The sequence below is a fragment of the Nostoc sp. DedVER02 genome, assembly GCF_034530675.2.
Taxonomy (GTDB): domain Bacteria; phylum Cyanobacteriota; class Cyanobacteriia; order Cyanobacteriales; family Nostocaceae; genus Nostoc.
The window spans coordinates 692,057-745,473 of record NZ_JAVRCP020000001.1 but is presented as its reverse complement, the minus strand read 5'-3'; the positions used below and the strand labels follow the sequence as shown (position 1 = coordinate 745,473).

The window sequence follows — 53,417 nt, the reverse complement described above, 5'->3', positions numbered from 1 at the left end:
AAATGAGTTGTAAATCAGTGCTAGCGCTCCCGGAGGCATGAGAGACTTATCTGTGGCAATGGAACGTTCTGCTGTCACTGGCACATGAATACTACCAGTCGCTCCTCTACCGTTTGTTTCTTGGAAGAAAATAAATCGTTCCCAGCGCGGTAGATAATTATTCAACTCCTGCGGTTTTGCTCGGAAGTAACTAATCAAACGTGGCATTGTCAATCCATTCAGTGGAAGTTTGCCATCTTTAGCCAGTTCTTTGCCGATGCTAGTCCAGGGATAATCAGTTCCACCTGCATAGCCAATAGATGTTGTCTGACCATTAGTTAACTTAATTTGGGCAGAACCTTGGATATGTACCATGTATGCGTCTAAGCGATCGCGGAACCAAAGCAGTTCTAAACCGCGTAATTTGCTCTTATTCCCTTTTAAACCATCTTTTCCTTCCAAATCAATGCGTTTTGGGTGGGGTTTCGGCCATTGGCTGAAATCAGGTGGTAGCCGATAAAGGGGATACTTATATATTGCAGTCTTGACACGGCTAGCGGTGTAAACAGGTTCGTAGTAAGCAGTGAATTTAACAGTACCCTTGCCATCGTTGCCTACAGACTGGTAAAAGACAAACTCACGGCGGACAGCAGCTTGTAGTTGCGCTGGTGACTTAGAACTGACAACTAATTGGCGGAAACGTAACAAACTGCGGCGGACGCGATCAAGAGTAATTTCCTTGACTGGATAATTTTGATATGCCGCGATCGCCTCTTTCTTTGTTAGGTAAAGCAGACTGTTGTCAATGGAAGCCAACAACGCATTGCGATCGCCTATCTTACCTTTTTGGCCCCAAATTTGATCGTCCCAACCCAAGCAACTCTGCCGGAGGGTGCAATCACTTCCTATAGCGATTGGTTTTAACGGCGGCGCGATCTCAGGAGTGACTGGTATGGGCACAGGTGAGAGATCGGGAGTAGTCGGTATTGGCAACGGCAGTAAGTTAGGAACCTGAGCAACAGCCTGCCAGAAAGGATTTACAAGGGCAACTCCCAGACTCAAGGAAAGGAAAGCAAGGGTTTTTTTCATCATTTAGTTGAATCTTTCAACACTGGAACTAAAAACGGGTTCTACCCGGATTGCCACAACCCGAGAAGGTCTTACTACCATATATTCCCCTTGAATATTTTTGATCGGCACACTAATAAAGTCATTAGAAGCAGATTTTGGCACAAGTTCGCCACTATACCACTTCTGAAACTCTTGAATAGTAGGAAAACGTACTTCTTCCCGGTGGCCGCTTTCCAGTAGGAGGTATACGGCATATTCATTTGGAGTTCTAGCCATAAGATTGAATCACTTGAAAAACATTCAACCTATTGTTAACCACATAACCCCCGAATGAAAAGGGTAAGCATACGGGAGCGAGAACAAGGGGAACAAATAACTCCTAATACCTAAGTCTTCACTTTTCCCTTCTTTACAATTATTGAAGAAGAATTCAGGAGTCAGAATTCAGGAGTCAGAATTCAGGAGTCAGAATGGGCTAAACGCCCCGCTACCGCTAACAGGAGTCAGAATCAAGACGCGACGCTCGTTCCTCTCTACCACTATGCTATCGCGGACTCGCTTTAAGCTTTCGCGTAGCGTCTCGCAGAGAAGCCATGCCGTAGGCTTTACGCTTCGCTATCCACTAGTCGTACAGAATACTCAAGCTGAATTCTGAATTCTGACTCCTGAATTCTGTTCGATAAAAATTCCTCGTTAATTCGCCTCCTTCTTTCCCCAGCATAGGGGAAGCTATTTGTTTTTGAATTTTGGAACACCAGCAGTCTTGTTAAAACAACGTTTCCAAGATTCACGTATCAGAACTACCCAAAAATGAGTAGTGATGGGTAGCAATGGGCACAATACGGTTCGGTTAAAGGGGAAAGGTTTTGAATACATCCTTTACCCTTTACCCCTTACCCTTTCCCCAGCCCACAAGGAAAATGAAAAATGCTTATCCGAACCGTATTGGCAATGAGCAGGAATTAAGTTACAGTTCCTAGCCCCAGAAGCTATAAACTATAATTTATGGCATCTACTATTCAAGCTCTACCAACAGAAGTCGTATATCTTATTACAGCTGGTGAAGTTATCGACTCCTTAGCTTCTGTGGTGCGGGAATTGGTAGAAAATTCCCTAGACGCAGGTGCAACGCGAATTGTGGTTTCTCTATGGCCGCAGCAATGGCGAATTCGTGTTGCAGATAATGGCTATGGAATGAACTTAGATGACTTGCAACAAGCAGCCACAGCCCACAGCACCAGTAAAATTCACTCTAGTGCCGATTTATGGAAAATTAACAGTCTGGGGTTTCGTGGTGAGGCGTTACACAGCTTAACAACTCTGGCAGATTTGGAAATTTTGAGTCGTCCTGTGAATGGAAAATTAGGATGGCGGGTTAGCTATGGCAATGGTGGAGAAGTTGTGCAAGTAGAAGTAACTGCGATCGCACCTGGTACAGTGGTGACAGTTTCCAATCTTTTCGGTAATTGCTCATCTCGTCGTCAGGGATTACCCACAACAGCACAGCAAATGAAAGCTGTGCAAGCCACAATTCACCAAATTGCTCTCTGTCATCCCCACGTTACCTGGCAGATTTGGCAAAATGACCGTCAATGGTTCACCATCTCTCCCGCCGCGACAATTGGGCAATTGCTACCGCAGATTTTACCACAAGTGCGACAAGGTGATTTACAAGAAGTCAAACTCGAAATACCTAACCCCCCCAATTTTTGTACAGACGCGATGAATCGCGTCTCCCCACCCCCTTGTACAGACGCGATTCATCGCGTCTCTCCCCACTCAGCACTAAACTTAGTGGTAGGATTACCCGATCGCACTCATCGTCATCGTCCAGATTGGGTACGTGTAGCTATCAACAGACGCATGATTAAGACACCGGAACTAGAGCAAACAATATTATCAGCATTTCATAGAACATTACCACGCGATCGCTATCCAATTTGTTTCTTACATCTGGCAATTTCTCCCGACCAAATCAACTGGAATCGCAACCCAGCAAAAACAGAAATTTACCTCAACGAAATCATTTATTGGCAAGAGCAAATCACCCAAGCAATTAACCAAGCACTCAGCATCTCTTCTAATAATCTCAAAGAAGCTGTTCACACAACACGAGTTAGTAAATTACTCAAAGCCGCAGAAGCCAAAGGCGGCTACAACTTCAATCCTCAAAATCCCAAAGAAGATCGCAAAAATCCTAATTCCTTAAAAGCTGTCGCTCAAGTTAGCAACACTTATATTGTGGCGGAACATTCAGGTGGTATGTGGTTAGTAGAACAGCACATTGCCCATGAGCGAGTTTTGTATGAGCAATTGTGTGATGATTGGCAACTAGTCCCCGTAGAACCGCCAATCATTCTTTATCAATTGTCCCCAGCGCAAGTATCGCAACTAGAACGCATCGGTTTAGAAATAGAACCCTTTGGCGAGCAACTTTGGGCTGTCCGAAACATACCCGCACCTTTGCAACAGCGAGACGACTGTGCAGAAGCAATTTTAGAGCTTAGTTGGGGAGGCGACTTACAAACTGCTCAAGTAGCTGTCGCCTGTCGTAGTGCCATTCGTAACGGTACACCCATGAACCAAGAAGAAATGCAGACGCTTTTAGATAATTGGCAACGTACTCGCAACCCTCGCACCTGTCCCCACGGACGGCCAATTTATCTATCTTTAGAAGAATCAGCTTTAGCTCGATTTTTCCGGCGTAATTGGGTAATTGGAAAAAGTCATGGAATTTAACCTTTTCAGCGACACATTACAATTGAACTAGGAGAACAAGCACAAAATTGGGGGCTTTCCTGTCAAGAAATTAGTATTTTTTAGTACTGACAAATATATGAATTACCCCGATATCAAAGATGAAATTTTGGGATATCTACGGTATAATTCCGAATTAGATTGGTATGAAAGCCAACTTTTTTTCTACGAAACACAACTTTCGATTAGTCTTTCAATAGACGATAATGATAACGTCGAATCAGCGTTGAACAGAGCTAGTAGTGTTATACCAGAGTTGAAGGATTATGCTAAAAGGGCAAAAGAATATGCTGTTGAACAATTGCTAAATCTTAAGAATGAGACATGGCTTGATGAAGGCGAGGCACTAACATCTGAGAAGTTCAAAAGCCGTATGACCCTCGAAGCACTGGTTTTTTGCCCAGAGGGGAAAGTAGAGTTCTACTATAATGATGGAAACCTATTTTTTGGACATTATATCCTTATTAAAATGGATAAATATAATTACTTTGTCGATGCTAGTATACATGGATGATTGCCCAAAATTTTACTGTACCGAATGGATATTATTATCAGTAAAAAATTTCTTTACATACTTTGAATATGCAGTTTCAAGTATACTACCTGGATATATGTATAGAAAAAGTAAGTTAAGGGATTCAGATTAAATTTTATCGTGGTTTTTCAAGAACAGAGTTAAACGAAAATCTAAGATAAATAGAGGTTTATCAAACTTATATTAAATTAAAATTTTTTTGTGTTGTTTTATATTTTGATTTTTGAGTTTAATTATCTTAACTATTAATAATGTTTTCCACCGCAACAAAAATATTTGGAAATGCTAACGGTTGAATTATCCCCGCAGTCAATGTCAATTTTGTCGCGTACTCTCCATCTAAGATTTCTCGAAACACCACTAAATGAAGCTTTTTGAGATTGACAACCCAATACTCTAAAATACCTGCTTCTGCGTAGATTTTGCTTTTTCTCTCTAAATCTTTTTCTAAACTGGAGTTAGCATACTCAATCAACCAAAAAATATTTTCTGGATAGGGATGATGCTCTCGATACTTGCGTCCTAAACGTTGGACAATAGCAATATCTGGTTCTGGTTCCGAGTCGTTGGGTAAAGTGATAGGCTTGGCTTCACGAATTTTGGCACGTTCAGCCAATAACTTTGCTAGATACTCACCAGCTTCATCACTACAATAAGCATGGGGTTCCCCTTCCGGCGACATTTCGACAATTTCTCCCTTAAGGAGTTCAACTTTGCGATCGCTCAAAATGCCAGCATCAATCATCCGGTGATACTCGTCAATCGTCCATTTAGCAACAATAAAAGTCATGACGATTGATTCCTCCCAATAATTCTTGATATCTTACCATCTTAAACAGACATCAAAAGAAGCCACTAGTGCTTCTGTTACCGTTTAGTTTAAACTTACAATCATTGGGGCTACAAAGGGTATTAATCGTTATTGAAGTTTAATACTTATACCTTCGGGTAGAAGGAAAACACTATTGTAATTTCTAAGCTAGCTATTAAGTTTTTGAGGAATGAAATTATGCTGAACATTATTGCTTGGATAGTTCTAGGTTTAATTGCTGGAGCTATAGCTAAAGCTGTTTATCCTGGTCGTCAAGGTGGGGGAATTGTTTCAACGATGGTTTTAGGAATTATAGGTGCTATCATCGGGGGAATTTTAGTTACTCTTTTAGAGACAGGAAGATTTCAATTAACAGCTGCAACCCTCAGTATACCCGGTGTAATTGTTGCTGTAATTGGTGCAGTAATTGCTATTTTTCTCTGGAATTTATTAGCTAATCGTGCTAGTTCTTAGTTGAATTAAATTGCTAAAAAAATCATGGTTAGAAGCAATTTATTAAGAGTTACCTTTCAAATTTTAAACAAATAAAAAACTCCCTTAACTCAAAGTTAGTGGAGTTTTTAATATTAGACCTTCAGTAAGAAATCATGGCTAAGATTGATATTTATACTGTAAAAATCAAATTATTCTAAAGCTTTTTTCAGTTCGTCTTTAATATTTTCCACGGTGTGACCAACTTGTGCTTCAGCTTGCTTTGCTTGTCCTTCAGCTTTGTCTTGAGGATTGCCAGTGATTTCACCCACAACCTCTTGAATTTTACCTTCAATATTTTTTACAGTGGCTTCTACTCTTTTTTCAGTACTCATAGTTTTTATTTCCAGCTTGTAGTTGATTCAGCTACTACATAAAATAACAGTAGTGTATTCTTTGTGACTTCCATCAACCGATAGAGTAATTTGGAAAATTATGTATCTTAAGATAGATACAAACTGCTATATAAGAATCATATTTTTTTTCTGAAAAATCTAAGTATTTGTAGGGTGTGTTAGGCGTAAGCCGTAACGCACCATTCTTAAGGCTTTGATGCCGTACTCTTTGCGCTCACACCCTACGTATCTTTTCAAAAATCAAATAGTAGTCCTATAGATATCAAAAATAAGCCTACCAAAAGAGGGAAGAATTTTCTAGGAATTTGAGTTTTATAAAGCGATCGCTCAATTGAACCTGCTTCAGAATCTAGCTAATTTGTGACTATAATTTGAGGGAATTTTGTATTTGTAAGCAAAAAGGAAAATTAATATTGACTGGCTATTAAAAACACTGTCTGCAATAACCCGATGACAAAACCCAAAACACCACCTAAAGTTACAATGGCTTGCAATTCATTTTTGACAATTCCTTCAATAGCAGCTTCTAATTCGGCTGGCGAAGTTGATTTTACCCGATCAACTATCACTTGATCTATAGATAAAATCGGAATAACCTGTGCCACAATTACTTCTAAATCTTTTTCCAAATATTTATCTAAAATTAGAGCCAACTCTTGACTCATAACTTCTAAAGAAGTACTGACAACTGGTGAAGTACTAAGACGATTCAGCAGAACTACAGCAATATTTTCCCAATCAACAGAATCAGTTAATCCTTGTAAAAAATCACTGCCACTGTTTTGTAGGTAATGACGAACACTTTCGCGGGTGGTCTTTCGCAATTGACGCACCGTACCCATTGGCAAGTTTTGTAATGATAAATTTTGCAGTAATTTCTTGATGCGATCGCGCATTTGCAAACCTTGAGTCAATTCCTCTAAGCGAGTATTGGCAGCTTCCTTTTCATCCAAGCAGAAAGTCCGTAACCTTGTCAGAGTATTACGTAAGCCAAACAAATTTGCTACTACCCAATAAGTCCCACTGGTTTTTTCGCGGAAGCCTTCGTCAATAATTTGAATGGTGCGATCGGTCAAAAAATCAACTATTGCTTGGCGCAAAAGATCCGGCGGTAAAACTACTTCCAATAACCAATCAACAAGCCTTGTGGCTTGTTCTTCACTAAGTTGAAATTCCAGCAATATCTGGTCAAAAATTTGATTTATCTGCGCTTCCAAAAAGTCTTCACGTCGCGCTAAAACCTTGAGTAATCGTGGTAAAGATTCCCCTAGCAAATCCCGCAAAATTCCGGCTACAATTTTGACACTTTTTTGGTTATTATCTGTTTTGATTTGTTCAATCGCCAGCCGCAACAACCAGAGAATTGCTGATTGCACCCGTTCTGTTTGCAACAACCGCCGTGCGAGATTTTGCAACTCTTGTGGTGTCAATAGTGACCCCATGATTGTCTTAGAAATATTCAGAGCCAGACGTTCCTGGTTGCGGGGAATCAAGCCAGGGGTGAAGGGTACTCTTCGTCCAGCAATATAAATTGCTTGGTAAGGACGGAATAACATTTTGATGGCTATATCATTGGTGAAATAGCCAATAATTCCACCCAGTACCGGGGGAGACATATAAAGCCAAAGATGAGACCAGTCCAAGGGAAGAATTAAAAAAGTTAGGAGTTTAGAGCTTAGAGTTAGAAGTTAGGAGTTAGGAGTTAGGAGTTAGGAATGATAAATTTTAAATGAGAATTTATCACTACTCATAATTCATAACTTTTAGCTAATAACTCCTAATTTACTAAGCACTAGCACTCCCATCATACCGTTCACAATGGGGTAGTGGGTGGCAATAGCAAAACCAACTTGACGCGCTAACTCTACTTGCTCTTCGCCGATGGGGAAGCGGTCTAAGCTGGGACTAATGTAAGCATATTCTTCTTTTAAGCCTAAATAATTGGCAACTGGCACTACAAAACCGTCCAGATACAACTGCTGAAAGGCACGCAACTGCGGATTACTCGGTCGATGAAAGTCTAAGATTGCAGCTTTAGCTCTTGGCTTCAAAACCCGATGTAACTCTTGGAGACTGCGGGAAATATCTTTAACATTTCTTAAACCATAGCCCATTGTTGCGGCATCAAATTGGTTATCCTCAAAGGGTAAATTTAGCACGTCGGCTTCTACCCAGGCGATCGCAGGTTGAGGGTACTGCATTTGGGAGCGTAATGAAGCAGTTTCTAACAGGTTGCAGGAAAAATCCACTCCATACACCTTTCCTGTCGCTCCCACACGCCTTGCCAAACGTAAGGCTAAATCACCACTACCGCAGCATAAATCTAATACAGTATCACCCGATTTAGCTGCACTCCATTTCACTGCCATTTCCTTCCAGATTCGATGCTGTCCCAAACTCAACCAATCGTTTAATTGGTCATAAACTGGGGCAATACGGTTAAAAATGGACTGAATTTCGTTAGTCATTGGGTATGGGGCATGGGGCATGGGGCATTGGGCATTAGTCATTGGTTCTCGACAAAAGACAAATGACTAATGACTAATGACAACTACACAGTTATTTTAGGGGAGTGACTACTAGTAAGAGCGATCGCTACTAGTTCGGCTGATAAATTAATTAGCATTAATTCGTCTTCCCGCAAAGTGCAGGGTTGTTTCCACTGTAGCGACAATACGCCTAAAAGTTTATGACGGTAGCTAATTGGGATAACTAAATGTGCTTGCACACCCGTATTTTTGTAATGAATAGCATCAACTAATTTAGTATCTTTAAGTACATTTAAGGAAACTTGCATTTGCCCAGTGGCGATCGCTTCTGTTGTTAGTGGGTCAAGAGATAACCAGTTTTCTATTGTACCTATATCGCTGTAAGTTCCTTGAGTGGCAACCAGATTATTTCCATCTATAAGCTGGAGGATACAGCCATCTGCCCCAAAAGTCTCACTCACAGCCTTAGCGATCGGATCGAGAGTTTCCTCTAAACTAGAAGCCGCCTGAGTTACCTGTACTAAAACACTCAACAGTGCCATTTGAGCATGAGCGCGGCGTAATTCTTCTGTACGTTGTTTGAGCAAGTCGTAGGTTTCTGCGGCTCTTTGCACCACTGCCTTCAGTTCCCCAGGGTCCCAAGGCTTAGTAATATATTTGTAGACTTGCCCTGCATTAATTGCCTCTACCAAGTCTTCAATATCAGTAAATCCAGTGAGAATTATCCTGACCGTATCGGGAAACTGAGGTACAGTCTTACTCAGAAACTCAGTTCCTTTCATTTCTGGCATCCGTTGATCGGAGATAATTACCGCTACTTCCCCTTCTGCTGCCAAAACTTGGAGGGCATTCACCCCACTATCAGCTTTCAGAACATTAAAGTCGCGTCGAAAGGTGCGATAAAGCAAATCGAGGTTATCTGGCTCATCGTCAACTACCAATATTTTGAGCTTTTTTGGTCGTTCTAAAGTCATTACTTGATATTGGAGTTTATCAATTTCGCCACTGGGCTTATCCATAAGATATTTCCTTTAAATATTCACTATCTTGTTATATTCCATACCAAGCTTAGTTGAGAATAGCGGAAACTTATCAGGGGTTATTACGGACTTAATTTACATGTTGAAAGACGTTATACCTGAGTAATACAGAGGATGTTTGGACAATCAAATATTTAAATTAGAAAAAGTTGCACTGGAAAAACCAATTAAATTAGCCTAATTATGGCGATTGTCATCCAGTAATGGCGGCATATAGGACTCATATTTGATTTCTGAATCACTCGTAGAGGTAAGGGACTGGGAATTGGGGACTGGGGACTGGGAATTGGGGACTGGGAAGAAGGAATAAAGGTGTACTGAGTTTTGTTCAAAAATCAAATATGAGTCCTATAGTTAATAAAACAGTTAATAAAACTAACTTTAATTGGATATAGAACTAGTATTTGATTTTTGAAAAGATACGTAGGGTGTGTTAGCGACAGCGTAACACACCATTCTAAGCTTCTGGTGCGTTACGGAAGCCGTAACACACCCTACTATACTTAGATTTGTTCAAAAATCAAATATTATTCCTATAGTTTGAAAAATAGTACTAAGAATCATGACTAATTAACGGCAAAAGCAAGCGGCTAACTACCCGATTATCTGGTAATTGATAGAAATTTAACTCTCCTCCCAGTTCCAGCATGAGGTTTTGACAGATTAGCAGATGTAAAGCTGGTGGTTGGTCGAGCTTGGAGGGAGCAAGCATATCTTTGGGCGTATTATCATGTAATTCTGTGAGTAACTGTGATTCGATCGCACCATTATATGTAATCGACAGTTCTAAAGATTTATGATGTTCATTTCCTCCACTTGTAGAAGAATACTTTGCCTCAGAGGGTTTTGACGCATCTAAACGGCGACACCAAATATCAATTCTGCCGCCGATTGGAGAACGGTTACAGGCAGTAACCAATAATTCATGGATAACTAATTCAATTTTGACAATATCACCAGCGATCGCCATTGCAGATTGAGGGATCGAACTATGAATACTTTTAGCTAATGCAGAGTTATTGGGCGATTCTGGCTCATCAATTGATTGTCCCAAACCATGCACGCCAATCCACAGCTTTTGTTGTTTAAGTAAATTTTCGATGCGTTCGAGCGATCGCTTCAGTAAACTGGCTATAGGCATAGTTTCCCAACTCAGATGTAGCTGCCAGTTCTCAAGTTTGAGCATTCCACTCATAGAAGTGGCTGTGTGGTCTAATTGCCTTAGCAATAGCTGGTAGCGCATCTGAGTCAGTTCATTGGCAGGAATGCCCAAATCATGTATTTGTTTTAGGGATAGTGCCGTTATTCTTTGGATTTCCTCTAGGCGACGATGTTTGTACCAGTTGAGTTGTCGTAATTCCTCTGTTGTGGATTCTAGAAGGCGGTTAATTTGCTTTTGACGACGCCACCAAGCTAATTGAGTAACCAGAGTTGCGATCGCATTCAGGTTTTGTTGTAACCAGCGACGCTCTTGATAGTCTGCTAACAACACTACTCCTGTGATTTCATAATCAGGATTAGTACGTAATGCCATCACCAAAATTTGACCTTTATCTGGAGTATTTAACCATTTTCGAGTTTCTGGGGGTAAATTATCTACCTTCAAAGTCAGGTAATTTTCCGTAACCAGTGCCCACTGAATTAAGGCTTCAGACTGGATAGAAATAGGTGCATCAGAAAAAATCCCAAATAAACTATTGTCAATCACTCCAGGGATAATTTCTGCGGAATTTTCACCAGGCGACCAGGATAATAGTAAGGCTAGGGGACAACCCAGAATTGATGCTATTTGTTCGAGTGCTGTCTGTTCTAAACGATTTTTTTCAACCTCGTTGCTGTTCTGGGTTTGTGTCAAGATGTTGAGGCATTGCTCAAAAGCCTGGGAAGTTTTTTGCTGCTGGGTAGTACGGTTGTGCAATTGCCACTGACGAACAATCACACCAATTTGTTGACTAACAGCCCAGAGTAACTCTTTTTCTAGAGTTGTCCAAGAACGATGAGTTTCGTGAGTGATCAGCAAAAGTGCTGCTGGGATATGACCGTGGGTGCATTTACAAATAAGTAGCGATCGCACTCCACTTTCTAACAACAAAGGTCGCCAGTTAAAAAAGCGTAAATCTTCATCTAAATTCTCAATTTCTACCGCTTCAGTTGCACGTTGCAAAAGCTGTCCATCTATTTCTTTGAGAATATTCAAGCTAAATGTCAACGGGCGACGATTATGGGGCTGACTTTGGTAAATAAATTGATAATTATTCTGTTCGGGATCGTACTGCAACAGCAAAAAGCGGGTGGCTGCTAGTCGAGTCAAAATTCTTTTAGCACAGCTTTGTAAAGTTTCCTGAAGTTCATGTTCGCTATAGATACCTTGGGCAACTTGACTAGTTAGTTGGGCATCTTCTTGAATCTGTTTAATAGTACTTTCCATAGTTTCGTTAGGTGCAATCAGGGAAATTAAACCAGCCACACCCTGAACAAAATTTCTGTCTGCCTCCGTCCAGATTCGAGGTTCATTGCTTTCCACCGCTAGAAAACCGAGCAAGTTCTTTTGCCAGATAATTGGAGCAGCCAAGAGCGATCGCACCTTCAGCTTTTGCAGTAATTTTGCTGTAAAATGGCTCTTTAAAGAACTGCGTGCATCACCAATTGAGACAATTTGGTTTACTGCCAAAGCATAATAAAAATCGCTTAAGTCCTGTACAGTCATTCCCGCCGCTTGCTGAATGCTGGAATTGCGATCGATTTTGACAAGCTGATTGCTCATCCGACACCAAAAGTAGCGCCCTTCTCGCTCAAACCAGTAAACATTTGTCCGGCTAGGGGAGACAAATTTATGAGTTGCTTGTACCCCTGCTTCTAGTCTTTGATTAAGGTTAGGGAGGGTGCGTAAATTTTCAAGCAATTCTAATAATGGCTCATCGGTTCGCTTGGTTTGCTTTTGCTGCTTATGCATCTCCTGCTGATAAAGCAATGCCCCCAATTCACCTAAAACCATCATCAAACGTGCTTTTGCTTCCCCTGTCAGTAAATAGCCCCAGCGTTCTGAACCCAGTAACAGCAAACCCAAGCAACGATCTTTATAGCGAATCGGTAAAATAATCGTTCCTTGTACCTGCGATTTTTCAGCAATTTTGCGCCATTCGGGAGCGCGGATTTCAGTTTGTAAATCAGCTATGCCCAAGGGATGCTGTTCAATCACCACTTGCTCTAATAAATCCCCAGGACTGAGAACAACCCTTTGGTATAAAAAGCTTGTATCACGTTCCGGTGTAATACCGCCTTTGCCAAATAATATGTGATTTAGGCGATCGTAAAGAGCAATCCAAATCAGTTTGTAGTCAAACTGTTCTTTAAGATAAGAAATAGTAATTTCAATCAGAACGTCAACATCATCTTCTTCTCTAAGGCTCTGGAGGACGCGCCCCAAGGAGAGGATCTGCTGTTCGGCGGCTATAGGTTTTTGCGGCTGCCCCATCTGATTTTTTGGTTAACATAACTTGTAATATATAAGATGCCCAGAAAACCACCCTGAGTAATATTGCGATAAGTGTTTAATGTTGAACCTGAACAGCTTAATAGGCGGTTAAAGGAATTGTCATTCAAATTGCATTTCCGTATCTTTACATCTTTGTCTCTTTCTAGCGATCTGGACTACGCAACTTCAAATAGCTGTCTTTTGAATGTTTAACTCAAATTAAATAACTTTTGCATGAAGTATCTTTTATGCCCAATCGGGTAGTTTTCTTGAAAAGCAAATACAGTGTAGCCTTGAGATTCATAAAATTCCTTAGCTTGAAACTCTAATGTCTCAAGATGAACCCCTACACAGTTTTGCTTTTGACCTTCTTGTTCAGCAGTTTTAAGGATATTGCTGCCAATCCCTTTGCCGCGTAAGTCTTCTTGAACAACTAGGACTCTTATATAAAGCCAATTGCAACCGATTTCACCCAGAACTCCACCAACAATCAAGCCTGATTCATCTCGTGCAAAAACTGCTATTGGTTGCCACTCAGAGGACGTAAAAAAATGTTGATTGAACTGGCGAATCATTTGGATGATAGTCATCCGATCCTCTTTAGTTACTTCCTGTTCTACCTGAACTTTAATCATCCTAATTTTGCTTCTAGGTAAGGTTTTGTCCAATACTTGTTACTCACTTGTACAGAATTACAGAGTGAGTTCTGACTTATGATTTCTGAATTATTCTTTATAAAAACTAATGGATATTTATAAATTTGCAATTAGTCCGCTTTTGTTCAATGTGGTAAAAACAGACCCAGAGTGGTTACACCAGCAGACGATTCGCAGTTTTAATTGGCTATCACAAACGCCTGCTAGTTGGGCAAACCAGCGCTTACAAAAATCTTTATGTTTGTCCGATTCCCGCCTAGAACAAAAATTGTTTGGGCTAAATTTTCCAAATCCGGTAGGATTAGCAGCTGGCTTCGATAAAGATGGAGTCGCGGCTGGTATTTGGTCTAACTTGGGTTTTGGTTTTGCAGAACTAGGAACAGTTACTTTTCACGCACAGCCAGGAAATCCGCGTCCCCGTTTGTTTCGCTTGCCATTAGATAAAGCTGCTCTCAATCGCATGGGCTTTAATAATCTTGGTGCAGCAGCAATGGCAGAACGTTTAAAACAGCAGTCAACCCACTTAATACCTATAGGGATAAATTTGGGTAAATCTAAGGTAACTCCTCTAGAAGAAGCCGCACAAGATTATCTTGATAGTTTTCGCTTACTCAAGGATTTGGGCGACTATTTTGTTGTTAATGTCTCTTCCCCTAATACGCCAGGGTTGCGATCGCTCCAAGATGCTTCTATGCTCAGTACCATCTTGAATTTATTACACCAAGAAAATACTGCACATAAACCTATTTTTGTCAAGATAGCGCCAGATTTAGAATGGGTTGCGATCGCTGAGATTATTTCTTTGGCTAAAACCTACCAATTGGCGGGAATTATCGCCACCAACACCACCATCAGCCGCGAGCGACTGAAAACCCAAGTGATTGACCAAACTGGTAAATTACCCCAAGAAGAAGCTGGCGGAATTAGCGGTGAACCATTGCGCGATCGCTCCACTGAGGTAATTCGTTTTATTTGGCAGCAAACCCAAGGAGAAATCCCAATTATTGGCGTTGGTGGCATTTTTTCCCCAGAGGATGCTTGGGAAAAAATTACTGCTGGTGCTAGCTTGATCCAAGTTTATACAGGCTGGATTTATGAAGGCCCACTGATGGTACGCCAGATTCTAGCAGGATTACTTGCCAAACTAGAACAAAACGGATTAAATTCCATCAACGAAGCTGTGGGCTTAGAAGTAAAAAGTAAAAAGTAAAAAGCAAACCTTGAAAGTTCTTTTTTTTGCCTTCTTATTCTTCCTCTACTGGGAAAAACTCTTTAGTTCTTTCCGAGTATGACCAGGCAATACCATCAGGGTCTTTACTGCGACTCCATTCAGGAAATTCTGGATCGTTTCGTCGTTTATAAACCGTACTGGAATAGACATTGAGCCGTTTGGCAAGTTCAGATTGAATGAGAGAGCCAAAAATTAATTGTTTTTCCAGCGATCGTTTATCTTCTTCATGGGTTAGCTGTGGTTCTGATTCAGTTTCCGGTTCTTCCTCCTGTGGGATTGGTGGTGGTGGTGCTAGGAGCGATCGCGCAGTTTTAGTAACTGGTTGAGATGGAAGTTCTTTGACAGGCTCACTACTATCAAGAATATTGCCGAGAATACTGGCAGTTATAAAGTAATAAGACTGCCCCGCTTCTTCGGAGTTAATTATAGTGGCACCAAATTCTGAGGCTTTACCATCCAAGTAGCGTTTTGCCGTTGTTCCGGGAAAATTGCCCTTGATTGCCAAGTCCATTGGCGTAAGTCTGCCCTGATTTTCTCGAACCAATTGATGAAAAATTGGGTTAACTCGTACAGTCCACTGTTGCCATTGATATTCCTGCCAAAGCTTGAAGCCAATTACCAGAAACATTAGCGCTAGTAAAATTCTCCAGGTAGCAACCAGGAAAATAATTATAAACGAGATGGGCAAAAGTAGAACGAGAAAAGCCTTGCCGTTGTTTTCTATGGATTTTTCACTCATGCCGATTTTTGCCAAGTGAATTTTGGGAAATAGTATTATCTATATTGGCAAAAATTGTGACACTTTTTTGTATCTTTTGGCAAAGTTACGGCAAACTTTTAGGCAAAATCTTTACTGGATAAGTATTGTAAGCCTTCTGAGACTGGAAATTTTGTCCTTTCTCTGCGATGCCTACGGCGGTAAACTACGGGCAAAAGTTTTTACCCACTAAAAAAAGAGGGTTTTTAACTCAGCCAACATTCTCTAAGTATTGTAAAAGCTGTAAGCCTGACTGCTTCGACAGTTTTATCGTTAACAGGTCAGTGCATAGGCAATCGGTATTTACCTCAGTTTTACTCCAAACTATCCAAAATTACCCCAAAAATCTTGAAAGGCTCTGAAAAAAACCTAAAATTTCCATTAAAAAAGAGCTTAAAAGCCCTGTAATGGTTACATTTCTAAAAAGGCGGCACCCGGATTTGAACCGGGGGTGGAGGTTTTGCAGACCAAATTAAACCAAACTAAATTACTTTAAGTGCTTATAAAATAAGAGTTACACAATTTTAGATTTTAATTGTAACTAAAATTGTAACTAAACTTTAGTTAGAACTAACTTTTATGACCGCACTTACAGACGCATTAGAAACTGCGATCGCAGCACGACAAACTTTGATTGATGCCCAAGAAGCTTTTGATGCTGCTACAGTTGCTTTAAACAATGCGAATATTGACTCAGAAAATGCGCGTGCTGCCGCCTTTGTTTTTTTTCCTCCAGAGTTGTTGTCTTACCCATACACGGATTCAAATGGAGTGCAATGGGCGATATCAAAAGATAACAACCCCACAATAACCCTGCGCCCCTTAAATAATGAATTGCCCATACCTGATTAAGCAGTTTTTTCACTGATAGCTGTAATCCTAATATCGGATGCAGCGGCACTCAATTGAGCAGTCCAGGCAGCATTCGCCGCGGACTGTTTTAGCGTGCCGGCGAAACTAAAAGTCAAAGTGGTCAGCGCTGGAATTAAGATAGAAAAGCGAACAGTCCCCCCTGTCGAATCTCTAATATCGACTCTAGTTGCAGTCATTACACCAGTATTACTGATAATTAAATCAGTGATATCGTTTAAAATGCCTGCTCCACCTGCGGCTATTAAAGTTGTTTCCGAGGTGTTTGTAATAATAATGAAATCGTTTTGCTGGAGTTCTCGAATTTGTCCAATTTTTACTATTGTTCGTCCTAATTTATCGCAAATTATCCGAGACACTGTACTGTCGGCAGTTGGCCCTCTTTGTGTAGTTCTTGATTCTGCACCAGCTATTACAGGCAGGCTAGATGTTGTTATTGAATTTCCTTGCGACTGCGAGCCTGCAACTTGTGCAAGCAATGATGTTGCAGATGACTGACTAACTATTGCATTTAGAATTGGATGAGTAATTGGGAATGTTCTAAAAACTGCAACAGCACTGACAGTCCCCGAACCGTAAGCACTAACTCTGGCTCTAAAATATTTACCAGTGCAGGGAAAATTTCTAGTTCCTAATGCATTAGTTGTGGACAACGCATTTGTATTTGCATTAGAAGGATCTATTCCTACAACTGGACTAAAGTTTGTATTGTCGTTAGAAGATTCAAAAGTAATTGTGCAGCCAACACCAGCATTGGTAACTTGAATAGATACAGATTGATAGCCTGTAGCATCTTGCACAAACAAGTTGCCAAGGGTAGCGATTGATCCACTGACAATCAATCCATCTTGCACAACAACAGGCACAGCGGTTTGATTAGATGCGATCGCCACAGAAATTGAATTTGCCATTACTGCCTGCCCTTTGGCAAACAGCGTACCCAGCAATAGCCAAATGGCGCTCAACCAGCCAAATAATCCCACTCCACCAGTCGGCATTATCGCGCCATTAACAGGGGTGTTTCCAATGCGATCGCGGATTTCAGTTTCCCGCTCGATCTGTGTGGTTTGGTTAGTAGCACTTGCATCATCATTGCCACCACCGCCGCCACCACCAATTACAGGAATTCCACCAGAATTTTTTAGGGCATCTGCGATCGCTTCTGCTTGATCGGATTGAGATTGGTTGTAAGTTACTCCTTTGGGCATTATCTTCTCCTCTGTTTATTGGGATTCCAATTATCAAATTCCAACCCACCCTGTTGCCCAATTATCCTTGGTTCATTACTCTGATTTCCTGAGAAGCCTTCGGTTTCAATTGGCATATCAAATGGAATTCTATCCACTTCTTTCCTTAATATTCTTACCGCCCAAATATGTTTACACTGTCTATTTTGTGCCCCAGCATCGCTATCAGTCCAATCGTCTGATAGGTTTTCATTACCGGATGTGTCCTTTGAATTTAGATACTTTTTCTTAGATGAATCAGGACAGTCACATTCGTAGTTATTTGCATTTCCATCATTACCTCCATTCCCACCATCTTCACCATTATCATCACTACCATCACTGCCATCAGGATATTTGCAGGTATCTCCAATTCCTTTCTCAAGGAATACACTAGATTCGATTTGGAAACTTAAAGAAGCGTTTGCCGGATCAACTGCTTCACCATCGTAAGTTGAAAAACTTAATATAATTTCCATTGAGATATTTCTATCTTGTGGATAACTGGGAATTACACTAAGGTTAAAATCAAAATTTCCGTGCGGTAAAGTTTGATTTAAAGTTGCTTGATCTCCATTAGAATTATAAATTCTAATCTGTGCGTTTATACTTCCCTGAGCAGTAGTAAGAGATCCAAATATTCTTACTTTAGCTAAAGTATCTGCAATATACGGACTACCACCAAAACTTAAATATAAGTTACCGCTAAAAATATTGGTATAAGTGTAACTATAACTAGCTAAAGAAGTATTCTCTTGTGTTGCAAGATTGTAACTATCAGCACTTGATAGCGCAGCAGGTAAAGGAAACTGACTATACCAAGGCGTTGTTTCTGGTAAACTATTTATTAAACAACATTCTAATATTTCAAGAGTCGCTACTACTTCGGTATCTTGAGTTGTGCTGCTGTCAGCTTGAACTACAAAGCTAATATTTGTTGGGCCACGAAAAGTTCTATTATCAATTTCATATTCATTACCAGATACAATAGTTCCAGTTACACCACTCAAAGAAGCTACATAACCAACACCTGAATAAGTTATCCTAACTTTTAATCGTGCTTTATTTGCAGCAGTACCTCTAGTATAAATCGTGGCAGTAATTGCAGCCCTGCCCCCAAAACCGTTTTTACTATCTGTTAATAACTCAACACTAGATAATGTTCTAGTTGCGTTTCTACTAACGCTTACAGCTTTTCCATTATCTTCTGAACTATAATATTCGGCTGAAATCAAAGCAGCGCTTTCAAAATCTTTATTGTTAATTTGGGTTTGTGCTGGGTCTTCTGGTGTATTAATAATAGTAGTTTCTTCAGAGTTATTATCATAAGCTCTCCCTGATGCAGAGAGCATTACAAAAACATTTTCAGACAAACAAACACCTTTATCATTGTGTTTTTTTGTTACCTCCCAATACCCTTTTGGCGCTTTAGATGATAAGATTTTGTAGCTACTATCATCGTTGCCTTTGATAACATCACCCGATTCTACTAGATTCATTCCTTTTTCGTATCTTTTCCATTGTGATTTGTAATTATAAATTTGCTCAGGTGTATAAATTTTAGGTAAACCTGCTTTACTGGTTTCAAATGAATCCTTGTACTCATGGCGTGGAGGAATTGCATCATCGGGAATTGAATTACCATCTTTCAATTTTTGACGACGTGAGTTTCTATTGGGAACCTTGAAGGATATACGACTACTTTGTGGCAAACTAAAAAATCGCGGAACATTACCATTTTTGCCCATCAATAATCACCTCCGGTTGCAGTTACAATCACCCCAGCATTAGCAGTTCCTAATGCAGCGTACAAAGCATAACCAGCAGGTAGTCTTAAACCTCTGTTTGGTGTAGCTGGGGTTTGAGACGCTGGGGAGAGAATTCTCGGAAGTTGTACTTCAATGGGATAGCCTGCGATCGCAGTTGTATTATTGCTCCCAGAAACAGATGTGAGCGAAGTTTCACTCCGAAAAATATACTCTGTACTGCCAGGAGGTTTGAGAAAAATTCTCAGTGGGGAAGCGACAATATCACCCAATGGGCAAATCTCGATACATTCAATGAGCGCTCCAGATGCCCCAGATGTACCTAATAGCTTTGGCACAGCAGCACCTGGTGAACGGTTGACAACCTCGTTGGTTAGCGTAACCGTCCACAGGATCGCTGACTTGATAAAATTGGGCTGGGTATTTGCCATTATGCGTAGTTACTGCTAAAAAAAAGTCGGTCGGCAATGCAAGTATCAGCAGGCCCGGGAACGGCTTTAATGTATTCCGCCCCAATTCGAGCAAAGCGATAGCGCAAGTTGTTCTCCTCCCGGCGGTAATTGGGAACCCAGAGAGGATGGGCTGCCAATAAGTCAGTTTCTTTGAGATAGTTCTCCCACCAAGTGCGAGAATCTCTAGCTGATTCCCGCAGGATGGAACGGTTGATATCCCCGGCGTAAAGTTCCTTCGTGTCAAAGCGGCTGCTGTCGCCTAAGATTTCAGTCGCTTCAAAAGCGCGATCGCACCTCTCTAAAATCTCTTGGCAACGCCGCACTTCGTAATCATCTTGAAGGAGATTCATTGCTTCCTCCAATCGAGCGCGATCGCCGGCGGGGACACCAGCACCGAAGCCAAGGTGAAACCGACACCGGGATTTGTCGAGTTCGCTAAGTGCTGGCATTAGAATTCAATGTGGGGTAAAATTGCTTCCCAGTTGACGTTCAAATCAGCGTTGAGAGTTTTGAGTTGCTCAACACCGAGATATCCGCCCTCTGGTTTGCGATCGATAATTTTTTTTGCAGCCAAATGCCCCAAACCGCGCAGCGCTTTGCCCAGAGTAGAGCCAGAAACCTGATTGATATTGATTTTTTCAATCGTGTCTCCCTCTTTCCCGCCGTCGAGAACCTCAAAAGTGCGGGGTTTAATCAAGTCCACTCCGTCTACCTTAGAGGCACTAATGACTGCGCCCCCATCCTTGCATTGGTAATGGGAAGAGAATTCTTGGAAAATATCAACTTCTCTCCCTAGTCCTTTATGAAAAACGCGATCGCCCACCTTGAATGCCATAGTTATTTCCCAATTGTTCTTAGGTCGCTAATTAAAGTGTCCAAATCTTGCTCAACATCGGTAGTGTCGGTTGGCTGCTGGGCTTGTTGCAGTTTTGTCTGTAGATCGGTGACTTGAGTTTTTAAATCAGTCACTTGATTGTTTAAATCAGCAATAGTCGCATCGGATTTGTCAAACCGAGCCTTTACTTCTAGCTTGGTTTGGGCAATAGCATCACTAAGGTCTTGAATTTTGGTAGCTAGCATTTTGATACCCTCTTCTTGTTTTTTCGCTAATTGATCGAAAGCCCGGTTAAATCCGGCTTCAATAAATTCCAGTAGATTCATGGGAGATTTTCCCAACTAGTAAGAGCTTTGATATCCCAAGTTTTCGAGCCTAGATGGTATTCCCGGTACGAGGTAGCACACATCTACTACCACCCGCGAAAGTGTTGGATTCACTCCACTGGCTACAGAAATCCCACTTCCTGCGGCTGTGTTACCAGCATTGGAGCAATAAAGTCGGTATTGGGTACTGCCTCCCAAAGTTCCCAATGGAGCAGCCAAGGTGTCAAAAGGTACAGCAGCAGCTTGGGCGCTGCTGCCACCCGCGATCGCACTACTGGCTACTGCAATATTGGGATTGACATCGGTATGGGCTGTCCCCACTTTGAGGCGATCGCCGGTTGTACCAACCAAAGTAATGGGCTTCGGAACACGCAAGCTGATCCAGTAAACCCGCGCTCCAGCCGGAACAATCAGGGGTAAATCTGAGATGTCTCTGGAATGACTCGGAACAAAGATGTCGATCTGGGTTTGGGGTGCGGTGGTAATCAGGGCATAGCCCATTGCGTGATAAGCCCAAACTTTGGGCATAAATTCCACGCGCTCACCGCGAAACCAGCTGAGGAAATTGGTTTGATTTCCTGGGAAAAGTGGTTGAGTCATTTTAATCTCCGTAAGTCCGCGCCACGGTTACAAAGCGCTCGTTGGTTAAAGCCCAACCGCCGTACATGGCCCAAATAGCAATTAAGAAACGTTGGTAATCGTCTGAGTTGTTGAGCCGAACCGAAACAGGCACTTCTGTAGCGATCGCTTCACCCACAGCCTGCTGCCCCAAGAAAATGCCCAAGTACCCGGTGCGGTTAGCAGCCCCAGTAGGGTGTAACGTGGCATTAGTAGATGCGGTGTAATTCAGATTCACCGTCGCCGTGGGCATATTGTTGGATTCAAAGAATCGCACACCCTCAAATACAAACCCTGTAGGCATTGCATCCCCAAGGAATGTTGCTTGTCCATACTGCGAACCACCAAAAATCAACTGATTGGGGCCAGAAACATAACCCTGATTTGGCGGTGGCATCTGGGGAGCCGAGAACGGCGTAATCCCTGGTTGCAAATAATTGACGGGTGTGAAGCTGGGATACTGTGCTACTGCGCGGAAGTCGGCATCTTGCCGCAAGTGCTTGATGAATCTGGGTGACGCGAGACAGTAATAGTAACCATCTGAAAACGTGGGGACATTGCGCGATCGCAATCCCTCAACGATGCCCAGTACATCATTCTTGACATCAATCTTGGGTGGGCCTGAAGCATACGTTCCACCATCGGCTACACCTTGCGGATTGTAGGTGTAGGGAGATTGCAGCAAGGTATTGATGTAAACCCTGTCCAACCATTTCCGGTAATCACGGAACAGAGTCAGTGAACCGATACTCTGGTGAAAAGCTTGAATTTGCTGTGGGTTGTATTGCCACAGTGCCCGTTGAGCCAAAAGTATCGACTCCATTGGAATTTTGAAATTCCCTGGAGCATTGGGATTGCTGGTATCACCGCCACTGGGCCCAGTGTATTCATCAACTGTGATGATGATTTTGTTTTTGAGAATATCGCGGGAGTTTGCTGTCCCGATTGTCTGAGTTGGAGCGCGGCGGCGTGATTCTAAAGTGAAGCTGTCATCTTCCCAATATTCATAGCGGTCTAGCTGAACACTCTTACCGCGAGTAGCACTAGCATCCCAAACAACTTGGGGTTGACAAACAAACTTAGCTATGAATTGGGCATCTGGTCTTAAAAGTTCTGCCCCTAAAATGCGGGGAAAATCATCATCTATCCACACAGGTTCTGACCGTTATGAAGTGGGCAACTTAGGTCAGAACTGAAATGAAATGCACTGCGCCCTGGACTTAAACCCTCCAGGGTTTTTTCATTTCCTCCAAAATCTAGAAGCGCAAGGTATTCGCCATCAAATTGGCGTTTGTTTGCCGTGCGTTGTTGTAAGCATCCACTAGTCCTTGAGCCGCATTAAAGCGATTTTGCTGCTCATTTTGGGCCATGTTGTTGTAAGTCTGCTGGCGCATCTGGTCGGCGTTCAATCCACGGCTGAATGCCAGATTTTCCATACCGACACCCTGCTGAAATTTCGTATCATTTTGGGCACGTTGGGCTGCGGCATTTGCTAGCTCGTTCAAGTCGTATCCAAGACTTTGAGCATGATTAAGAACGTCATCGTAGTTACGACCTGCGGTAGCGGCACGGCTTGCAGCATTTCCTATACCAGCACCAACAATATTGGTGGCAGCACTACCAGCGGCTCTCAATAAAGTGGGTGCTACGGCTCCAATAACAGCTTGCATACTTATCTCCTAAGACTAATTACTATTAACCAAACAAAGCAGAAAGATCCTGACTTGCAAGTTGATCGACAACCTGCCAAGCCATACTAGGATTCTGTTCCCAAGCACTTCTTAGCTTGTCGCGGTTCCCCATCACACCACCACCAGGGGGAGGAGCAGCCGGGAACGAGGGGCGACTAAAAGCAGCAGGCACGGGATTGCTGGGAGCTACCAATTGCCTTTGCTGTTGCTGTGGTGGATCTAATTGCAAGTACCACTCGGCGCACTGGGCGGGGTCTGAGAGAATTTCCCAGAGCTTTTGAATCATCAAATCCTGAATGCCACTGAATTCCCCCAGGACTACTGCATTAGTTGCCAAGGGGCCCAAAGCATCCAATGCTTGGTCTGCGATCGCAAGTGTTTGATCTTGTTGCTGAATTAATTGGGAAAATTGCCCAATAACCTGTTGAGCAACCGCAATCTGTTGTTGCTGCTGTTGGAATGCTGAAACTATTTGATCGGCTATCAACAGAGTTTGTTGTTGCGATCGCACAATATTTTCCAGCCACCCCACATACTCAGCAGCTTGGTTAGCGCTTACCCCTAGAGCGTTTGCCGTCGCCTGTCTGTTGCTGTTGGGCGAAGATGCTCCAAAGCTCTGGGGAGACTGCGATATCTGCTGGAAGCCCTGGGGGATAGGGATTCCCACTTGACTGAATTGGTTGTCCGAGATGTGCGCTGGAATTGGTGACTGTGCCACCTGGGGCGGGGACTGGGTTATTCCAGTCCGCCCTTGAAGCATATCCAACAGGCGGTTGGTAACTTGTCCCCATTCCTGGGAACTGGCTTGGGATACCTGCTGCGGCGGCTGATGAGCGGGAATCCCTTGGGGCATAAATGCCGGGGTTGGGGCTGGCTGTGGGGCTGCTACCATTTACTGTTGTTACATCGTTGTATGAGTTAGAGCCATTGCCATTTGTTTTGGTTGGGCTATTGAGTTGGTCTGCTTCGTCGTAGGTCGCACCATAGGAAAATTCCTGGGAAACCAACGACAAAGCCTGTTCTATTAGGGGAGTGATGTCAAGCCGCACTCCCAACGGCATCGTCGGATCAAGGGGGTCAGGTAATCCCAAAAAGGATTGGTATAAACCAATAAGTTGGTTAATCGCCTGAACCTTGTTTTGAGTGGTTCTATAACTAAAATTCCCACTCTGCATTGATGCGATTTCTTTGTCGGTTTTATCGGGGAATAAAAACCTCAAAACGTGTTCGGTATTGATTCCCGCCTCAGCCAGATTTCGCCCGACGATGGACTTATCTAAAATCTCCCGTGAGGTGTCTGGGAAAATTTCCGAGGTGAAACGCCATTCCATAGTGCGATCGCCCATCGGTGGCATCCCAATCACCCCACGAGGAATGGCTTTGGCATCTACAAGTAATTGGCAAATGTCATCTGTAATATCTTCGGGCGATTCTAGTTGGATGTCCTTGGGCTTAATGCTAATTTTCTGTTGTTTGTAGAGGTCGGTTAAAAGCCCAATGAATTGTTTTTTCTGGTCGGATGCGATCGCAAACAGAGATTGCCTAAATAGGTTTTCTTCTGCCAACAAAATCATCTCGAAAACTTTACATAGTCCGTAGTCATAAAGCGCAAGACATTTCTTCCTGGCGGTGGCAGCAGTTTGACCACTTCTCACTTTCACTTCATACGCCGTAGCGCCGCTATGAATTCCTAATGGGTCAGTCCCCCCCAAGGCATTGTGCAACTGCTCACGATATTCTCGCTGGTAAAGATTTTGGTCGCCACTTACAGGGTCAACTTGAATGTACCCCGCCCGTTCATCCGGGCCGACACCGCCCAAAATACTTACTACCTTTTCCCCGCCGTCAAACTGCGATCGCTCTTTCGGGTCAGATTTAGCCGTACTGGGGTAGTATCCACTTGCGCTTGCAACTGTGGGAACAAAGCCACTCATCGAAGATGCTTCTAGTACCTCAGTCCGCGATCGAGTCGTAACAAAGGTTGGATTAGCAAAAAGCGCTAAGTTCCGATTGATCGTCACCAACATCTTATCGTGGCGTTCAATTGGCTTTCTCAACCAGTGAAACTCGCTCGTCCCCGGTTGTCCTGGTCGAGTCGGGTGATTTGGAATAACCGCACAAGGTATAAATCCAAGGGTATTCTCTACAGTTTGGAGATTGGGATCTTGCAAGTCAATGTCTGAGGTGATGCCATTGAGATTGGGCTTTGTGCCTAAGTCATGTTGGCGAATTCTGTCCTTGGTGATTTCCAGCTTTACCCAGCGCTCCTCTTCCGTCCCTGTGGTGGCGCGGCGTTTGTAGGGGTAAGCAATTACCACGCTTTCTAATTCCCGTCCCCCTGGCTTGTAATAGGCTTTGTATTCTGGGTTGGGGTCGGTTGTCCCACCGTGAAACCAGCTAACTTCATAAGATTCACCAGTGGGACGGAGATAGAAGAGAATCTCACCGCAACTCAGGTACAAATCCCAGATGTAATCAAGGTACAAGTCCATCCGGTTGTATTTCCAGATGGAAGAGATGAATTTTTTGCGCTCTCCGGTTGGATCTTGCACCGGGTACACTTCGATTCCCCGCGCCCCAAATAATTTTAATTGAGCAAGATGATTGGCGACGATCAGCGATTCGCCGCCGCCATTGCCATCACGCTTTACAACTGCTTCAATAATTGTTTCTAGGGTCATGCCCTAAGTTGCCCTTTTAGCACAAGCAAGAGTCAGAATATGTGCGAAATTATTGAATGTGCTACTCCTGTTCAGATTGTTGAATGTCCTACTCCTACTCGAACTCGGATCAGGAGAATCTACCTGATCTGGGAACCGAAAACTGGAAATTTTCCCACAGACCGCTTTTTCACCTCAAGAGAAGAGGCAGAAATAACTAAAGATAATTTATTACGCAGTCAAGCAGACTCATTTCAAGCAAAAAGATGAAAATAAAAATTAAGATCCAAAAAGTTGAAATTGAAGGAAACTGCTTTAAGTGCGGTAAGTATTCAGCCCTCAAAATGTTGGATCTAATTTGGGTGTGTGATAAATGTTGTGACCATGTGCGATAGTTTCTATATTACGAAGATGAAATTTGTATTTCATTACTCTTCACCATCCCAAACAAAAACCCCATCCATCCAAGGAGTTACAATAATGCGTATTCCTCTAAACCAATGACTAGGATTAACACCTGGCTTGTTGCTACGTAAGGCGGCTTCGTGGTCGTAAGGCATTGTAAAACAAATTTCTTGGGGGCTGGATCTAAGATTTCTAAAATGGGAATACCCCATAAAAATATATTTTGGAAGCCTGTTCTTGAAAACGTAGTAACTTTCAACATATCGCCAAGTGGCTTCGACGATATCTTTATCTAAATCAATGGAAACTCTTTCTATCTCTCCAGTAACCCTACGATACGTAATATCAACAAGATTCCTTCTTCTTAAAAAAATCCAACAAAGTAATGCTATTTGTTTTGTAAAATCAAATAACAAAAAATCCCAAAAGCTTGTGTTTTCTAATAACCAACGCTTAGGTACAACTTCTTGTAGCAATGATGGAACTTGGGTTAAAGCTATAGACTGGACAATACAAATCTTGTTTGGCATAGTAGCGTGATCTAAGGGCTTCCAATCTACACAACCATAGAGAATAGATCAATTTCTGGCAAACACACGAAAATGTTCTAGTAAGCTTTACTAGAATACTTTCATTCTTCGTCCAAACTCGACAGAAGTATTTCAATTTGCCTTTGCAACGCTTCAATGCGTTTGCGGGTCTGAAGTCCTTGAACAGCTAGGTTGTAGGTGGTGCTACAGCCTATCCCAAGGTGCATGGTTTTGACCTTTCTATCTTTGTGATAATCTTTACCCTGACTTTGCCAAAAGGCTTTTTGCCCCTCACTCATTCGCATCGGGAATACTGGGTGGTGACTCCACAACTTCCAGTATTCATAAGTGCCATAGGGTCTTTTGACTTTATAGGTGCTGAGGTGACACCCCGCTGGGGGTACAAACCCCTGGTTTTCTAGTTCTTGTATTTCAGTTCGCAGTTGCTCAATGCGTTGGCGGCGCTCTTGGGCTTCAACTTTTTTGAACTCCCTCGCCTTATCCCTCATCACTTTGCGATAAGCATCGGCAATTTCCTTGGGTGCAGGAGTTGGCATCACAGCATCCCGGTATATTGCCCAAATTCCCTGTACCTTCTGAAAATCGTGCCAGCCGTCAATGGTCAAATCCTCAATCAGGCGCAGCTTATACCGCCAGTTGTTAAACTGCGGCTCCCAATGATCGATCATTGCCTGTTTGATGTTCTGCAATTCTTCTGGTTCATCCACCAACAACCACGCGATCCGAACGTTGGGTATCGCTGCAAGATGAGTGTGCTGCTGGTTAGCAATCCATTTTTGGTTCAGGTTAACCGTGCAGTCTATGTACAGAATTTGGTCATCCGCTCCCAGACAAAAGTAGATTGCTGGCACTCTTGGGAGAGTGGCTCGATTGTCTAGCGAGCAAGATGGTAGCTCGCGCGGGTCAATTCCCCCTGGTGGTGATGGTTGTGCTGTTTCGTCAATGCTGTCCATAGGGTTTACTAGTCGCAGTATTCTAGTAAAGTTTACTAGAACAGTTGCGGAATTTGACCAGCGACTTCCAGTAATCCAGCTACAGCCTATGCTTTGTGGGTGCGATGCCTACGCACCCATAGAGAAATTTTCCCAAAAACTAGAGTTACTGTTGCCAGTATTCAGGGTGCGGAATATCAATATGCTTACTTGCGTCAATAAACCATCTTCTATCAATATATTTAGGTTCATGCCACTCAAGAAAAAGGTTTACTGGCAAATTGAACAATTGATTTCTTACTGCAATACCAATTTCCTCTTGAATTGGCAAGGGTATAGGCTTATTCCATTCCATAAATTTAAGTTTTAACCAACTTCCAGTTTACGCCGTCCCATCAACCCGACAAGGCAGTAAACCAAAGCATCCACACAATCATCCTTGTCCATCGCCCCAAAATTAATCAGTTCGTCAACCAATCGCCCCATCATCCGGTACTGGTTGAACGTGACTAACCCATTTTGGAACAAACCCGACACCCCGCGCAGCCGTTGTAATTTATCCCCTTTGGTGGTGGGCTGCTGATATTGAATATTGAAAATCTGCTTTTCATTCACCAGGTAGTGAGTGAAATCGCCCTTGAGAGAACTTTGATAAGCCACAGCTTCGGCACACAGCATCGTCGAAAGTTCTCCCCAGTCTTGCCACAGTTCAATAATTTGGTCGAGTTTTTCAATATTGCCGCTCCATCGACCCCGCCGGATGTCGAGAATATAGAATTGGTTGCCAACTCGTCCACCCAAAACAAATACTGTGTAGTCGGCTCGTTCTCTGAGTGAGGCTGATAAGTCACCTCCAATGCACAGCGAATCGAATTTTTCAGGAAACTCACCATACTTAATCCAAAGTGGATCGATGGAGGTTTCGCTAGACCGCATTACCCGATTTTGGTATTGGAATGAGAAGATTATCGGCTTGCGTTCTCTTCGGTCTTGTAAGCTTTCTAAGGTAAAACGTTCGGGCCAGTAGCTTGCCTCTTCTCCGTTTTCGTCATCAATAATTGCCTGCTGTTCGATCAATTTCCATCCCTTGGCTGGAGTGAAATCCGTGCAATGAATATCATCGGCACGAAAGCGAGTACCGATATTCACAAACCGTCCCCCAGGCTTCAATGTCGGGTCGATAACCTCCGAGTAATTGGTAGTAATTTTTTCTCTAACATCCGGGTTCTCAATGCTTTCGGATGACTTGATGATGTCATCAAATACCACCAAGTCACTGCGGCGACTGGTGATTGAACCGGTGATACCTGTGGCGTAAAAGGTGTAATCGCTGTCAAGGCTATCTACACCTGCAAAGTCTTTCCTAATCTCCCAGTCGGTATCACTCCATCTTTGTCCCGGCAGGACGTGGGGAAAAACTTCTCGGTACTTGGCGCTTTTGATAATCCGCTTGATAATCCGCGATCGCGACAGCGCTACCGACTCAGAGTAGCTGACGTAAATAATTTGAATGCCGGGATTGTGACCAATCACCCACGCCACCCAAATTGCGATCCAGGTACTCTTGGCACTTCCCCTTGGTGCAAGAATGCTGAGGTTATCGCCAGCGATTAATCCTAGTGCTTGTGAATTTTTCCCAGTGACTAACTCTTCTAGCCAATTACGGTGATGCTTCGCCGCCTTTTTGCCCGCTACATATTCACCGAAGCAAGCAACATCATTCCAAGCCTGTAAAGCCTCCGGCGATCGCGCGGCAATAGTGGCTACCCTGGCAGCATTACGCGCTTTGTCTCTATACTGCTTATAGACTCGTGTAGCCATACTTACTTATGAATAAAGCAGAGTTAATCCAAGCCACAGCAACCAAAGCTGGAATCAGCCAAAAGCAAGCTGAAACCGTATTGAATGCCACCCTCGAAACCATTGTTGAGACAGTCTCCACCGGAGGGAAAGTTGTCCTTGTGGGGTTTGGCTCATTTGAAGCTAGAGCTAGAAAGGAACGTGAAGGGCGCAACCCCAAGACAAACGAAAAAATGGTTATTGCAGCTACCATCGTCCCTGCCTTTAGTCCTGGCAAACAGTTTAGGGAATCCACGGCGGCTACTCTTCCTCAAGCCGCGTGAGTACCCCGGTAGCGGCTTCTGCTAGTGCTGTTTCAAAGGGCGTGTCGGTAAAGATTAGTCTCAACTCTTGAATTGCCCGATACGCCCCCGCCGTCTCCAAAGCTTTGCGATCGCGCACATACTTAAAGCTATTTACCGCCTCCGCACAAGCCCGAACCTCCCGTGACAATTGTGGGACTGCCACCAGCAATTGCTCTAACCTCATCTCCCCCATCCCACCACGTTCATCCAAAGCCTTCATCAAATCGTCAATGAGATTGGCATTGATGATCAGCAGTTTTTGTAAAGCATCCTCAACCTCCACACCAGAGAATGCGATCGCAAGGGCATTGAACTTTCTCGCCTCATCTCCCACTGGGAAAAATGCCCGATACCAATTTTGTACAGCTGACTGAGAAACCTTGTACCCCCACTCCTCCAGCAGTTGCCGAATGGCAGTAGTGTTGCGGTTGTGCTTGCAAAATTCATCAAATTCCCGCAGCCGTTCGGCACTCATACTTGAGCGCACTTGATCCACCTTGTGTTGTGGGGTGTTCCTAGTCACAGATACCTAGAGTTGGTGAGAGTTAACGTCTGTTGCGGAAAGCTGCGATCGCAGCCGTGCGATCCTCAGACTTTTCACGTTGTTTTATTTGGCTACGAAGCCCAGCCATATCACGATCCTGCCCAAAGCCCGCCTGCTGCATTCGCTCACGGGCGGCAATTTGGGCTGTATCTCGCCGTTCCTGTGAACTCAAGGAATCCCCCTGCAAAGTGCGATTTTGATTGAATTCCTGACCACTAAGAGCTTGGCGTTGGCTTGCAGACTCGCTTTGCATGGTGCGATTTTGATCGAAATCCTGCCGACTAAGGCTTGTACGTTGAGCAAAGTCGCGCTCCGATTCTTGTTGGCGATACCCAAAGGCTCTAGAGGCATTGGTCTGGGCTTCTTGCTGCCGCTGATCAAACCCGACTTTCCAGATATCTTGCAATTGCTTGAGGCGGTCAGCCGCTTGTTGTTGAGCATTGGCTCTAGGGTCTTTCACCAAGCTAGTAGCAGAAAAGCTGAAGGTGGCCATTAAAACCACCTCCAAGTCGATTGGCCAGAATTCCCTGACAGTGTAGCTAGCCTCTCTTGGGCTGCTGATTGTGCCTCTTGCATTTGCAGTTGGCGATTGAAGTTGTTTGTCGCTGAGTTATCAACTTTGTATGTGCTGGTGATAGTTTTGCCTGCTTGCTTTGCATCCCAGTCCTTTTCCTGCATCCGGCGATTAAAATCATTCTGCTTGTCTCGTTCGGCTAAATTGGCAGCATCAATATTCGCATTGCGCGATCGAGTATAGGCAGCATCTTGGTTTTGATTTCCCAGGTAAGACTGTGATAAGGCATCTTGATTCGCCGCTTGCTGAGAAATCCTCAGTAAGGTGGATGGATCGTTTCTTTGCTGCAAAAACCGACTTGGTGCTTCACTGCTTCTAGAGCCGGTTGATGTGTTTATTCCTGGCATATTGGTGGGAACTTAACTCTGTCCTAAGTTGCCCCCAGAGCAGGTATCGCCGATTACAATTGAGAACTACGGTTCTCAAAAGTAATTTATGAATGAAGAATTAGCGAAAAAAGCATATATTGCCTACGGTCGAACAACAGACTTCAGAAACTATCAAGGCTTACCCATGCCTGAATGGGAAAATCTCCCACAAAGTATCCAGGAAGCTTGGGTAAATGCTGCTAGTGCGATCTCAGATCAAGCCCATTTGAACCTGCACAAATTAGCCGTTGCTCGTTGCTGCTGGGAAGTAGTGGCAGGTGCAATTCCGGCTTTACCACAGAGAGAACTGACAAGACGATTTATATTGACACAATCGGAATGGGAATCCGAAGAATCCCCCAAAATCTTTGCTAGCCGCATGACTGAGGCTTATGATTATGCGCGATCGCTCAATAGTCCACAGCATTTGAATTGGGTCAATGTTTCATGGATTTGGTATTAATATGAAATATTTTTTGGACACCGAATTCATTGAAGACGGCAAGACAATTGACCTAATTAGTATTGGTATTATTTGTGAAGATGGGCGTGAATTTTACGGTATCAACTGGAATTGCAATTTTGAACTAGCTAATAATTGGGTCAAGAAAAATGTTTTAGCTCAACTACCATTTCGTCCTTGCGATCTGCCCAGCCTAACCCACGGCGAACCTATAAATAATTGGTATAACCGCACCGATTTGGCTAAAGAAGTTGCGATCTTTTTAGGGTGTGATTACTTGGGGCTTGGAAAAAAGCCAGCGTTTGCACTTCGCAATGATGCACCCAAGCCTGAGTTCTGGGGTTACTACGCTGACTACGACTGGGTTGTGTTCTGTCAGATGTTTGGAACCATGATGGAGTTACCAAAAGGGTTCCCAATGTATTGTAGGGACATCAAGCAGTGGTGTGACCAACTAGACAATCCCAAGCTGCCAGAACAGAAGAAAGGTGAACATAACGCGATCGCAGATGCAAGGTGGAACAAGGCAACGTGGGAATATTTACGAAAACTGGAAGAAGATATGGCTTTTGCAAGACAACCAATATCATTCAAGCCAGGAAAAATTGTCCCTGTTTTAGACGATGTGGCAGTACAAGAGAGAGATGACGATGACGAGTAAATGCCAGTACGTCCAATACTTATGAGCCTAAATCTTGATGAACTAAAAAAGCTTGTTGATGATTTTAAACAGCAGCCTGAACCGATACCCTGCGGCGTGGTTTTTCGCCTAGCACTGAAAGAGGCAATAATGAACCACTTCCCAAAAGCAGATGATCGGGGTTGCCTACCGATTATTGGATTGCCTATATATTTTGATGCCCAACAGCAGGAAGACTGTTTGGTGTTTGAAGATAGGGAGCTATTGATTGCCTATTTAAACCGAGATAAAGACCCGCAGGCATGGGCGATGCAGTTAGTAAAACATCTGCCTAACCAATTATCTTTTGATGAGCCATTGCCACCTAGAATCCCAGAGATGCCACCAATTGATATTGGATAGATGTTCTCACTTCGCTTTTATCAGGGGTAACTAAGACATGAGCAAACAAATTCAATGTCCTCAGTGTGGGAAAATTTCGCACAACCAAAACGATATCACTCACAAATACTGTGGTTGCTGTCATCAATTCCACAGCGATATGAAAACCCCAAGTTTTCAGCCCCAAAAACAAGTTCAAAATTTTTCTGGCACTTAGAGTTGAAACTCGATCGCAATTCCCGCAGCTAAAAATAAAGTCTGTCGATGCCCTATAGCCTAGTCTCCGTGGGAATCATAGGGTTATAGGATTGGGGGAGACTATTGATGTTTGAACTATTTAAAGAGTATCGGAAAAATCCAACGCGGCGGCTCCGCGATCACATCTTCAACCACCACTACAAGCTAGCTTGTGAGATTGCCCATCAATTTAAAAACTGCTGCCAAGAACCGTTTGAAGATTTACTGCAACTGTCCTCAATAGGATTGGTGACAGCGATCGAACGCTTTGACCCAGACCGAGGCAATGCGTTCAGTTCATTTGCTTGTCCGTATATCAAGGGTGAGATTTGTCATTACCTCAGAGACAAGTCAAGTACAATTCGGATTCCGCGATCACTCCAAGCTCTATACCAACGGGGGCGTAAGTTGCATCTGAGCGATCAACAAACGGCTCACGCACTCGGATGCAGCGAATGGCAATGGAGAGAAGCTAAGGCTGCTTGTGCTAACCGTCTGCCTTTAGACCTTGATGATTTGCTCAGGGCTACAGCGCGGGAACCATCTGAGTTCTACATTGATGACCAGATTGCAAAAAGGATTTTATCACTGCAAGTTCATTTATCAACTAATGATAAGCAGACTGAAAATACTTCTGCCATAGAACCGTTACCACTAGCCAATCTTGACGATGTAACCCGCGAGCTATTGGAGATGCTGTTTTTTGAAAGACAGCCACTTAAAGAAGTGCGGCGGGCTGCGATCGCATCTGGTATCAAAGCCAAAGATGTCAAACCTTTACTACTCAGTGCTGTGTTAAGTGTCGGGTAGGACAACGCAAGCCTTGAGGTTGTGGTTTGGATTTTGTAATTCTTGGGAAATCCTCTCTTTGAGCAAGCCCAACCAATCCAACCGCTCAAGCTGACTATCCCAGCTTAATGATGGGAACTTCTTGTGGTGTGGAATTCTGAGGGCATGGAGGGCAACACCAAGAACGGCTCGAAAAGGCGCAGCTTCTCTAAGTGTGCTGCTTCCAATTCCAAATCCTTGCAAGTCAACATCCCAAATACCAATGGGATGAATGTTGCCATTGCGTTGGATGCGAAATACTGCAAACCGATGCGTAAGCGGAGAGTTGATCTGATAACCCACAGGTGGGATGCGGATGGGGAAGCCATCGAATTCCCCAACCAAGTCCCAAAGCAACTCTCGCAAACGATCAAGGGTGATGAGGTAATCAAATTGCCCGTAGGCGGAAATAATTCTATAGGTGGCGACTTCTCCTGAAGTTTCGCGTTTGATTCGCAAAACGGCGCAGTTTTTCCCATCCCATCGCTTAAGGATTTTTGAGTAAGCACGGCGTTTTTTGCGCGGACGGAGGAGTTGTTTGACCCACCGATGTATTTGTTCGAGCCATTTTGTGACCACATCTTATTTCTTCCCAACATAGAAATTGGACAAGAAATAGCTGACTCGCTCGGTGGGGGAAAATCTAATCACTCCTCCCAGCCCAGATATCATGGCAATCCGTTCTATGGATTCACGGAAAGCCAAGTTACCCGCCCAGGCATCCTTCATGGTGATTCCTACTGGGAGAGCAAGGAGGAGCCACAGCAGTATCTCAAATGGATCTAGATAAATTTTCCGGTCTTTTTGAAAAACCAGGGTAATACCATCATCCCGTCTGCGGTTGGGACAAGTTAGTGGGCATTGTTCGTCGGGCTGCTTGAAGGACTCCACTGCTGTAAGTGATGAACTATACCCTAAGTTGCCCTAGCTTGCTGCTTGCAGAGCTAATTCATTGAGTGTGGTTTCTAGCCAGCAAATATCTTCTATGGTTAGCAATAGCTTCGCTCGTCGCCATATCTCGGAGATTTCTTTTTGCTCGTAGCAGGTGGTCAAGGCTTCACTCAACTTTGATAGTCGCTCAGGGTTTTTATTGCAGATAGCAGAAATTAGTCTAATAGTCGCCCAGCCCTTACTGTCGTTGATTTCCATAATCAGTTTATATATTGATATTCAATTGTCTGAATAAAGGTTACAAAAATAACTCAGTGTAGGTACTGGAGTTAGGGCAGCTTAGAACATGGAAGAAGCTGCTTTGATTGAAAGCAATACCTCGGCACTGACCAATAACCCGGCTGCTGTTTATCTTGCGTCGTTGGGCACGGGCAGCCGCCGCACTATGAGACAGGCGTTGGATGCGATCGCAACTCTCGCCACTAATGACACCTGCGACGCGATGACCTGCCCGTGGGGGCTGCTGCGGTATCAGCACACAATGGCGATTCGCAGCACGTTGATGGAAAAGCACGCCCCTGCAACTGCAAACAAGATGCTGGCAGCGCTGCGGCGGGTATTGAAGGAAGCGCAGCGCTTGGGGCAAATGTCGGCTGAGGATTACGCCAAGGCTAGCGATATCAAGCGGGTAAAGGCATCTGGTTTGCTCAAGGGGCGATCGCTCTCTGCTGATGAACTGGGAAAATTACTCAATGTCTGCGTTGAGGATAAATCAATATTTGGTGTTAGGGATGCCGCAATGTTGATGGTGTTGCGAATTGGGCTGCGACGGTCTGAGGTGGTCAAGCTGGATTTGTCGGATTTTGACCCAACTGAAGGCAGCGTGAAGGTGAGAGGCGCGAAGGGTCGCAAGGACAGAATTGTATTTTTCCCAGATGCCGCGATCGCACTTGTGGAAAATTGGGTAAAAATTAGGGGTGATGACCCTGGCCCGTTGCTACTCCCCATTAGTAAATCTAGTAACCCGGTGTGGCGACGGCTTTCCGATCAAGCTGTGATGTTTATCATGCTGACGCGGAGTGTAACCGCAGGTGTTAGCAATTTCACACCCCATGATTTTAGAAGAACTTTTGCTGGTGACTTATTAGATACAGGTGTTGTAGATATTGTCACCGTGCAAAATCTACTTGGGCACAGCGACCCAGCGACCACTGCCAAGTATGATAGGCGGGGTGATGCCGCGAAGAAACGGGCGGTTAATCTGTTGAGTTTGTAAGCGCCCTTCAATATTTAATACCAACATTAGAGTGAAACTCCTTAAGCTCCTGCTCAAGACCCCCAAATACCTCAAATGCCTCATCCTCGCTGATATCATCAGATCCAAGTCCTCTTGTAAGTGAAAACATTATGAGCGCTCCAGCATAGAAGGCTCGTCTCATTTCTTGCTTTTGAAGAGCAGAGGCGTTTTTAGGTACGACTGCTTTCTCAAAATCTTGCCATTCCTCTTGAAGTCGTTGCTTTTTAGTCATAGATTTCACAAAATTACCTATGTAATATCTTTATAAACTCTGCATTATTACATAGGTAGTTTGGGTGTTGGGCATTGGGTATTGAACATTGGCAGAATCTTCACAGTTTCAAGGTGCTTTTTCTGAGGGCAACATCAAGCGCAGGCATTGACACTGGAGGAAGCCATTAGCATCTCCTCTTCCATGAAAAAGCTTTCTGTATTTTGCATTGCACTCGCCGCTACCCTCACACCTGCTGTTGCAAATGCTCAGATGGTAATTATGGGTGGTGATGGATCTTATCTGGGACTAGTAAGTGATGATCGCTATGCACAGGAATCTATCTGCAATCGATATGGTAGCTATGGTAGCCCCTATGAAGAAGGTAGTATTTTCAACAAGAACGGAACTTACGGGGGTAGGTACTCTGAATTGGGAGCATACAATACACGAGCAGGTAGACCCCCAGCATTAGTAGAGAATGGGCAGGTGGTATTGATTATCTCAAAGGACACAAGTTTAAATCCCAACTTAAGGATTGACCCTGATATGTTACGGGTTCAAACTTGTGGAGAACCTCTGTAGTCATTGGGTATGGGGCATTGGGCATGGGGGGCGATCGCAATCAATTCGTAATTCGTAATTCGTAGCTGAAGAAGTGCGATCGCAGACCTGAGTAATGAGTTAGGAGTAATGAGTCAGGAGTAATGAGTTAGCAGTGCGATCACACTCCTCAAATCAAAAGCGTAAAGTTTGACTCATCAACCATGCGCTCGTTGCTCTGTCTTGGTTGTGAGCATCCAAGACGATTTCAGCCATTGACTTAGACGAACACCGCGCACCTAATAGCGTTCGAGGTTTTACCATTGGGGTTTTACTGGGTAGGTGTGAAATTTTCCCAAGGATTACGATCGCATCAATCGCATTCTCTAATTACCTATGTAATGAATTTGGGAGTTGATAGTATTTCATAGGTAATTAGAGAATGGGCATTGGGCATGGGGCATTGGGAATGCGATCGCATTTATAGGGAGGGGGCAGGGGGGCAGGGAGCAGGGAGAGAGGTGTGATCGCAAAGGGTTACTTGCCCGTTAGTTGTTTTTCTGATTCTGTCAAATCTCCATCCGGTAAATCAGGCTCGTACTCTAGTAATTCTCCAGGCTGGCAATTTAAAAATCGGCAAATACTATTCAATCGCTCAGGTGTAAGTCGAGGCATTTCGTCTGTTTTTCGCAGTCGATAGAGCGAAACTTCTGTAATCCCTACAAGTTCAGCCAAGTCTTTACTTTTGATCCTCTTCCTAGCCATAACCTCATTAAGTTTCCACCTGATCACTGCATTACCCATAAAGCCTACACCTCAATAATAGTAATGGTATTGATAAACCTATTAGTATACTACTTGCTCATATTTTTAGGTCAAACATATATAAATATGGTTTTGAATAATATTAGTTATCTTTGGTCTACTATAAATAGTAGTGAGAAGTCTTGACGTTAGATATTAGTCTGGCGTATATTTATATTCATAAGGGCAGTGAGAATTTTTCCCACTCCCCACTCACTACCCCCTCCCCGACCTACCATGTCCACCATCTACACCAAAGCCGCCGCTCTCCGTTTACTCCCTTTCGCAATCAAGATTGAAGCAATCCGCGAATTTCGTAATTGTATCCAGGTGACTTACACGGTTAAAGGCGGTCGTAGATGTTCCACCTTCCTGAGCAAAAAAGCGTTTCTGGTTGACCACAAGGCAATCCGCGCCCAAGGTTCAACCCAGGTGGAAGTAACGGAGGTACACGGTGGGGCGTATGTGGTGAAGTCGAAGGCTAACCACTACACAGTGCGACCAGGGCAAATTGACCCGCGCGATCGCTGTGAATGTGGAGACTGCCACTGGAGGGGGGCGAAATGTAAACACCAAATCGCGGTAGAGCAGTTCCAGTTCCGCGTTGAGCGCCAAGTCAGGGCGGCTTAAGGGGCGGGGGCTAAGTCCCCCCCACTGCCAATTCAAAAACATAGGAACCAGTAACAAGAACCCGCCAGGTAGTTTGCCACAGCAAGCATTACGTCGATGCCGCCCTGGAAGGGAGATACAAGGTTTTAGTGAATATTGTCCAATAATGAATTCGGCAGTCACCGCCTGCCGAATTTAACCATTCCATCCAAAGATGCTGCGATCGCAACTCCCTGGATGCCGCCCTGGGTGGGAAACGTCGTTTCAATCCCTGACAGGGATTTTAAGGGCAGCCGCTAACTCTCAATCCCGCCCAAAGAGGCGGGTTTTTTAATGTTGAAAGTTGAGTAAATTCCAGTGAATTCGTGAATGAGAACTCAAGAATTAACCACGACTTCCTTAGATGATCGTGCCCCTGGAATAGTGTTTTTCCCCAAAGCGCAGATGTGCAGCGTGCTAGAAATTTCACCCAGCACACTAGACCGTTATCGCAATGACTTGATTGAAGAAGGCGTGCCCAGATTTGAGTGGTACTTCTACTCAATCGGCTACGAGAGAGATTCGGCAGAGTGCTTATACCAATACGCTCAACTGATTAGGGAACGACGCAAAGGCAGGGCAAAGGCGGAAATTGTAAACCACATGAAAAAATTTTGGGAGAAATATGACTCAAACCAATCGTAGAACAGGTAGAGCCGGCGACAAAATTGGCGACCAACCAACAGACCAGCAGCAGCCACAAACGGGTGGCAGTGAGATGAACGACACGATCATGTCGCTGTCGGTGGACATGAAGCAGAGCATGAAAAAAGTTGTCGCTTCCACGTCTGTGATGCTACTCATGCAAGACTATGCTGCTGGTGACTATGGAATTACGCCAGAAGTCCTTGCTCACTTCTCTGGAGGAATGCTATCCCCTTTGGAGGCACAACACCAGGCGCTACTGGAGGGGCGAACGCTAGAAATCAAAGCGCTGCCCTCCTCTGGCGAATCAACTGGTACATCTTCCTCTACCTGCTAGGAACCCAAGGTATGCAGCAGCCACATCCACACCCAGAAGTTGACAGCACCAACATGATTGGCTGGCAGCCCGTGTTTGCTACCAATCGCCCCGCCACTTCCTCAAGCAATCAAAGTATCATCCCCATGCTAGGACTTGGACTCGTGGCTTTAGTCCTGGCTGCGGGTGGTGGGGTTCTATTCAAAGTACATCAATCTATGGATAGTCAAAAAGCAGTATGGCAACAAGAAGCGATCGCACACGAACGAAGCAGAATCATGGAGTGCATAACACCAAAATAAGAGGAGTTATCGCCGACATTTTCCGCGCTGGTGCAATAACGTCTCTTTGGGGTGCAAGTTTCTTGGGGTCAGCGGCGATTGGATTTTATGGGATTGAAATTATCGCTGCCAACGTAAATTTAAACGTGACTAGGGCTTATAACTGGCAGGGTTTAAAAAACGGTTGTGTAGGAGGCTCACTGGTGGCAATATCCAGTTTCTTGGGTAACGCGGTCATAGGAACAGCGATTCACGAAGATGAGGAGGAGGATGAATAATACAACCACAGGAGGCAATTTCACAGGAGAGAACCCGGATAATCCAGTGCGACGCAGTAAGGGAAAAATTAGAAACCCTATGCTCTATCCAATTCGCACTGGGCGAGAGAAATCAAGCGATGCAGCCTTATTCTTGGGAGGGATTTAAGCGGGAGAACCGAGAGACGTTTGACAAAGCAGCACAACTCTACAGGGAAATCATTGAATTATGCAAGACGCAACCAACACCACCGTAATAGGATTACACCTGACCACAGGAGACAACTACACCAACCCCGCCAGACCACAAAATCGCTCGTTGACAGTCTCGCCTGGGGGAGTAACTAGTCAAGAGAAAGACCTGCAAATTGCCAGATACAAAAACATCGGCAACGCTTGGGATACTCTAGCCGCCGAACAAGAAACGCTGAAGAAAAAGCACGTCGCTCATCAGAAACTATTTGAAGCGGGACAGGCACAGGTAGCAGCTGGTACAGCACTCACCAAAGCTTCGACATCGTGGAATAAGTTTCAGTCCGCCGTTGCGGAGAACCGCATTTCTCGGAATGAAGCGAGGACTGCGATCGCAGCTATCCCAATCGAAATCGAGCGCCAGAATGTCGAACTGGAAAAGAAACGAGAGAACTTGATTAAGTCCAGGATGGAACTTGAGGAGCTAATCACAGCCAACAAGGTCAAACGGGTAGACCTAACCCACCAAACAGTCCTACGTCAACTCGACGGCATTGAGGTGCAAGTTAGACTTCCAGACCTGATGCAGAATATCTCAGGGCTAATCCCGCCGGCTGAAATCACCATGATTGTGTAGCAAATTCAAATGTATTGGCTGACCCTTTACACAGTAGTTTTCAGTGGTGCGGTGATATTGGGAAGATTGATTCTCATTATCAAACCGCACCTTTTTCTTTTGCTCACAGCCTTCTCTCTCGCCTTATATGGCTGGTGGCACTGGCAAAAGCACTACGGAGAAATCAATCCAAGCGATCGAGAAATATGGCTTAAGTCATGCGTAATTTTGGTAGCAGTCCTGGGTTACGGACTGGGATATTTGTGGAAGCGATGAGCATTGCATCCCTAACGGTGGGGATGTGGGAGCCTGCGGTTTTGTTGCCGACTGCGATCGCAAGCTTTTGCGGTTCAGTTTGGGTGCTGAGAAAACTTCCCGGACTGCCAAGACGTAACGATTTAATAGCATCCGCCCACCGAGCAAAGTGGCGCGAGACTGCCTTGGGTGAGGTGGAAAAGACAGCTATTGAAAGACTGGCAGAGATTGAGGAAAAAGCCAGCACCCTTGTCTCCCTCCGTGAAGGACTGCAAGCCAAAAGCATTCAGTTGCAAGAGTGGGAACAGGGACTACTAGCAGCTGAAGGGAAACTGCGAGAACTGCTGACAGAAACTGAGGAGCATTATAAACAGCTTCTCAAGCAGCAGGCAGAGCAGTACATGGCGGAAATTCGCCTCCGTGAAGGGACTATCGCTGGTTTGCAGCAGAAAGTCATGCGGATGGCGAACAGGCCAGATCCTAAACAAGGGTTCGCGGCGTGGGTTGCCCAAATGCTACTGGATGCTCTGGAGCAAAACCAAGTCTATTGCCGACTGGTGGCGTTTCAAAAAATCCCCGGTGTGCGTGAGGTTAGCATCTGGGTAGAATTAGAGCCGATTGCAGTTGAACCTGGGTATGCCAGGAAGCTGGAGGGGTTGTCTAAGGAGGTTGCCTCACTGGTAAAGTTGGGTGAGCCGGCTATCCAGTGGGACGAGGACGAGTGTATTTGGGAATTTCGATTTTGTCCGAAATACGAAACCGAAGAATCCCTGTTGGCTAATGTCATCGATGACCCGAAAGAATTACCCGCCGTCATCGAACCGGACGACCCCGATTGGTTCCGCCGTGCCATTCGCGTTTCCTTCAGCTGCCTAATTCATGGGGCTATGGGTAGCGGGAAATCAGTATTGGTATCCAACTTGATTTGCTGTGCCCAGCAAGAGTTAGAGGTAGTCTACGGCATACCGCCCGAACTGGTAATTATTGATCCGAAGTTCCCCGACTCAGAATGGATTATTGGCGGAAAGCGAATCAAACCAAACTATCGCGGCTGGGAAAGTGCGATCGCGGGTGTAACTGACATGGGCGAAGAAGTGAACCGCCGCTTACAGGAAGCCAAAGCAGCAGCTGAAGAAATCGACGATGAATTATTTTCAGACCCCAACTATCAGCTACCTTTACCAGAGCGAATTCCCACTATTTGGGCTATCGATGAAGCATCAGGGCTTCACGAGAGATACGCCAAAGAATTCTCAGAGCCTCTGAAGGACACCTTTTGGACAGGGAGAAGTACCAAAAATCTTGCGATCGCAATCGGGCCTAACTGCAACATTTCTAATTACGGTTTGCAGCGCCCTGATGCAGATAACGCCACCCGGTTCTTCCTGGGGGCTGCAATGTCCCTCAAAGGGCTGGACGAATTAAGGTTGACAAGGGAACTGAAAACCAAACTCAGACAACAGATTTACGCTCGGCTGGCATTGGTGCGGCAACGGAAATTGCAAGGCATCGACAAGCCGGAGGAACAATACTTTGGCTTGGTGGCAATTCAAAACGAGATGCCATTCATTGCTCAGATGCCACCGCCCAATGCTTTTGCCTTTGGTCAGGAGATGGAACTCAGGGAGACTGAGGTTGAAACCATTGAAGATTTAGTAGAGCAAGCTGACTGGGAAGAGAGCATACGCTCGCTCCCTGAAGAACTGCGGATCGTAGCTGAGTACGCCAAACGCAAGAAGGGGGATTGGGTGGCGGCGCGGGATATCAAGCGTGATCGCAACCGTGGGAAAATTGCTCAGTCAACGCCAGAAGAGGTTAGGCAGTGGTTTGCTCGGCTGGCTGCAATGGGAATTGGGGAGGTGATGGGAAGTGGCACAGCCCTCAAATTCAGAGTGGAATGATCGGTACGATTTGCGATCACAGGAATTGCACCAGAAAAACTGGAGTGAGATTTCTTGGGAAGTGCGGCGGACTACTGGTGGTAAATGTGTGCTGTGCGATCGCGCCGCCACTTGCACCCATCACACTTGTTATTTTGGGCCCTATAAGGCTGGGGTGGATTTATTTGGATTGTGCGATCGCTGTCATACCCAGGCACACCAGTCTAGAAATTGGCGGCGGTACTCAAATCATGGGGTGTGGCGTAATAAGAATACCCCCAGTTTTTATAAGAGACTAAGACTTGGATGGTTGTCAAAAATATGAGCAGAAAGATTGAATTTTCAATGGACGATAGACAGTCCAAATTTGTATCAAAAATTTTGATGGTATCAGGACTTGCAATACTATTAGGAACCCTAATAATTCATAAAATAGATGAATACCAAAAACTTTGTCAAAGCCAGACTAAAGGGCAAAATTATCGAAGTGCAAATCACCGCTTCATCAGAAGAGATGGCAGATAAATTCTTTGATATGCTTGAATCTTTGGTTGCCAAAGGTTTCCAGGTTGACTTAGAGCAAGCTTGGAAAAAAGACTCTGATGATGAATCGTAATGCAAGCGCCACATACCCTTGAAGAAGCCCAAGCATTTTGCTGCCACCAGCTTTACGCTGACTACCACATTTGCATTTACGCTGGTGGGGGCAGCGCGAGAGAGCATGATATGTATTGGGCATTTGTCATCTGCATTTCAATCCCTAATAGGGATTCGCCGACATACCCATCCAAATAAGCCCTCTTAGTTTCAATCCCTGATAGGGATTCAGCCCCCTGCTCATTCTATCAGGGGGAGTGCGATCGCACTCACTGGGAAATTTTCTAAGTTTTCAATCCCTAATAGGGTTCAGTGCTAGCTCTCTACTGATTTTACAGCAGAGAGCGAGGGATTGCGATCGCACTCAGGCAACTTCTATTTCTTCTGCCTGTGTTTGTTTTTTGGATCGTCTTTGTGGGATATCTTCTATTTTTCTGATTTCAAGCAAATCGCCTACGTCCTTGCCAAAATAGCTACACAAAGTCTCAATCGTGCCTGTATCAATACGATTGAATTGATTGGTAAACAGCCGATTGACTGTCGTTACATCTAAACCAGTCTCCCTGGCTAGTTGTCGTTGAGACAACTGGGGATTTTTTTCGGCCATGAGAATGGCGAGGCGACAATACACTTTTTTCATGCCTCCATTTTACTAATCCCTTGAATATAGTACAATCTAGGGTTTAGTACAAACAATGTATGTTTTAGCGCAAACAATATTTGCTGTAGCCCTTGACAACTGTAGGCATTAGCGCATACATTAGATGTATAAAGAGCAATGAGAAAAATTCCCAGAGTTCTTTAAATTAAATGTCTCATAGCATCCGGGTGGTGCTTCCACATCACCCTTCCCTAAAAAAATACCGCCGTTGACGCGGCGGTGCAAGTTAAATAAAAAGTTGACCAAATTATGGCACAAGTTGAAACAAAACCTCAAGTCAAAAAACGCTACACACTAGGCGAAGTTCAAAGACTGGCATTCTCAACCTACAATCTTCTAGTCCAACCCCTCAACACTCGCACCTACGGTATCTTCTTTGAAGGTCAACTGATAGCCCAAGCGAAAAGATTGGTTGATGTAGTTGCAGCGATGCCTGACCTCTACCGCGCTATCCAAGAGCAGTTGGCAGAACAAGCAAAAGCGATCGCTCCTGTGATGGGAGAAGCGATCGCGCTAGCGGCAGAAAACGTGATTTCAGAGGAGCTACAACCACAGGCTTACACTACTTTCTCACATCATGCTTATGATGATGCGACGAGTTGGGAAATGCGAGAACAACTGAATAGGCAGGGATATGAAGATGCGATCGCACACCGTCTTCCAGTCCACAACAAAGCCAGCACCTACATGGCAGGGTACAACCGAGGAGCAAGGGATAGGACACCCCTCACCAAGTCCTAAAAAAATGCCGACTCTACCAAAGTCGGCATTATCCAGTGCATTCGATGTGTTGTGAGCAAAAAATATGAATTCATTATGTCGCTTAATACTGCTGCTGTCTTTAGTGGTGGCTGTCTCTATGCCACCATCCGACAAACCACACAGAGGTTCTGGCAGAAGAGAAGTATCAATTTCGTCCCTGATAGGTATTACATGACAACAGAACAAGCACTTGAGCAAATCGAGATTGCCTACGCAGCCCTTACAGAACTAAACAAAGCTGATTGGTTGCATCAGGTACATCATAATGTCCCCGTGGACTTAGCCGATGCCATTCATCATACCAATGAAATCTGGGCACGATTAGAATCATTCAGCCAAGAGACAAGCAGCCATGCAACTACACGATTATCCCGGCGCGATCGCCCAACTTCAATATCAATTACTCAACCTCAATCAACAGATTGAGAAAATTTCCCAAAGTATTAACCGTATCTGCAATCAGTTTGAAGCGCAGGTCGCTTTCGATCCAGAATTGAAAAACGACCAGCAGCGCAAAGCTAAAAAGACTGAACTCATCAGGCAAAGTGGCGATTATGAATCATTGAGTAGTGCCATTGCCAAAGAGACATTCAAGCGTTCTCAAGTTGAAATTCAGTTAGAGCAACTTAAAAGTGAATTTTCAGTATTGCGATTACTCAAGCGAGAAGCGATCGCCCGGATGGAAGCCCAGACCGAAATAGGAGTGTGACACCGTGACCGAAGAATTTAAACTATACCTTCTAAACCAGCGAGCAGCCCTAGAATCCGTGTCTCATTTCGACAATTTATCAGACGAAGAGCTAGAACAATTCCTCTTGGAGATGCTGGAAAAAATGGGCAGTCCGGGATTTCCACCAGGGATGGACACATCCAGGGAAGGGCTGCTAGATTTCATCGCCGGGATTTCTGCGATCGCAAACGCTACCCCAGCAGATGAACCATGAAACTTTTATTTGTTGACTGTGACGGGGCAATTCGGGAACCGGCTAGTGGAGAGCAATTCATCCAGCACCCCAAAGACCAGCGAATAATTGTTGGTGCAGACAAAGCAGTTGTTCACTATCGTCGTCAAGGATGGACGATTATTGGTGTTACCAATCAAGGTGGCGTGGCTGCTGGGTTCAAAAGTATTGAGGATGCGATCGCAGAGCAGCGATACACCTTAGAAATTTTCCCAGACATCTTTTGGATCTGCTTTTGCCCCGATTTTGAGGGGAAAACAGCCTACATCGTCACCAGAAAAAAGGTACAGCAATTTACCAGAGGACTCACCAGAGAGCTATTCGCCAGCTTCAGGAAACCCGGACACGGCATGATTGAACTGGTAACTTCCGAATTCCTCAAAGGTGGTATGAGTGTAGATTCTAGCTACCTGATGGTGGGAGATAGACCAGAAGATGAGCAGTGCGCTGCCGCAGCAGGAATCGATTTTCTATGGGCACATATATGGCGGCAATATGGATAATGACCAATTTACCCTTGTGATGACCGTGCTACTCCGCATTGCCGATGCCCTAGAGCGGATAGCACCACTAACACCCAAAGGGCCCGACTACCAGTACCCGATTGAAGCTTTCCCCAACTTTGACTGGGAATCAATTGGGGCAGTGGTAGTGCAACAAGATCAATATGGGGCTGGTGTGGTCAGTTGGGGCGCTAAAGATTGGGTGCGGCGTTCCCCCGCCAACAAATACGGTGCAGCCATCTGGTTCAGTCGGGCCACAGGACAAGATGATAAAGGGGAAACAACCTACGAGCGCCTGATCACCTTCAAACCGCGCAACACCAGTGTAGAGCCAATTCCCCCAAAAGTTGCTAACCTAATCAATTTCCAGAAACCTGCATGAACTACACGGAACTTAGAAGATTTGGAGATTGATCGCACCATCAAGCAGTAACACAGGTTTACTTTTCTATCTGACTCAGGATTTGCTCATAATGTGCAAGCCTTTCCTCCAGTAAACTGTTCGCTTGCTGCAAAGAAACGATAATTTGGTTGTTGCCAGCTATTTGATCTTTGCAATCCTTTATTAGCTGGCTAAAGGTTCCCCCAATAATTTCGCCTCCTCTGGGGAAATCGTTCCCCTGGCAAGCATCTCCACTAGTTCTGAGCGGCTGACCCCAAGGATACTGGACTGCCGATCCAAAGATTCGACTGCCTCCGTCGTGATGTAAAACATCACATCCTTCTTGTCCGAGCCGTATTTGTGATGCGTCGTCTTCACTCCCCTGCGGGGTTTCTTCTCCGTCATTTTTTTGATGATTCACCGGACTACCCCATTTTACCTATGTAATATTCCCGTCACCGTAAACTTTTTGTGAATCTACCTAATTTTACATAGGGAATGCTAACATTTCAACTAGCAATTACATAGTTAATAAGGCAATGCTACGTACCTGATTCTCCCAGGTGCTACCACGAGGTATCAAAATCTACAAAAAAACTGCCCTATAGCGGGGGCAGTAATCCTTAATCAGGTTGTGATTATGTTTCAAAAAACTTCTGAGCAAAACCTGTCTGGCATGGGAAGGAGGGGCTTGTGACAACCTTCGTCAAGACAGACTTGAATTTATTTGGATTGATACCCCCCGATAATATCACAACGCACCTAAGACGGTGTGCTGCTGACCTTTTAGGGCTATTCAAGGGATGGTCATCAAAGGAAAAGCCAGGGTATTGGTTCAAAGCCCGGATTAAAGATTTGCAAGATTATCTTGGGGGACTCTATGGCAAATCATCCGTTTCAAAAGCCGTCAAGTTGTTAGATGAACTTGAAATAGTCAGACAGCATGTTAACAGCAAGGATGGGCAAATTCACACCTATTACTACGAGTTTGTCCCCCAGGCGCTAGAAAAGCTTTTGCAAAATCAACCTTCCCAAGCCGAAGCTGAAACTCCCCAGTTTCAAGTTGAAGCTTCCGGTGTTCAGCTTGAGGCTTCCACCTTATATACAGATCCACAAGACTTTGATCTTTCATCTTCTGATCCACCACTTAACGAGTGTGTGGGTGAAGAAGAAATGAGTGAAGAGGAAATTCAAGCTGCGATCGCGCAATCCCTTGGTGTGAACTTTGAAACCGCAGTGGAACAACCGCCAGAACCTCCAACAGAGGCAGAACCCGTTTTACTTGAAAAACCTCGAAAGCAAAAACACGACCTCACGCCATTTTTTAATCGCCTTAGAACTATTGACGTTCCTTTAACAGGGCAAATCCGCGAGATCCTCACCAAACACCCAGAGGAGCGACTGCATAAGAACATCACAGCGCTAGAAGAAGAAGCCGCCAAGAATGGGCTAAAAAACCCTATAGCTTCTTGCATTGCAGCCATCACTCGCAACTGGATACCAAAGCTCGATCCTCAGACCTGGTGGGATGCAGCTGCAAAAAATTTGGGGCGAGAACACCGGGATGCTCTCATCCAAAACGTGACTAAAGTTACTACACCAGATGCACAACAAGAAGTTTTTGTTATCTACAAAACAGGGAGATATCTGAAATTGTCTGACGCTTATGGCATGAATTGGGACGAAATTGCAAGTCACGGGAGTGCAACGACATGAGTAAACTAGTTGCTGGTACTCCTGTCCGAATTACCAAGGGCAACCACCAAGGCAAAAAAGGAACCGTTGGCACTAACCGCGCAACCAATGGCCTCCAGAAGGGTAAGGTTCCCGTGCTAGTAGGAAATAGGAATGAGGTGATTTGGACTCGTCCTGAGTGGGTGAGTACCTTGGAAACTACTCCCCATTCCCCAATCCCCAGTCCCCAATCCCCAGTCCCCAATCTCCAATCCCCAGTCCCCAATCCCCAATCTCCAATCCCCACAGACACTGAAAAAATAATTCTGGGTTTTTTGATGACCCGTAAAGCACCTATTTTGGATGGGGAGATTGCGATCGCACTTGAGTTGCCCATGTATCAAACCAGTATGGCTCTCAAGCGGCTAGAGCAAGATGGACTTGTTAGTAAAAACGACGATGACGGCTACCAACTACCAAGCTTTGAAGTTGGCTGTTACGTCGGCGATGGCTTACGTACCGGGTTGATTACTTCCGAAGACAAAGGAATTTTCACCGTTACCTTTGGCTCGGGCGGCGAATTTGAATGCACGATTGAAGACTTACGGGAAAATTTCACAGTATGCGGCAAGCAATTAAAACTATTGGACTCTTCGAGGGAATTGGCGGATTCTGCCGAGCAGCCGAACTCGTTGGAGGATTTGAATGGATCGAATCAGTTGACAACAACCCAGACGCTTGCAACGTCCTCCGCGACAACTTCAGCCACCGAGTCATCGAGCGAGACATCCGCAACTACCACCCCGCCCCAGGAGCAGCCGATCTCTACACCATCGGATTCCCCTGTGACAATACAAGTTCTGCCGGCGATCGCACCGGAATCCTTGGAAGTGAATCAGGACTCTGGCTTGAAGCACTCCGTTGCATTGTTGAGGGACTACCTCAATTCGTTCTTATTGAGCAGCCAGAAGGAATCCTTTATCGCGGCTTGCGAGCAGTCCTTGGCGGACTCCGAATGGCTGGATACGCTTGGGAAGATCCGCTCCTCCTACAAGCAGAGGAAATTGGAGCTTGCCAGCACCGCACACGGCTTTTTGTCGTTGCCTACCTTAACAGCCTCCAGTGGGAAAACTTCCCGTCCGGCTGGATCGACCAAGTGCGATCGCACTGCCAGGAAGCTAGGGCTAATATTCAATTCCCAGTCATTGAGCATCGAGATGATGGCTGCAATCTCAGGATTCCCCCTGAACTGGACAGCGTGCCTATCGGAGTCGAAGAACGCGAACAACGGGGAAGACTACATTGCAGGTTCCTCTACGGAAGAACCGTCATCCCCCAACAAGCCGCCATTGCTCTTTCCAGGGTTAAGTATCTCCATTCCCTCGCTGCAACCGGAAAAGCAATGGCTGAAACCTGAATGGGTTACTCTCAAAAGTGGCACGCAATCCCGCGATGTGAACGAATTGTACGAAGCGAACCCCGCCACGGTGCAGCAATATGCAGAGCTAATGCAAGAGGATTTGTGGGATTGGATGCGCCACCCACTACCCGTTGCTTTCCTATCTTCGGATGGGAAAATTTATGCGGGTGATTGTCATCATCGGGTGTCCGCGGCGCACGCAGCCAAGAAGGAAATTTACGTTGATCTGCGAGAAGGTGAATTAATTGATGCTGTTCTCTACAGCTGTCGGGCCAACACTGACCACGGCTTACCCCTGCGGGCCAAAGATCAGCGCAAGCGAATTGAGTTGTTTCTGGATACTTTGGAAAACTTGGATGAAGCGCGATCGCAATCTCTACTGCAATCAATTCCCAATTTGAGCGAAATTGAGCGCCGAAATAGCAAGTGGTCAACCAGAGTAATCGCCAAATATTTGAAGCTGACCGAAAGTAGCTACCGGACTGTTATCAATATCATCCAAGAGCGAGAAATGGCTGAGAAAATTACTCAGTTTGCTGTTGATGATTGGGTTTGTGTCAAATCGGCTTATGCAAACCTTGTTGGTGTGCCGGAGGGGACGATAGGAAAGATTTGCTCTTTTGACAAGCGCAAAGGGATTTTTGTTATCCCCGGTGCTGGAAGTCTGGGGGCGGATGGGCGAATATTGCCAAGCCTCTACATTCACCCCGACTACCTGGAAAAAACTGATCCGCCTTCCTTGGTAGAGAAAATTTCCCAGACCATAGCGCCAACATCTGTGCAAGAAGAACTGAAGCAAAAAGCAAAAGAATTGGCGATACCCGTTGATGGACTGCCAGAAATGGAACGCAATGAAGGGTTGCCAGATACCCTCGTAGATGATCGCCTCTTTGCTAGTCCTGGGCTAACTGATGATGTCGTGAATTTTGTTGGCAAATTGGGAGATAAGGAAATTGGCAAGGTGTGGAATGCGATCGCACCCCGTATTCCCCCCATAGATTTGTTAACCCAAATTGATTTGCAGAAACTAACGAATGACGGCTTGAAGGACTTAATTTGTGTAGCACAGCAGGAGTTGAATTCTCGTGAACAAGCGGCTGAATAGTCCGAGTATTGATCCATCACAGCTAGTCACCATAGAGGAGGCGCATCAACAGCTTGGCAAAGGCTACAGCCGCAGTAGCATTTTGCGCCGAATTGAATCCGGTGAGTGGAAGGAAGGCATTCACTGGATCGACGATCGCCGCGTAGGTACGCTAAAGCGGGTGATCAAGGTCAACCTAGCAACCGTGAATCAACACAGAGCAGTGCCGGCGGGAAAACGTTGATGGCAAAAGTTTATAAGCTCTACGAAATAAACGAAGAACACGAGATAGGCTTGTTTTTTCGACAATTTGAATGCCCCGATTGTGGAGGTATGGGCAGTGTTGAGCATGACCTCACTGACATAACTGGTGAATGCTATTGAGACGAGTGCGACGACTGCGGAGGATATGGGATTCTTTTTTTGCGTGACTGTCGTCCCTGCAAAGAATGCGGTGTGACTATTTATTTTGAAAAAAGCAACCAGGATAGATGGCTGCCTCATAATGCCATCACCGATCAGCTTCACAAATGCCAATTCAATGCAACACCCACGGAGAGAAGATGACTGATTGGCACGGAACTTATCAAATCAACCCCAACAATGCAGGGGATTTGATGTATGACGATTGGCATGAGGGATTTAGCGATTGCCATGACAAAAAATTCCCCCAGCACATAGAAAATAAAGCTTACATGATTGGATGGCTTCAGGGACTGGGAATGGAAGCAGGATATGCAAATATTCCCGCGACAGTTGATGCTGAGGGACTTAGTAGCTTTGTAGATGGCTACCAACAAGCTCAACATGAGCGTCACTGTCACTGTCAGGAAACCTTGCTGGAGTTTAAAGATGACTAGCAAGCTCATCATTGATTACGAAGTAGCGATCGCCTTTGATGGTCTGTGGGGCGGGAAAGCCAGAATCTACGAATTCCCTGTGAGAATCGTGACATTCAACCGACTGTGGAGCGATCGCGCTCAAGTTGCCGCATTAAGACTTGGATACTCTCCGGCGATTGATTTACCACATCGCAGACAAAACGAAGATGAAATTTATATCAATGAGTGGGTATTAACTGGAGAGACGATTTTTCCAATTACCGTAATCTTTAATTGCTGCGCGTATGGCGCTGATTTTTTTGATCCATGCCCTACGGCGGCAGAGGTTGAAGAAAATTTGACACTACTTGAATTAGATAATTAATATGCGACTTGCATCTAGTATTCGTTATGGTGGTCAACTGATCGAGTCAGTTGATGTTGATTATGATGATTACAAACGCCTCGGATTGATTTGTCCTGAGTGCAAGTCTCCCGTATTCTTGAGGCAGAAATCAGAAAGAGCATCAGCCCATTTTGCTCATTTCAAGGCTTCCGATCCGGCCCTTGTTAAACAGTGTGAATGGAGGGTATCTAACTACACTAAAGAAGAACTAGAACATAGAGCAAAACAGGCAAAAAATCAGAGATTAAAGTTGTTGCAAAGATGGTTTTGGGATATCTATTTTAAACACGCTTTTCGTGAAGGGCGGACAAAACAAGCCATTATTGAAAATAAACTAATAGAACAAACTGCATCACATTATCCGGTAGACGATTCTTGTAAATGGTTTCGCAAACTCATCAATTCGGATGACGTTCAAAAAGCAATAGATGGTGCTATTTTGGCGGTTATGCCTGAAGATTTGGGATCTGAAAGAGTGCGATCGCTCCGTGAAAAACTTGTCAATAGTGAAATTGAATTGCACAAGTTAATCTGTGCAGAAATAATTGAATTTTTGAAAGTACGGCGAAATTTACCACTCCTTGAAAAAATGATCTCAGCTAGTTTTATCATGATTCAATTTAGTCCCTCTGCTCAACAGTTGATTGCCGCAGGCGGATGGCAAGTACCTTTATCAAATGCGGTGTTGGTGCTGTGTATGATTCCGTGGGGTGAGGAATTTCAGGAGTTGGATAAAAGAGCCAATGATTGACGAATTAGTGATACTTAATCTGACGATGTTAAATTTTATTGTTGCGGCAATTTTATTGTTGGTGGTAAAGGTCTATCTTGACGATTAATCACCATCTCATAAGCCCGTCGGTAAGTCGCCTCATCAATCCAAGCCCGGTAAGTCTGGGTATGAACTGCCAAAGAATGCCCCATTAATCCAGCCGCCCAATCAGGTGCTAACCTAAACTCAAAGCACCTTCGGGCGTAGCAGTGGCGCAAGTCGTAAGCCCGAAAGGGAGCTTTGCAGTCATAAAACCAGCCTGAAACTTTATTTCCCAGCTTGGCATTGCCGTACTCCAGATCAAGGTTGGGCAATTTCATCTCTTGCAGATTCCATTGTTCTGCCCACTCTGGGTACAAGGGGTAAACAAAACGTTC

Annotated in this window: 74 protein-coding genes (2 of these 74 running past the window's edge); 37 read left to right on the top strand and 37 right to left on the bottom strand. The window is 44.6% G+C overall.

From position 1 onward, the window contains the following. A protein-coding gene (locus tag RMZ41_RS03310; protein ID WP_322644387.1) for a murein transglycosylase A crosses the window boundary here: on the bottom strand, positions 1-1,068 show its 5' portion. The gene continues 192 nt to the left of window position 1, outside the view; 1,068 of the gene's 1,260 nt are visible here — the first part of the coding sequence; it begins with the start codon at positions 1,066-1,068; its stop codon lies off the left edge, out of view. Positions 1,069-1,071: 3 nt separating this feature from the next. Continuing rightward, the gene (locus RMZ41_RS03305; RefSeq protein WP_109010830.1) at positions 1,072-1,326 is read right to left on the bottom strand and encodes a hypothetical protein; all 255 of its coding nucleotides are present in this window, start codon (positions 1,324-1,326) and stop codon (positions 1,072-1,074) included. Positions 1,327-2,055: 729 nt separating this feature from the next. Here RMZ41_RS03305 and mutL point away from each other — a divergent pair. Next, complete coding sequence (mutL, locus tag RMZ41_RS03300) at positions 2,056-3,789, top strand: DNA mismatch repair endonuclease MutL (protein ID WP_322644268.1); 1,734 nt, start codon at positions 2,056-2,058, stop codon at positions 3,787-3,789. 97 nt (positions 3,790-3,886) lie between these two features. Beyond that, on the top strand, positions 3,887-4,321 hold the full coding sequence (locus tag RMZ41_RS03295) for a DUF2262 domain-containing protein (protein ID WP_322644269.1): 435 nt from the start codon (positions 3,887-3,889) through the stop codon (positions 4,319-4,321). Positions 4,322-4,580: 259 nt separating this feature from the next. Here the strand turns inward: RMZ41_RS03295 and RMZ41_RS03290 are convergent, their stop codons facing one another. Further along, complete coding sequence (locus RMZ41_RS03290) at positions 4,581-5,132, bottom strand: Uma2 family endonuclease (RefSeq protein ID WP_322644270.1); 552 nt, start codon at positions 5,130-5,132, stop codon at positions 4,581-4,583. 222 nt (positions 5,133-5,354) lie between these two features. Here RMZ41_RS03290 and RMZ41_RS03285 point away from each other — a divergent pair, with 222 nt between their 5' ends. Then, the gene (locus tag RMZ41_RS03285) at positions 5,355-5,627 is read left to right on the top strand and encodes a GlsB/YeaQ/YmgE family stress response membrane protein (protein WP_322644388.1); all 273 of its coding nucleotides are present in this window, start codon (positions 5,355-5,357) and stop codon (positions 5,625-5,627) included. 170 nt (positions 5,628-5,797) lie between these two features. Here the strand turns inward: RMZ41_RS03285 and RMZ41_RS03280 are convergent, their stop codons facing one another. The 6 genes from RMZ41_RS03280 to RMZ41_RS03255 all read right to left on the bottom strand — a co-directional run bounded on the left by RMZ41_RS03280 (position 5,798) and on the right by RMZ41_RS03255 (position 13,640). Then, positions 5,798-5,980, bottom strand: a complete 183-nt coding sequence (locus RMZ41_RS03280) for a CsbD family protein (protein ID WP_012409675.1) — start codon at positions 5,978-5,980, stop codon at positions 5,798-5,800. A gap of 428 nt (positions 5,981-6,408) precedes the next feature. Continuing rightward, a complete protein-coding gene (locus tag RMZ41_RS03275) occupies positions 6,409-7,644 on the bottom strand; it encodes a DUF445 domain-containing protein (protein WP_322644271.1) in 1,236 nt (411 codons plus the stop codon). Positions 7,645-7,764: 120 nt separating this feature from the next. Continuing rightward, complete coding sequence (gene ubiE / locus RMZ41_RS03270; protein WP_322644389.1) at positions 7,765-8,469, bottom strand: bifunctional demethylmenaquinone methyltransferase/2-methoxy-6-polyprenyl-1,4-benzoquinol methylase UbiE; 705 nt, start codon at positions 8,467-8,469, stop codon at positions 7,765-7,767. A gap of 83 nt (positions 8,470-8,552) precedes the next feature. Further along, positions 8,553-9,509 (bottom strand): response regulator, encoded by a 957-nt coding sequence (locus RMZ41_RS03265; protein ID WP_322644272.1) that lies wholly within the window; start codon positions 9,507-9,509, stop codon positions 8,553-8,555. Between the two features lie 574 nt (positions 9,510-10,083). After that, on the bottom strand, positions 10,084-13,005 hold the full coding sequence (locus tag RMZ41_RS03260) for a GAF domain-containing protein (protein WP_322644273.1): 2,922 nt from the start codon (positions 13,003-13,005) through the stop codon (positions 10,084-10,086). 209 nt (positions 13,006-13,214) lie between these two features. Beyond that, positions 13,215-13,640 (bottom strand): GNAT family N-acetyltransferase, encoded by a 426-nt coding sequence (locus tag RMZ41_RS03255; RefSeq protein WP_322644274.1) that lies wholly within the window; start codon positions 13,638-13,640, stop codon positions 13,215-13,217. Positions 13,641-13,749: 109 nt separating this feature from the next. Between RMZ41_RS03255 and RMZ41_RS03250 the strand changes: the two genes are divergently transcribed. Further along, a complete protein-coding gene (locus RMZ41_RS03250) occupies positions 13,750-14,871 on the top strand; it encodes a quinone-dependent dihydroorotate dehydrogenase (RefSeq protein ID WP_322644275.1) in 1,122 nt (373 codons plus the stop codon). 34 nt (positions 14,872-14,905) lie between these two features. Here RMZ41_RS03250 and RMZ41_RS03245 read toward each other — a convergent pair whose 3' ends face one another. Continuing rightward, complete coding sequence (locus RMZ41_RS03245; protein WP_322644276.1) at positions 14,906-15,631, bottom strand: hypothetical protein; 726 nt, start codon at positions 15,629-15,631, stop codon at positions 14,906-14,908. A 597-nt stretch (positions 15,632-16,228) separates the two neighbouring features. On the opposite strand from RMZ41_RS03245, the gene RMZ41_RS03240 reads away from it, so the two are divergent. Beyond that, positions 16,229-16,501, top strand: coding sequence for a hypothetical protein (locus RMZ41_RS03240; protein WP_322644277.1), 273 nt, complete (start codon positions 16,229-16,231; stop codon positions 16,499-16,501). Here RMZ41_RS03240 and RMZ41_RS03235 read toward each other — a convergent pair. The 11 genes from RMZ41_RS03235 to RMZ41_RS03185 all read right to left on the bottom strand — a co-directional run bounded on the left by RMZ41_RS03235 (position 16,498) and on the right by RMZ41_RS03185 (position 26,114). Next, the gene (locus tag RMZ41_RS03235; protein WP_322644278.1) at positions 16,498-17,727 is read right to left on the bottom strand and encodes a hypothetical protein; all 1,230 of its coding nucleotides are present in this window, start codon (positions 17,725-17,727) and stop codon (positions 16,498-16,500) included. The two genes, RMZ41_RS03240 and RMZ41_RS03235, sit on opposite strands and share 4 nt — an antisense overlap. Further along, positions 17,727-19,493, bottom strand: a complete 1,767-nt coding sequence (locus tag RMZ41_RS03230) for a hypothetical protein (protein WP_322644279.1) — start codon at positions 19,491-19,493, stop codon at positions 17,727-17,729. The genes RMZ41_RS03235 and RMZ41_RS03230 overlap by 1 nt, the downstream gene beginning before the upstream one ends. After that, positions 19,493-19,942, bottom strand: coding sequence for a hypothetical protein (locus RMZ41_RS03225; protein WP_322644280.1), 450 nt, complete (start codon positions 19,940-19,942; stop codon positions 19,493-19,495). The genes RMZ41_RS03230 and RMZ41_RS03225 overlap by 1 nt, the downstream gene beginning before the upstream one ends. Next, positions 19,942-20,412: a hypothetical protein gene (locus RMZ41_RS03220; protein ID WP_322644281.1), complete on the bottom strand. Its 471-nt coding sequence runs from the start codon at positions 20,410-20,412 to the stop codon at positions 19,942-19,944. The genes RMZ41_RS03225 and RMZ41_RS03220 overlap by 1 nt, the downstream gene beginning before the upstream one ends. After that, positions 20,412-20,798 (bottom strand): hypothetical protein, encoded by a 387-nt coding sequence (locus RMZ41_RS03215; RefSeq protein WP_322644282.1) that lies wholly within the window; start codon positions 20,796-20,798, stop codon positions 20,412-20,414. The genes RMZ41_RS03220 and RMZ41_RS03215 overlap by 1 nt, the downstream gene beginning before the upstream one ends. Before the next feature lie 2 nt (positions 20,799-20,800). After that, complete coding sequence (locus tag RMZ41_RS03210) at positions 20,801-21,124, bottom strand: hypothetical protein (RefSeq protein WP_322644283.1); 324 nt, start codon at positions 21,122-21,124, stop codon at positions 20,801-20,803. A 15-nt stretch (positions 21,125-21,139) separates the two neighbouring features. Further along, positions 21,140-21,724, bottom strand: a complete 585-nt coding sequence (locus tag RMZ41_RS03205; protein ID WP_322644284.1) for a hypothetical protein — start codon at positions 21,722-21,724, stop codon at positions 21,140-21,142. A 1-nt stretch (position 21,725) separates the two neighbouring features. Continuing rightward, positions 21,726-22,895 carry a hypothetical protein gene (locus RMZ41_RS03200; RefSeq protein ID WP_322644285.1) on the bottom strand — a complete coding sequence of 390 codons (1,170 nt, stop codon included), beginning with the start codon at positions 22,893-22,895 and terminating at the stop codon, positions 21,726-21,728. Positions 22,896-22,998: 103 nt separating this feature from the next. Further along, positions 22,999-23,412, bottom strand: coding sequence for a hypothetical protein (locus tag RMZ41_RS03195; RefSeq protein WP_322644286.1), 414 nt, complete (start codon positions 23,410-23,412; stop codon positions 22,999-23,001). Between the two features lie 25 nt (positions 23,413-23,437). Beyond that, the gene (locus RMZ41_RS03190) at positions 23,438-23,965 is read right to left on the bottom strand and encodes a hypothetical protein (protein WP_409874703.1); all 528 of its coding nucleotides are present in this window, start codon (positions 23,963-23,965) and stop codon (positions 23,438-23,440) included. 16 nt (positions 23,966-23,981) lie between these two features. Further along, positions 23,982-26,114, bottom strand: coding sequence for a hypothetical protein (locus RMZ41_RS03185; RefSeq protein ID WP_322644288.1), 2,133 nt, complete (start codon positions 26,112-26,114; stop codon positions 23,982-23,984). Between the two features lie 39 nt (positions 26,115-26,153). On the opposite strand from RMZ41_RS03185, the gene RMZ41_RS03180 reads away from it, so the two are divergent. Further along, positions 26,154-26,363 (top strand): hypothetical protein, encoded by a 210-nt coding sequence (locus RMZ41_RS03180; protein ID WP_322644289.1) that lies wholly within the window; start codon positions 26,154-26,156, stop codon positions 26,361-26,363. A 158-nt stretch (positions 26,364-26,521) separates the two neighbouring features. On the opposite strand, the gene RMZ41_RS03175 is transcribed toward RMZ41_RS03180, so the two are convergent. From RMZ41_RS03175 to RMZ41_RS03160, 4 genes are all read right to left on the bottom strand, one after another. Beyond that, a complete protein-coding gene (locus RMZ41_RS03175; protein WP_322644290.1) occupies positions 26,522-27,028 on the bottom strand; it encodes a hypothetical protein in 507 nt (168 codons plus the stop codon). Positions 27,029-27,129: 101 nt separating this feature from the next. Next, complete coding sequence (locus RMZ41_RS03170; RefSeq protein ID WP_322644291.1) at positions 27,130-28,002, bottom strand: hypothetical protein; 873 nt, start codon at positions 28,000-28,002, stop codon at positions 27,130-27,132. A 145-nt stretch (positions 28,003-28,147) separates the two neighbouring features. Then, positions 28,148-28,336: a hypothetical protein gene (locus tag RMZ41_RS03165; protein ID WP_322644292.1), complete on the bottom strand. Its 189-nt coding sequence runs from the start codon at positions 28,334-28,336 to the stop codon at positions 28,148-28,150. Positions 28,337-28,347: 11 nt separating this feature from the next. Next, positions 28,348-29,802, bottom strand: coding sequence for a hypothetical protein (locus tag RMZ41_RS03160; RefSeq protein WP_322644293.1), 1,455 nt, complete (start codon positions 29,800-29,802; stop codon positions 28,348-28,350). A gap of 8 nt (positions 29,803-29,810) precedes the next feature. On the opposite strand from RMZ41_RS03160, the gene RMZ41_RS03155 reads away from it, so the two are divergent. Then, positions 29,811-30,104, top strand: coding sequence for an HU family DNA-binding protein (locus tag RMZ41_RS03155; RefSeq protein WP_322644294.1), 294 nt, complete (start codon positions 29,811-29,813; stop codon positions 30,102-30,104). Here the strand turns inward: RMZ41_RS03155 and RMZ41_RS03150 are convergent. From RMZ41_RS03150 to RMZ41_RS03140, 3 genes are read right to left on the bottom strand one after another with little or no spacing between them, the layout of a single operon-like run. Continuing rightward, on the bottom strand, positions 30,082-30,648 hold the full coding sequence (locus RMZ41_RS03150; protein ID WP_322644295.1) for a hypothetical protein: 567 nt from the start codon (positions 30,646-30,648) through the stop codon (positions 30,082-30,084). The genes RMZ41_RS03155 and RMZ41_RS03150 overlap by 23 nt on opposite strands. A gap of 22 nt (positions 30,649-30,670) precedes the next feature. Continuing rightward, positions 30,671-31,162: a hypothetical protein gene (locus tag RMZ41_RS03145; protein WP_322644296.1), complete on the bottom strand. Its 492-nt coding sequence runs from the start codon at positions 31,160-31,162 to the stop codon at positions 30,671-30,673. Further along, a complete protein-coding gene (locus tag RMZ41_RS03140; RefSeq protein ID WP_322644297.1) occupies positions 31,162-31,590 on the bottom strand; it encodes a hypothetical protein in 429 nt (142 codons plus the stop codon). Before RMZ41_RS03140 ends, RMZ41_RS03145 begins: the two co-directional genes overlap by 1 nt. An 88-nt stretch (positions 31,591-31,678) precedes the next feature. On the opposite strand from RMZ41_RS03140, the gene RMZ41_RS03135 reads away from it, so the two are divergent. The 4 genes from RMZ41_RS03135 to RMZ41_RS03120 all read left to right on the top strand — a co-directional run bounded on the left by RMZ41_RS03135 (position 31,679) and on the right by RMZ41_RS03120 (position 34,142). Further along, on the top strand, positions 31,679-32,074 hold the full coding sequence (locus RMZ41_RS03135; protein WP_322644298.1) for a hypothetical protein: 396 nt from the start codon (positions 31,679-31,681) through the stop codon (positions 32,072-32,074). Positions 32,075-32,087: 13 nt separating this feature from the next. After that, positions 32,088-32,735 (top strand): 3'-5' exoribonuclease domain-containing protein, encoded by a 648-nt coding sequence (locus tag RMZ41_RS03130; protein WP_409874702.1) that lies wholly within the window; start codon positions 32,088-32,090, stop codon positions 32,733-32,735. A gap of 21 nt (positions 32,736-32,756) precedes the next feature. Further along, positions 32,757-33,116: a hypothetical protein gene (locus RMZ41_RS03125; protein WP_322734404.1), complete on the top strand. Its 360-nt coding sequence runs from the start codon at positions 32,757-32,759 to the stop codon at positions 33,114-33,116. A 303-nt stretch (positions 33,117-33,419) separates the two neighbouring features. Next, positions 33,420-34,142, top strand: a complete 723-nt coding sequence (locus tag RMZ41_RS03120; protein WP_322644301.1) for a sigma-70 family RNA polymerase sigma factor — start codon at positions 33,420-33,422, stop codon at positions 34,140-34,142. Here RMZ41_RS03120 and RMZ41_RS03115 read toward each other — a convergent pair. The 3 genes from RMZ41_RS03115 to RMZ41_RS03105 are packed head-to-tail and all read right to left on the bottom strand — an operon-like array spanning position 34,128 to position 35,309. Next, entirely contained in the window at positions 34,128-34,739 is a 612-nt protein-coding gene (locus RMZ41_RS03115; RefSeq protein ID WP_322644302.1) for a hypothetical protein, read from the bottom strand. The genes RMZ41_RS03120 and RMZ41_RS03115 overlap by 15 nt on opposite strands. A 3-nt stretch (positions 34,740-34,742) precedes the next feature. Continuing rightward, positions 34,743-35,051: a hypothetical protein gene (locus RMZ41_RS03110; RefSeq protein WP_322644303.1), complete on the bottom strand. Its 309-nt coding sequence runs from the start codon at positions 35,049-35,051 to the stop codon at positions 34,743-34,745. A 33-nt stretch (positions 35,052-35,084) separates the two neighbouring features. Next, positions 35,085-35,309 (bottom strand): hypothetical protein, encoded by a 225-nt coding sequence (locus RMZ41_RS03105; protein ID WP_322644304.1) that lies wholly within the window; start codon positions 35,307-35,309, stop codon positions 35,085-35,087. Between the two features lie 88 nt (positions 35,310-35,397). On the opposite strand from RMZ41_RS03105, the gene RMZ41_RS03100 reads away from it, so the two are divergent. Then, the gene (locus RMZ41_RS03100; protein ID WP_322644305.1) at positions 35,398-36,327 is read left to right on the top strand and encodes a tyrosine-type recombinase/integrase; all 930 of its coding nucleotides are present in this window, start codon (positions 35,398-35,400) and stop codon (positions 36,325-36,327) included. Positions 36,328-36,334: 7 nt separating this feature from the next. Here RMZ41_RS03100 and RMZ41_RS03095 read toward each other — a convergent pair whose 3' ends face one another. Continuing rightward, entirely contained in the window at positions 36,335-36,580 is a 246-nt protein-coding gene (locus RMZ41_RS03095) for a hypothetical protein (protein WP_322644306.1), read from the bottom strand. 183 nt (positions 36,581-36,763) lie between these two features. Between RMZ41_RS03095 and RMZ41_RS03090 the strand changes: the two genes are divergently transcribed. Beyond that, positions 36,764-37,144, top strand: coding sequence for a hypothetical protein (locus tag RMZ41_RS03090; protein WP_322644307.1), 381 nt, complete (start codon positions 36,764-36,766; stop codon positions 37,142-37,144). Positions 37,145-37,297: 153 nt separating this feature from the next. Here the strand turns inward: RMZ41_RS03090 and RMZ41_RS03085 are convergent, their stop codons facing one another. Both RMZ41_RS03085 and RMZ41_RS03080 read right to left on the bottom strand, forming a co-directional pair. Further along, entirely contained in the window at positions 37,298-37,426 is a 129-nt protein-coding gene (locus tag RMZ41_RS03085) for a hypothetical protein (RefSeq protein WP_322644308.1), read from the bottom strand. A gap of 213 nt (positions 37,427-37,639) precedes the next feature. Beyond that, entirely contained in the window at positions 37,640-37,906 is a 267-nt protein-coding gene (locus RMZ41_RS03080; RefSeq protein WP_322644309.1) for a helix-turn-helix transcriptional regulator, read from the bottom strand. 189 nt (positions 37,907-38,095) lie between these two features. Here RMZ41_RS03080 and RMZ41_RS03075 point away from each other — a divergent pair, with 189 nt between their 5' ends. The 11 genes from RMZ41_RS03075 to RMZ41_RS03025 all read left to right on the top strand — a co-directional run bounded on the left by RMZ41_RS03075 (position 38,096) and on the right by RMZ41_RS03025 (position 43,612). Next, a complete protein-coding gene (locus tag RMZ41_RS03075) occupies positions 38,096-38,536 on the top strand; it encodes a hypothetical protein (RefSeq protein WP_322644310.1) in 441 nt (146 codons plus the stop codon). Between the two features lie 348 nt (positions 38,537-38,884). Continuing rightward, positions 38,885-39,199, top strand: coding sequence for a hypothetical protein (locus tag RMZ41_RS03070; RefSeq protein WP_322644311.1), 315 nt, complete (start codon positions 38,885-38,887; stop codon positions 39,197-39,199). Between the two features lie 118 nt (positions 39,200-39,317). After that, positions 39,318-39,536 carry a hypothetical protein gene (locus tag RMZ41_RS03065; protein WP_322644312.1) on the top strand — a complete coding sequence of 73 codons (219 nt, stop codon included), beginning with the start codon at positions 39,318-39,320 and terminating at the stop codon, positions 39,534-39,536. 11 nt (positions 39,537-39,547) lie between these two features. Continuing rightward, the gene (locus RMZ41_RS03060) at positions 39,548-39,817 is read left to right on the top strand and encodes a hypothetical protein (protein ID WP_322644313.1); all 270 of its coding nucleotides are present in this window, start codon (positions 39,548-39,550) and stop codon (positions 39,815-39,817) included. Beyond that, positions 39,799-40,074, top strand: coding sequence for a hypothetical protein (locus RMZ41_RS03055; protein WP_322644314.1), 276 nt, complete (start codon positions 39,799-39,801; stop codon positions 40,072-40,074). Before RMZ41_RS03060 ends, RMZ41_RS03055 begins: the two co-directional genes overlap by 19 nt. Further along, positions 40,067-40,222: a hypothetical protein gene (locus RMZ41_RS03050; protein WP_322644315.1), complete on the top strand. Its 156-nt coding sequence runs from the start codon at positions 40,067-40,069 to the stop codon at positions 40,220-40,222. The genes RMZ41_RS03055 and RMZ41_RS03050 overlap by 8 nt, the downstream gene beginning before the upstream one ends. Positions 40,223-40,282: 60 nt before the next feature. Further along, on the top strand, positions 40,283-40,882 hold the full coding sequence (locus tag RMZ41_RS03045; RefSeq protein ID WP_322644316.1) for a hypothetical protein: 600 nt from the start codon (positions 40,283-40,285) through the stop codon (positions 40,880-40,882). 9 nt (positions 40,883-40,891) lie between these two features. Beyond that, positions 40,892-41,137, top strand: a complete 246-nt coding sequence (locus RMZ41_RS03040) for a hypothetical protein (protein WP_322644317.1) — start codon at positions 40,892-40,894, stop codon at positions 41,135-41,137. After that, positions 41,080-43,017 (top strand): hypothetical protein, encoded by a 1,938-nt coding sequence (locus tag RMZ41_RS03035; protein WP_322644318.1) that lies wholly within the window; start codon positions 41,080-41,082, stop codon positions 43,015-43,017. Before RMZ41_RS03040 ends, RMZ41_RS03035 begins: the two co-directional genes overlap by 58 nt. Further along, a complete protein-coding gene (locus tag RMZ41_RS03030; protein ID WP_322644319.1) occupies positions 42,986-43,321 on the top strand; it encodes a hypothetical protein in 336 nt (111 codons plus the stop codon). The genes RMZ41_RS03035 and RMZ41_RS03030 overlap by 32 nt, the downstream gene beginning before the upstream one ends. A 111-nt stretch (positions 43,322-43,432) precedes the next feature. Beyond that, positions 43,433-43,612 carry a hypothetical protein gene (locus RMZ41_RS03025; RefSeq protein ID WP_322644320.1) on the top strand — a complete coding sequence of 60 codons (180 nt, stop codon included), beginning with the start codon at positions 43,433-43,435 and terminating at the stop codon, positions 43,610-43,612. A gap of 345 nt (positions 43,613-43,957) precedes the next feature. Here the strand turns inward: RMZ41_RS03025 and RMZ41_RS03020 are convergent, their stop codons facing one another. Further along, positions 43,958-44,233: a helix-turn-helix transcriptional regulator gene (locus RMZ41_RS03020; protein ID WP_322644321.1), complete on the bottom strand. Its 276-nt coding sequence runs from the start codon at positions 44,231-44,233 to the stop codon at positions 43,958-43,960. A 270-nt stretch (positions 44,234-44,503) separates the two neighbouring features. Here RMZ41_RS03020 and RMZ41_RS03015 point away from each other — a divergent pair, with 270 nt between their 5' ends. The 6 genes from RMZ41_RS03015 (at position 44,504) to RMZ41_RS02990 (ending at position 46,863) form a co-directional block, all read left to right on the top strand. Beyond that, positions 44,504-44,995, top strand: coding sequence for a hypothetical protein (locus RMZ41_RS03015; protein ID WP_322644322.1), 492 nt, complete (start codon positions 44,504-44,506; stop codon positions 44,993-44,995). Positions 44,996-45,187: 192 nt separating this feature from the next. After that, positions 45,188-45,442 carry a hypothetical protein gene (locus RMZ41_RS03010; protein WP_409874701.1) on the top strand — a complete coding sequence of 85 codons (255 nt, stop codon included), beginning with the start codon at positions 45,188-45,190 and terminating at the stop codon, positions 45,440-45,442. Next, the gene (locus tag RMZ41_RS03005; RefSeq protein ID WP_322644324.1) at positions 45,369-45,725 is read left to right on the top strand and encodes a hypothetical protein; all 357 of its coding nucleotides are present in this window, start codon (positions 45,369-45,371) and stop codon (positions 45,723-45,725) included. Before RMZ41_RS03010 ends, RMZ41_RS03005 begins: the two co-directional genes overlap by 74 nt. A 4-nt stretch (positions 45,726-45,729) precedes the next feature. Further along, complete coding sequence (locus RMZ41_RS03000) at positions 45,730-45,960, top strand: hypothetical protein (RefSeq protein WP_322644325.1); 231 nt, start codon at positions 45,730-45,732, stop codon at positions 45,958-45,960. Further along, a complete protein-coding gene (locus RMZ41_RS02995) occupies positions 45,957-46,481 on the top strand; it encodes a polynucleotide kinase (RefSeq protein WP_322644326.1) in 525 nt (174 codons plus the stop codon). Before RMZ41_RS03000 ends, RMZ41_RS02995 begins: the two co-directional genes overlap by 4 nt. Continuing rightward, on the top strand, positions 46,474-46,863 hold the full coding sequence (locus tag RMZ41_RS02990) for a single-stranded DNA-binding protein (RefSeq protein WP_322644327.1): 390 nt from the start codon (positions 46,474-46,476) through the stop codon (positions 46,861-46,863). Before RMZ41_RS02995 ends, RMZ41_RS02990 begins: the two co-directional genes overlap by 8 nt. A gap of 58 nt (positions 46,864-46,921) precedes the next feature. Here the strand turns inward: RMZ41_RS02990 and RMZ41_RS02985 are convergent, their stop codons facing one another. Beyond that, a complete protein-coding gene (locus tag RMZ41_RS02985) occupies positions 46,922-47,284 on the bottom strand; it encodes a hypothetical protein (protein ID WP_322644328.1) in 363 nt (120 codons plus the stop codon). A 272-nt stretch (positions 47,285-47,556) separates the two neighbouring features. On the opposite strand from RMZ41_RS02985, the gene RMZ41_RS02980 reads away from it, so the two are divergent. The 7 genes from RMZ41_RS02980 (at position 47,557) to RMZ41_RS02950 (ending at position 53,019) form a co-directional block, all read left to right on the top strand. Beyond that, positions 47,557-48,579 (top strand): hypothetical protein, encoded by a 1,023-nt coding sequence (locus tag RMZ41_RS02980; RefSeq protein WP_322644329.1) that lies wholly within the window; start codon positions 47,557-47,559, stop codon positions 48,577-48,579. A gap of 580 nt (positions 48,580-49,159) precedes the next feature. Further along, positions 49,160-49,954 (top strand): DNA cytosine methyltransferase, encoded by a 795-nt coding sequence (locus tag RMZ41_RS02975; protein ID WP_409874700.1) that lies wholly within the window; start codon positions 49,160-49,162, stop codon positions 49,952-49,954. Continuing rightward, positions 49,887-51,062, top strand: a complete 1,176-nt coding sequence (locus RMZ41_RS02970; RefSeq protein WP_409874699.1) for a hypothetical protein — start codon at positions 49,887-49,889, stop codon at positions 51,060-51,062. Before RMZ41_RS02975 ends, RMZ41_RS02970 begins: the two co-directional genes overlap by 68 nt. 222 nt (positions 51,063-51,284) lie before the next feature. Then, positions 51,285-51,425: a hypothetical protein gene (locus RMZ41_RS02965; protein WP_322644331.1), complete on the top strand. Its 141-nt coding sequence runs from the start codon at positions 51,285-51,287 to the stop codon at positions 51,423-51,425. Between the two features lie 146 nt (positions 51,426-51,571). Further along, positions 51,572-51,901, top strand: coding sequence for a hypothetical protein (locus tag RMZ41_RS02960; protein WP_322644332.1), 330 nt, complete (start codon positions 51,572-51,574; stop codon positions 51,899-51,901). Next, entirely contained in the window at positions 51,894-52,247 is a 354-nt protein-coding gene (locus tag RMZ41_RS02955; RefSeq protein WP_322644333.1) for a hypothetical protein, read from the top strand. Before RMZ41_RS02960 ends, RMZ41_RS02955 begins: the two co-directional genes overlap by 8 nt. A 1-nt stretch (position 52,248) precedes the next feature. Then, the gene (locus RMZ41_RS02950) at positions 52,249-53,019 is read left to right on the top strand and encodes a hypothetical protein (protein WP_322644334.1); all 771 of its coding nucleotides are present in this window, start codon (positions 52,249-52,251) and stop codon (positions 53,017-53,019) included. A 35-nt stretch (positions 53,020-53,054) separates the two neighbouring features. Here the strand turns inward: RMZ41_RS02950 and RMZ41_RS02945 are convergent, their stop codons facing one another. Next, positions 53,055-53,417: the end of an integrase gene (locus RMZ41_RS02945; protein WP_322644335.1), read on the bottom strand. 750 nt of this gene lie beyond the right edge of the window; only the last 363 of its 1,113 coding nucleotides appear in the window; the start codon falls outside the window, past its right edge; the stop codon is at positions 53,055-53,057.

Excerpts from the sequence above, each read along its gene's own strand:
- RMZ41_RS02955 (WP_322644333.1), top strand. The coding sequence starts at position 51,894 with ATGACTAGCAAGCTCATCATTGATTACGAAGTAGCGATCGCCTTTGAT.
- RMZ41_RS03100 (WP_322644305.1), top strand. The coding sequence starts at position 35,398 with ATGGAAGAAGCTGCTTTGATTGAAAGCAATACCTCGGCACTGACCAAT.
- RMZ41_RS03295 (WP_322644269.1), top strand. The coding sequence starts at position 3,887 with ATGAATTACCCCGATATCAAAGATGAAATTTTGGGATATCTACGGTAT.
- RMZ41_RS03305 (WP_109010830.1), bottom strand. The coding sequence starts at position 1,326 with ATGGCTAGAACTCCAAATGAATATGCCGTATACCTCCTACTGGAAAGC.
- RMZ41_RS03165 (WP_322644292.1), bottom strand. The coding sequence starts at position 28,336 with ATGGAATGGAATAAGCCTATACCCTTGCCAATTCAAGAGGAAATTGGT.
- RMZ41_RS03145 (WP_322644296.1), bottom strand. The coding sequence starts at position 31,162 with ATGGCCACCTTCAGCTTTTCTGCTACTAGCTTGGTGAAAGACCCTAGA.
- RMZ41_RS03195 (WP_322644286.1), bottom strand. The coding sequence starts at position 23,412 with ATGCAAGCTGTTATTGGAGCCGTAGCACCCACTTTATTGAGAGCCGCT.
- ubiE (WP_322644389.1), bottom strand. The coding sequence starts at position 8,469 with ATGACTAACGAAATTCAGTCCATTTTTAACCGTATTGCCCCAGTTTAT.
- RMZ41_RS03090 (WP_322644307.1), top strand. The coding sequence starts at position 36,764 with ATGAAAAAGCTTTCTGTATTTTGCATTGCACTCGCCGCTACCCTCACA.
- RMZ41_RS03070 (WP_322644311.1), top strand. The coding sequence starts at position 38,885 with ATGAGAACTCAAGAATTAACCACGACTTCCTTAGATGATCGTGCCCCT.
- RMZ41_RS02950 (WP_322644334.1), top strand. The coding sequence starts at position 52,249 with ATGCGACTTGCATCTAGTATTCGTTATGGTGGTCAACTGATCGAGTCA.
- RMZ41_RS03035 (WP_322644318.1), top strand. The coding sequence starts at position 41,080 with ATGCGTAATTTTGGTAGCAGTCCTGGGTTACGGACTGGGATATTTGTG.
- RMZ41_RS03235 (WP_322644278.1), bottom strand. The coding sequence starts at position 17,727 with ATGCCCAAAGGAGTAACTTACAACCAATCTCAATCCGATCAAGCAGAA.
- RMZ41_RS02995 (WP_322644326.1), top strand. The coding sequence starts at position 45,957 with ATGAAACTTTTATTTGTTGACTGTGACGGGGCAATTCGGGAACCGGCT.
- RMZ41_RS03250 (WP_322644275.1), top strand. The coding sequence starts at position 13,750 with ATGGATATTTATAAATTTGCAATTAGTCCGCTTTTGTTCAATGTGGTA.
- RMZ41_RS03005 (WP_322644324.1), top strand. The coding sequence starts at position 45,369 with ATGCAACTACACGATTATCCCGGCGCGATCGCCCAACTTCAATATCAA.
- RMZ41_RS03230 (WP_322644279.1), bottom strand. The coding sequence starts at position 19,493 with ATGGGCAAAAATGGTAATGTTCCGCGATTTTTTAGTTTGCCACAAAGT.
- RMZ41_RS03225 (WP_322644280.1), bottom strand. The coding sequence starts at position 19,942 with ATGGCAAATACCCAGCCCAATTTTATCAAGTCAGCGATCCTGTGGACG.
- RMZ41_RS03125 (WP_322734404.1), top strand. The coding sequence starts at position 32,757 with ATGAGCCTAAATCTTGATGAACTAAAAAAGCTTGTTGATGATTTTAAA.
- RMZ41_RS03060 (WP_322644313.1), top strand. The coding sequence starts at position 39,548 with ATGCAGCAGCCACATCCACACCCAGAAGTTGACAGCACCAACATGATT.
- RMZ41_RS02960 (WP_322644332.1), top strand. The coding sequence starts at position 51,572 with ATGCCAATTCAATGCAACACCCACGGAGAGAAGATGACTGATTGGCAC.
- RMZ41_RS03260 (WP_322644273.1), bottom strand. The coding sequence starts at position 13,005 with ATGGGGCAGCCGCAAAAACCTATAGCCGCCGAACAGCAGATCCTCTCC.
- RMZ41_RS03095 (WP_322644306.1), bottom strand. The coding sequence starts at position 36,580 with ATGACTAAAAAGCAACGACTTCAAGAGGAATGGCAAGATTTTGAGAAA.
- RMZ41_RS03080 (WP_322644309.1), bottom strand. The coding sequence starts at position 37,906 with ATGGGTAATGCAGTGATCAGGTGGAAACTTAATGAGGTTATGGCTAGG.
- RMZ41_RS03180 (WP_322644289.1), top strand. The coding sequence starts at position 26,154 with ATGTGCGAAATTATTGAATGTGCTACTCCTGTTCAGATTGTTGAATGT.
- RMZ41_RS03280 (WP_012409675.1), bottom strand. The coding sequence starts at position 5,980 with ATGAGTACTGAAAAAAGAGTAGAAGCCACTGTAAAAAATATTGAAGGT.
- RMZ41_RS03210 (WP_322644283.1), bottom strand. The coding sequence starts at position 21,124 with ATGAATCTACTGGAATTTATTGAAGCCGGATTTAACCGGGCTTTCGAT.
- RMZ41_RS03245 (WP_322644276.1), bottom strand. The coding sequence starts at position 15,631 with ATGAGTGAAAAATCCATAGAAAACAACGGCAAGGCTTTTCTCGTTCTA.
- RMZ41_RS03120 (WP_322644301.1), top strand. The coding sequence starts at position 33,420 with ATGTTTGAACTATTTAAAGAGTATCGGAAAAATCCAACGCGGCGGCTC.
- RMZ41_RS03255 (WP_322644274.1), bottom strand. The coding sequence starts at position 13,640 with ATGATTAAAGTTCAGGTAGAACAGGAAGTAACTAAAGAGGATCGGATG.
- RMZ41_RS03220 (WP_322644281.1), bottom strand. The coding sequence starts at position 20,412 with ATGCCAGCACTTAGCGAACTCGACAAATCCCGGTGTCGGTTTCACCTT.
- RMZ41_RS03175 (WP_322644290.1), bottom strand. The coding sequence starts at position 27,028 with ATGCCAAACAAGATTTGTATTGTCCAGTCTATAGCTTTAACCCAAGTT.
- RMZ41_RS02965 (WP_322644331.1), top strand. The coding sequence starts at position 51,285 with ATGGCAAAAGTTTATAAGCTCTACGAAATAAACGAAGAACACGAGATA.
- RMZ41_RS03205 (WP_322644284.1), bottom strand. The coding sequence starts at position 21,724 with ATGACTCAACCACTTTTCCCAGGAAATCAAACCAATTTCCTCAGCTGG.
- RMZ41_RS03050 (WP_322644315.1), top strand. The coding sequence starts at position 40,067 with ATGAATAATACAACCACAGGAGGCAATTTCACAGGAGAGAACCCGGAT.
- RMZ41_RS03170 (WP_322644291.1), bottom strand. The coding sequence starts at position 28,002 with ATGGACAGCATTGACGAAACAGCACAACCATCACCACCAGGGGGAATT.
- RMZ41_RS02990 (WP_322644327.1), top strand. The coding sequence starts at position 46,474 with ATGGATAATGACCAATTTACCCTTGTGATGACCGTGCTACTCCGCATT.
- RMZ41_RS03065 (WP_322644312.1), top strand. The coding sequence starts at position 39,318 with ATGAAAAAAGTTGTCGCTTCCACGTCTGTGATGCTACTCATGCAAGAC.
- RMZ41_RS03265 (WP_322644272.1), bottom strand. The coding sequence starts at position 9,509 with ATGGATAAGCCCAGTGGCGAAATTGATAAACTCCAATATCAAGTAATG.
- RMZ41_RS03135 (WP_322644298.1), top strand. The coding sequence starts at position 31,679 with ATGAATGAAGAATTAGCGAAAAAAGCATATATTGCCTACGGTCGAACA.
- RMZ41_RS03085 (WP_322644308.1), bottom strand. The coding sequence starts at position 37,426 with ATGGTAAAACCTCGAACGCTATTAGGTGCGCGGTGTTCGTCTAAGTCA.
- RMZ41_RS03020 (WP_322644321.1), bottom strand. The coding sequence starts at position 44,233 with ATGAAAAAAGTGTATTGTCGCCTCGCCATTCTCATGGCCGAAAAAAAT.
- RMZ41_RS03025 (WP_322644320.1), top strand. The coding sequence starts at position 43,433 with ATGAATACCAAAAACTTTGTCAAAGCCAGACTAAAGGGCAAAATTATC.
- RMZ41_RS03105 (WP_322644304.1), bottom strand. The coding sequence starts at position 35,309 with ATGGAAATCAACGACAGTAAGGGCTGGGCGACTATTAGACTAATTTCT.
- RMZ41_RS03215 (WP_322644282.1), bottom strand. The coding sequence starts at position 20,798 with ATGGCATTCAAGGTGGGCGATCGCGTTTTTCATAAAGGACTAGGGAGA.
- RMZ41_RS03155 (WP_322644294.1), top strand. The coding sequence starts at position 29,811 with ATGAATAAAGCAGAGTTAATCCAAGCCACAGCAACCAAAGCTGGAATC.
- RMZ41_RS03040 (WP_322644317.1), top strand. The coding sequence starts at position 40,892 with ATGTATTGGCTGACCCTTTACACAGTAGTTTTCAGTGGTGCGGTGATA.
- RMZ41_RS02975 (WP_409874700.1), top strand. The coding sequence starts at position 49,160 with ATGCGGCAAGCAATTAAAACTATTGGACTCTTCGAGGGAATTGGCGGA.
- RMZ41_RS03010 (WP_409874701.1), top strand. The coding sequence starts at position 45,188 with ATGACAACAGAACAAGCACTTGAGCAAATCGAGATTGCCTACGCAGCC.
- RMZ41_RS03045 (WP_322644316.1), top strand. The coding sequence starts at position 40,283 with ATGCAAGACGCAACCAACACCACCGTAATAGGATTACACCTGACCACA.
- RMZ41_RS03140 (WP_322644297.1), bottom strand. The coding sequence starts at position 31,590 with ATGCCAGGAATAAACACATCAACCGGCTCTAGAAGCAGTGAAGCACCA.
- RMZ41_RS03160 (WP_322644293.1), bottom strand. The coding sequence starts at position 29,802 with ATGGCTACACGAGTCTATAAGCAGTATAGAGACAAAGCGCGTAATGCT.
- RMZ41_RS03290 (WP_322644270.1), bottom strand. The coding sequence starts at position 5,132 with ATGACTTTTATTGTTGCTAAATGGACGATTGACGAGTATCACCGGATG.
- mutL (WP_322644268.1), top strand. The coding sequence starts at position 2,056 with ATGGCATCTACTATTCAAGCTCTACCAACAGAAGTCGTATATCTTATT.
- RMZ41_RS03185 (WP_322644288.1), bottom strand. The coding sequence starts at position 26,114 with ATGACCCTAGAAACAATTATTGAAGCAGTTGTAAAGCGTGATGGCAAT.
- RMZ41_RS03240 (WP_322644277.1), top strand. The coding sequence starts at position 16,229 with ATGACCGCACTTACAGACGCATTAGAAACTGCGATCGCAGCACGACAA.
- RMZ41_RS03015 (WP_322644322.1), top strand. The coding sequence starts at position 44,504 with ATGGCACAAGTTGAAACAAAACCTCAAGTCAAAAAACGCTACACACTA.